The following is a 56,890-nucleotide window of genomic DNA, read 5'->3' as shown; positions in this document are numbered from 1 at the left end:
GTGGTCCTCGGCCCGGTCCTCCTCGTCTCGATGGACGGATCGATCCTGTTCCTGGCGATGCCCCGGATCAGCCAGGCCCTCTCACCCACCGCCGACCAGGCGCTGTGGATCCTGGACGTCTACGGCTTCGCCGTCGGCTCCCTGCTGGTCGCGTTCGGCAGCATCGGTGACCGCTACGGCAGGCTGAAGCTCCTGATGATCGGTGCGACCGTGTTCGGACTCGGCTCCGCCGGCGCCGCGTTCGCACCGACGCCCGAACTCCTCATCGCGTGCCGGGCGCTGATGGGGGTGGCCGGTGCGACCCTGCTGCCCTCGGCGCTGGCCGTCCTGAGCGAACTCTTCCCCGACCCCCGGCGCCGGGCCCAGGCCATCGGCATCTTCGCCGCGGCCTTCGCCGCCGGCTTCGCCATCGGTCCGGTCATCGGCGGCACCCTCCTCGGCCAGTTCTGGTGGGGCTCGGTCTTCCTCGTCAACCTCCCCGTCATCGCGGTCTTCCTGGTGTTCGCGCCGGTCCTCCTCCGAGAGGTCCGGTCGGGCGGGACGGGGCGCGTCGACCCGCTCAGCGTCGTGACCTCCGCCGGAGGCCTGCTGCTCACGATCTACGGCATCAAGCACTGGGCCACCGACGGGATCTCCGCCCTCCCCGTGGCCACGATCGTCGTCGGCATCGCCGTCCTGATCTTCTTCGGCCTGCGTCAACGGCGCCTCGACAACCCGCTGATCGACTTCTCCCTCTTCCGCGACCGGGTCTTCACCATCGCCGTCGTCACGGGCCTGCTGCCGCTGGCCGCATGGTCGGCCACGGCGTACCTGGCCGGCATCTACCTCCAGTCCGTGCTGGGCCTCGGCGTCCTGCACGCGGCGCTCCTCGCCCTCCCGGGCGCGGCGGCACTCACCCTCTCCTGCATCGTCACGCCGGCGGTCGTCGAACGCATCGGCAAGCGGGCCGCGCTCCTCCTGTGCCACTTCTCCATCGCGGGCGGACTGTTGCTGCTGCTGCCCACCACGGTCACCGGAGGGATCGGCTGGTACATCGCCTCGACCGTGATCGCCGGCCTGGGCTACGGCATCTCCTTCGCCGTCGTCGCGGACACCGCGGTCGGCGCGGTGCCCGCGGAGCGGGCGGGTTCCGCCGGTGCGATCGCCGAGACCAGCAACGAGATCGGCAACGCCCTCGGCATCGCCATCCTCGGCTCGCTCGCCGCGCTGCTCTTCCGCCTGCAGGGCCCGGACCTCGCCCCCACCCTCGACGAGACGCTCCAACTGCCCTCCCTGTCCGCACCCGTGGTCCAGGACGCGAAGTCCGCCTTCGTCACCGGCCTGCACATCGTCGTGATCGCGGCGAGCCTTCTGCACGCCGCCCTGGGCGCGGCCGCCCTGCGCTGGCTCCCCAGGTCGGCACCGGAACAGGGGGCCACCGAGGTCCTCGCGGAGCCCGCCGAGGAGCACGCGGCGAGCAAGGCGTGACGGACGGGCCGGCGACGCACCGGCCACGAAGTCCGACCCGCCGCGTGCCCCGCCGCGCGAGCGGCCGGCGTCCCGCGCCCGCTCCCCGGTCGGCCGGGGAGCGGGCGTCGGGGTCACGGCGCTGTCAGATGCGCGAGGTCGTCGGCGTACTTCTCGATGAAGGCCGGCGTGAGCCGCGGGATACCGCCCGTCGGGCCGATGCCCGCCTCCTCCGCCGCGGCCCGGAAACGGGCCGAGGGGATCGCGGACCCGTTGACGACGGCCTCCGGGCTGCGGTGGGCGTCCAGGAGCGGGAGGATCGAGTGCTTGCGCTGTGCTTCCGGGGCCGCGCGCAGGGCCGTCTCGAACCGGGCCAGCCAGTCGTCGTAGTCGTCGACGCGGTCGACGCGGTACCCGGCCTCGTTCAGCCAGTCGACGAAGGTGTCGAGCGAGATGCCGTCGTCGTGCGGGTTGACCAGACTGTAGGTGCGGTACCCCGCGCGTGGCTCACCGCCCAGGGCGACCACCGCCTCGGCGGTGAAGTCGACCGGGAGGCCGTCGTAGTGGGCGCGCTGCCGGTTCCCGGCGCTGTCGGTCGAGTAGAAGGAGTACGGGGCGATGCCCGTGGTCACGAGGCTCAGCAGCAGCCGCGTGAACATGTCGGTGACGTTCAACTGCCCCGCGTAGCGGGTGTGCGCGAGGATCATGTTGGAACGGAAGGTGGTGACCGGGAGCCCGAGCAGGTCGTGGGCCTCCCGCAGCAGCACCTCCCCGGCCCACTTGCTGGTCGCGTAGCCACTGGCGTAGCCGTCGTGGACCGGCTGGTCGGGGAGGGCCAGGCGGACGTCGGAGTCCTCGTCCAGGGCGCCGTCACCGGGCAGTGAGGCGGCGACAGCCACGCTGGAGATGTACGTGAACGGCTTGAGCCGCTCCGTGAGGGCCAGGCGGACGAGCTCGGCGGTGCCCACCACGTTGGCGTCGAACAGGTGGTGGTAGGGCAGCACGTGGTTCACCAGCGCGCCGGCGTGGACGATGCGGTCCACCTCGCCGGACAGCCGCCGCCACACCTCGTCGCTCACCCCCAGCTGCGGCTCGGCCATGTCGCCGGCCACCACCTCCAGGTGGTCGTCCGCCAGTTCCCGGAAGGCCCGGGAGGCCTCGCCGTCCCCGCCTTCGAAGGCGTCGGTGAGCCGTGCGAGGGCCGCGGCGTCGTCGGCTCCGCGCACCACACAGATGAGCTTGCCGCCCACCGGGGCGAGCCGCTTCAGCCACTCCAGGCAGAGGAAGCGCCCGAGATAGCCGCTCGCTCCGGTGAGCAGCACGGTGCGCGGTCGACCGACGGCAGCGGGCAGGGTCCGGGCCGCTGCCAGGGTCTCCTCGTCGATGAACTTGTCGAGGGTGAGGTCCTTGGCGTGGACCCGGGTGCTGCCCTCACCGTGGACCGACGCGAAGGTCGCTCCCCTCTGCCCGGTCGAGAGCTTCTCCTCGACGTACTGCGCGAGGCGTCGCAGGTCGGTGCCGGGACTGATGATCACGTCCACCGGGACGCGGATGCCGAAGACGTCGTGGAGGAGGTCGGAGAAGGTCGCCCCGGACAGGGAGTCCCCACCGATCTCCCTGAAGCGCGTGGTGGGGCCGACCCCGGACGCCGAGTTCGACAGCAGTGCCTGGGCCGCCCGCTGCACCGTCTCCAGGACCGGACGCTCCTTGCCACGGCTGCGCACCTCGCGCAGTTCGTCGTTCTCCCTGGTGGCGATGGCGGTGTACATGTCCTCGAGGACGCCGCGGTACTTCGCCAGGAGCTGGGGTCGCAGGAGCTTGCGATGGTCCGAGAGCAAGCCGTTGGCCTGGCCGAACGGCTCCGTCTCGATGAGGTGGTCGCGCGGGATCTCGTAGGAGTTGAGGCCCACCTCCTTGGCGATCTCCTGGAACGACTCGCCGAGCAGCTTCTTGAGCGTCGTCCTGTCGTCGCCGTACTGCTGGAGGACGTCCGCGGTCGGGACGACCACCGCGAGCAGGTAGGACCGCTCGCTGTTCCCGTACACGAATATCTGCCGGACCAGCGGGCTGACGGCGAAGACCGCCTCCAGGCGCGAGGTGGCGACGAACTCGCCCTGGGAGAGCTTGAGGACGTTCTTCCGCCGGTCCACGACGACATGACGGCCCGGTTCGATCTCCGCGACGATGTCACCCGTCCGGTAATAGCCGTCCTCGTCGAAGATCTCCGCGTTCATCTCGGGCCGGTTGTAGTAACCGGGGACCATGGCCTCGGTCTTCAGCAGGAGTTCCCCGCGAGGGTGCGGTGAGTCGGTCCCGTAGTAACCGAGCTCGGGAACGTCCACCAGTTTGTGATCGGTGACCGGCGGCTGCAGGAGTTTTCCGTCGACCGACACGGCGGCGGCCTCGGTGGAACCGTAGATGATGTGGACGTCGATCCCGAGCAGGGACTCGGTGAATTCCTTCAGTTCGGACGAGAGCGGGGCGGAACCACAACTGGCCCATCCCACGCGACCGCCCAGAACGTTTTCGCGGATGTCCTTCTTCACTTCCGCCTCGATCTCTTCCGTGACACCGTGTCCGGAAACGGCGGTGCGGCGGTCGAGGTCGCTCCGGTACTTCTGGAAGAGCATTTCACACACACGCGGAACCAAGGAGATCTCCGTGGGCTTCGCGAGTGCCATGTCCTCCAAGAACGAGGAAAGGTCGCTGTTCGCCGTGAAATAGGTGGTGCCGCCGCGCGCCAACGTGTTCTTCAACGAGGAATGCCCGGCGACATGGCTCATCGGCATGTAGTGGAGATTGGCCGCGTGCTCGTCCGAGAACAACTGCGACCAGGCGCCGCCCCACATGGCGCCGGCGAGGCGGTCGGTGTACATGGCCCCCTTCGGCGTCCCCGTGCTGCCCGAGGTGTAGATGAGCATGGCGAGTGGGTCCTCGTCGCCCTCGGGGTCGAACAGCGGCGCCGCGGGACGTCCGGCCCCGCGCTCCACCACCTCCCGCAGGAGGGCGATGTCCAGGTCGCGCCCGAGCCCCCTCAGACGTTCCCGGGCCGCCGTGAACCTGGCGAACTGCTCGTCCACCGCGGGTTCGTAGTCGAAGAGCAGCAGGCTTCGCACCGACGGATTGCCCGCCGCCAGTTCGGTCGCCGTGTCCAGGCGCTCGATGCTGGTGGCGATGAGGACCGGCTCGGTCTCCCCGACGATCGCGTCGAGCTGGGGCGCGGCGGAACTGGTCTGGAGCGGAACGCTCACCGCACCGAGATGGGCGCAGGCCAGGTCGACGGTCGTGTACTCGACACTGGCGAAGCCGAGAATCGCCACCCGGTCGCCGGCCCGGACCGCGTACGCGGCGCTGTGATGCCATTCGCTCGCCACCGAACGGACGCGGCGCCACAGTTCGTCATAGGTGATCATGTCGTACCGGGGCAGCAGGCCGATACGGAAACGGCCCGTACGGCTGTCCTTCACGATTTCCCTCGCCCGTTCTCCGAGGGCGGGGCGCCCTGCATGGCGCTCCATGGTTTCTGCCATTACTCGCGCTAAGCGCATGATGATTCTCCGCATCTCGTCAACGGATTACGCCCGTTCGCGACATCGGGGGGCGCGCTGCGATGCTAGGCACGGGCCGATCGAACGTCCGAGCGGATGCCCGGCAATCCATCAGGTCCGACGGCCCGCCCTGCGGCTGGGCGCACCGGGGGCGTTCCATCTGACGGACTACGTTTCCTCGGCTTGCCCGCCGGTCTTCGCGGAGCCGAACATGGCACTCGTTCGAGAGAGACCCCCGGCCGCCGATATGGGCGGCATCATTGTCGGGCCGGGCGGCGAACAACCCGACGTCCGACCGTTCACGGACTTCACGCCGCGAGCAATCCGCCGGCCGGGAAAAGGCCGAACGGTGCGGGAAATCTTCATGCGCAACCGCGCCCGCGCTTTCCGTCGCGATGGGGCGCATCACCAGGTCTGCCGACAGCCGGACACGCGTTTCCGGCCGATCCGAGGGAACTCAATGAGCGACATAGTCTCTTATCTCCGTTCCATGCCAGCACTTCAACAGCCCGACTGGGAAGGCGATCCGCAGCTCGAGAAGGTCCGCGCCGACCTCAGCCGCATGCCCGCCCTCGTGGACTCCGGAGACGTGCAACGGCTGCGTTCCCTGCTCATGGAGGCGGCGACGGGGCGCCTGCAGATCGTCCAGGCCGGCGACTGCGCGGAGGACCCCGCGGAGGCGAACCCGGCGGACGTGATGCGCAAGAGTGCCCTGCTCGACATTCTCGCCGGCACCATGCGCCTGGTCTCGGGCCGGCCGGTGCTGCGCGTCGGCCGGATCGCCGGGCAGTTCGCCAAGCCCCGTTCCTCCCCGACCGAGAAGGTCGACGGGCAGGAACTCCCGGTCTACCGGGGCCACATGGTGAACCGCCCGGAGCCCGACCTCGAACTGCGGCGTCCGGACCCCCGGAACCTGCTGTCCGGTTACCGCGCCGCCAGCGACATCATCCACTTCCTGGGCTGGCGCGGCACCGAGAGCGGGCAGGGCCTCGACGCCCCGGTCTGGACGAGTCACGAGGCGCTGCTGCTCGACTACGAGCTCCCCATGCTGCGCCGTGAGTCGGACGGATCCTTGCTGCTGACCTCGACGCACTGGTCGTGGGTGGGGGAGCGGACCCGGCAGCTCGACGGCCCGCACATCGCCCTGCTCGCCGCGGTCTCCAACCCGGTCGCCGTCAAGGTCGGGCCCACGATGACGCCCGACGAACTCCTTGCCCTGTGCGACCGCCTCGACGCCCAGCGCCGTCCCGGCCGGCTCACACTCATCGCGCGGATGGGCGCGGCGAACGCGGCCCGCGTACTTCCCGGTCTGGTCAAGGTGGTGCGCGACGCGGGACATCCGGTGCTGTGGCTCTCGGACCCCATGCACGGCAACACGGTCAGCGGCCCCGAAGGGGCCAAGACCCGCTACGTGACGACCGTCGTGCAGGAGATGAGCGCGTTCCAGGAGGCCGTGACGGAGAACGGCGGGGTGGCCGCCGGGCTCCACCTGGAGACCACGCCCGAGGCGGTGACCGAGTGCGTGCACGACGCCGCCGGGATCGGGCGCCTGGGTGAGAAGTACCTGAGCTTCTGCGATCCGCGGCTCAACCCCCAGCAGGCGGTCGAGGTCGTCTCGGCCTGGCGCGGCTGAGCGGGTTTCCCGGCACCGCGCCCAGGGCCCCGTCGTCGCCCCCACCCTGCCGCGACGACAGGGCCCGCCCCCCTGCACCCCCCACGCCCCTGCACCCCCCACGCCCCCTTACACCCCCCCCACACACGCGCCGCTGCGCACTCCAGCGCGCCACTCGGCCACCACCCCTGCCCACCGTCCACGGAAAGGACGTCACCGCCCATGCCCCACATACCCCCCGTCGAGCCGTACCCGATGCCCGAGGAAGGAGACCTTCCCGCCAACACGGTGAGCTGGACCCCCGATCCCCGGCGGGCCGTGCTGCTCCTGCACGACATGCAGGAGTTCTTCCTCAGGCCCTTCCCCGGCACCGGCGAACCCGGCGGCTCCCTGACCGCCAACGCCACGCTGCTGCGGGAGCGTTGCGCGGATCTCGGCATTCCCGTGGCCTACACCGCGCAGCCCGGAGGCATGTCCCCCGAGGAGCGCGGCCTGCTCCGCGACTTCTGGGGTCCGGGCATGGAGGCGACCCCGGAGCACCGCAGGATCGTCCCCGGACTCGAAGCCCGGCCCGGCGACTGGACGTTCACCAAGTGGCGGTACAGCGCCTTCCACAAGTCCGATCTCCTGGAGCGCATGCGCCTCCACCGGCGCGATCAGCTGATCGTCTGCGGCGTGTACGCGCACATCGGTGTCCTGATGACCTCGGTGGACGCCTACACGCACGACATCCAGCCCTTCCTGGTGGCCGACGCCGTGGCCGACTTCTCGGCCGACGACCACCGGCTCGCCCTGGACTACGTCGCACGGCGAGCCGGCCGGGTGCTGACGACCGCCACCGCGCTCGCCGAACTCGGAGCGCCCGCGAAGGCGCCGGCAAGCGCCGCCGGGGTCGGGAGTGCCCGGTGAACACACGGCACGCGGCGCACGCGCAGAAGGGAAACACCATGGCAACACCGCGTGAGACACCCGAGCTCCTGGCCCGGATCCTCGACGGCGGCGCGGACGACTTCGCGCTGCTGCACCGGCCGGAGCGTGCCGGGGCCGACGTCCTGGAGATCCTGATCGGCGACGTCACGCAGGTCACCGCGCTCAAGGACCTGCCGCTCGCCGAGGACCCGGGGCCCGGCGCGGGACACGACCTGCTGGTCCTGATCCCCTACGGGCAGCTGACCGAGCGGGGCTACCTGGCGCACGACGACGGTGAGCCGTTGCTCGCCATGGCCGTGCGTGAGCAGGCCGCCGTGCCGCTGGGCGCGACCCTGCCCATGATCCCCGGCGGGCCCGTCAAGTTCGTCGACGGGGAGTTCGACGTCTCGGACGCGGACTACGCGGACATCGTGCGCCGGGTGATCGACGCCGAGATCGGGACGGGGGAAGGGGCCAACTTCGTCATCAAGCGCTCCTTCACCGCGCAGCTGCCCGACTTCTCCCGAGAGGCCGCCCTGTCCGTCTTCCGGCGCCTCGTCGAGCGCGAGGCCGGCGCCTACTGGACCTTCCTCGTGCACGTGGACGGGCGCACGTTCCTCGGCGCGACACCGGAGCGGCACATCAGCGTGCACGGCGGTGTGGCCGTCATGAACCCCATCAGCGGCACCTACCGGTACCCCGCGGACGGCCCCAGCCTCGACGGTGTCCTGGAGTTCCTGGCGGACCGCAAGGAGGCCGACGAGCTCTACATGGTCGTCGACGAGGAGCTGAAGATGATGGGCCGGGTCTGCCCGTCGGGCGCCCGGGTCGTCGGCCCGTACCTCAAGGAGATGGCGCGCCTGGCCCACACCGAGTACTTCATCGAGGGCAGAACCGATCGCGACGTCCGCGACATCCTCCGCGAGACGCTCTTCGCCCCGACGGTGACCGGCTCACCGCTGGAGAACGCCGCCAGGGTGATCCACCGCTACGAGCCCGCCGGCCGCGGCTACTACAGCGGGGTCGCCGCCCTCATCGGCCATGACGCCGCGGGGGAGCGCACCCTCGACTCGTCGATCCTCATCCGCACGGCAGACATCGACGCCGCCGGCCGGATGAGCATCGGGACGGGCGCGACCCTGGTGCGCCACTCCGACCCCATGTCCGAGGTGCGCGAAACCCGGGCCAAGGCCGCTGGGCTGCTCGCGGCGCTCGGCGAGCCCGAGCCCGTCCGGTTCGGCTCCCACCCGGAGGTCCGCGCGGCACTCGACCGGCGCAACGAGGGGATCGCCGACTTCTGGCTGCACGGTCCGGGCGAGCCGGCCGCGGGGGAGGAGACCCCGTCCGGACGGAAGGTCCTGATCGTGGACGCGGAGGACACCTTCACCGAGATGATCGCCCACCAGGTGCGTGCGCTCGGGTACGAGGTGACGGTGCGGCGCTTCGACGAGCCGTACGACGTGGCCGGGCACGATCTGGTGATCCTGGGGCCCGGACCGGGAGACCCGCGCGACACGGACCACCCCAAGATCGCCCACCTGCGGGACGCCGCCACCGACCTGCTGGCGCGGCGCCGGCCCTTCCTGGCCGTGTGCCTGAGTCATCAGGTGCTGAGCACCATCCTGGGCCTGCCACTGCGCCGCAGGCCGGTGCCCAATCAGGGAGTGCAGCGCGAGATCGACTGGTTCGGCGAGCGTGCGCGGGTGGGCTTCTACAACACCTTCTCCGCCCGTGCCGAAACGGACGAGATCGACCATCCCGTGCACGGGCGCGTGAGGATCAGCCGTGATCCGTCGACCGGTGAGGTGCACGGCCTGCGGGCCGCCGACTTCGCCTCCATGCAGTTCCACGCGGAGTCCGTGCTGACCCAGGACGGCCCGGGCGTCGTCGCGGCGCTCCTCGCGCACCTGGCCGCCGCGCGCGTCGGCTGACCCGACCTCCCCGGCCCGGCCGCGCCGCCGGGCCGGGGAGGTCGGCAGCCCCGTGAGCGTGGCCTCCTCGTTCCACCAGGTCGTCCCCGCCCCCCCCGTACAGACACTTCGGATTTTGGAGAGCACCCATGACCCCCGTCGACCATCCCCTCGCCGACACGGCACCGACTGCCGTGGTGGCCGAGCTCGTGCGAGGACTGGCCCACGTGCTCAAGGTGGAGCCCGGGAGCATCGACCCCGGACAGCCGTTCCGCTCGCTGGGCGTCGGATCGATACCGGCCGTGCGGTTCGTGTCCTTCGTCAACCACCGTTACCGGACCGACCTCCGGACCACCTCGCTGGCCGAGTACCCGACCCCTCTGATCCTCGCCGGCTACGTGGCCCGGGAGGTCGGCAACAGGCGCGAGGACGCCCCGCCGGCCGGGGAGCAGAGGGAGACCGACCCCGGGCCCGGCGCACGGGAGGTCCTCGACGTTCTGCGTGAGCGGCTGGCGGACATCCTGGGGTGCGAGGCGATCGCGGTGGACGTCACGGCCCCGTTCGCGCTGCTGGGCGTGGACTCCATCCGGGCGGCGAAGCTCGTCGCGGTCGTCAACGAGACGTACGGATTGAACGAGCGCGTCGTCACCCTGTCCGAGCACCCGAACCTCCTGGAGACGGCCGCCCATGTGGCGGACGCCGCCCGGAAGGGCCGGTCCCCCTCCGCCGACCGGGCGGCCGAGGGCGTGGGGGCGCTCCTGGACGCGGTGCGCGACGGCCGGCTCTCCGTGGACGAGGCGGTCACCCGCCTGCCGCAGTGGGTGTGAGCGGGCGAGGACGATGGACGAACGAGACATCATCACCCGGTTCACGGCCGGACTCCTGGAACACGGACAGGCCGTGCGTCTCCTCCTGGAGCGAAGCGCCACGATCGGCCGCACACCGGCACCCGAACGCCTCCCCGGCGGGGAAGCGACGGCGCCGGAGCGGACCGAACCCGTCAAACTCTGGTTCTGCTCCAACGACGAGCTCGCCCCGGACCTCGCCGACACGCTGGCCCGGCACTGGCTGGACCGGGAGGAACAGGAGATCGCGGGCCGCTTCCTGTTCGCGTGCGACCGGCGCCAGTACCTCGTCGCCCACGCGCTCGTGCGCCGGGTCCTCGCCCTGGAGAGCGGCCTGCCCGAGGCGGAGGCCGTCATCCTGCGCTCCCGGCGGGGGCGGCCGTACCTGAGCCGACCCGACCACGGGCTGCCCCGCGGGGGACCGGGGCTGGACTTCAACCTGTCCCACGCCGGCGGTCACAACCTGCTCGGCGTGGTGAGCCGACACCGGATCGGAGTGGACGTGGAGCGGGTCGACCGCGGCGAGCAAGGGCTCGAGGCGATCGTCGACACCTTCGCGCGCGAGGAGCGGGACTGGGTGGCGCGGGCCGCGCCCGGCCGCTCCCGGGACTGCCGGACGCTGCGGCTGTGGACGCTGAAGGAGGCGTACAGCAAGGCGCGCGGCCTCGGTCTCGCACTCCCCTTCGACAGCTTCGTCTTCACCCTGCACGAGGAGCGGGGGGTCCTGCACTTCCGGCCACCCGAGGACGAGGAGGCGCTGCCGTGGCGGTTCCTGGAGCTGGAGCCGGAACCCGGGGTGCTGGCGGCCGTGGCGCTCCTGGCCGACGGCGGGGTGTCGCCCGTTCTCCAACTGCACCGCGGGTTCCCCTGGGGGCGGGAGGCAGCCGAGGTGCTGGAGCTGCCGGAGCCGGTCCTCCACCGCTGACGCCGGACGCGGCGGGGTGCCGGGCGGCACGGGCGAGCCACGACCGGGTCAGGACTCGCCGTGCCACGGGGCGAGGTCGATGCGGGGCAGCGTGCCGGGCGTGGCGATCCCCGGGAGCAGCAACCGCCACATCTCCACGGTGCGCTCCGGCAGGTCCTCGCGCCCGTTCACCAGCTGCGCGTACAGCTGGACGCCCGTACACGCGCTGACGATGAACTCGGCCACCCGCGCCGGGTCGGTCCGGGGCAGCAGCTCGCCGCTCTCGCGCGCCTCCAGCAGACACTCCTCCATGATGTCCCGCCACTGCTCGAAGGAGGTGATGTCATGGACGCCGAAACTGCCCTGCTCCACCGAGAGCCGGACGCCGGCGCGAAGCAGCGGATCGTGCAGGAGCTGCTGTGCCCACACCCGGGTGATGTCCACCAGTCGCTGCAGCCCGTGACTGTCGAGGTGGGGCTCGATCGTCTGGGGCTGCGCCTGCATGACCGCCTTGGCGATCCCCTCCTTCGACTCGAAGTGGAAGTACACGGCCCCCACGGTCAGACCGGCGCGCTTGGCGATCTTGCTGAGTCCCGTGCTCGCGTACCCGCACGCGTCGAACTCCTCCGCCGCCGCTCGAAGCAGCAGTTCGCGCGTCCGAAGTGCTCGTTCCTGCATTTGACGTTCCACGCTGAGCCCCGCTTGCTGATCGAAGTTAAAAGCTAGACAAAAAAAAGAATAACGCTTATGTTATCTCGCGCTGCCTGCGCCGTCCAGGCAGGTGCGCTCATCCGGCCTTCGCGTACGCCGTGCCGGAACGACCGCACCGGCGCGTGTGCGCGGCATGCCCAAGTGCGCTTCGTGTCCGTACCTTCCAGGGAGTACCTATGCCAAGCACAAGCAGCACTGCCGCCCTCGCTCCGCGTCCGGTGTTCGTGTCCGGGGAACTGGTGCACAAGACCCGGTCCGCCGAGGTGCTCCTGACCGGGTTACGGTCCGAGGGGGAGGACGCGTTCGTCGTCTCGGCCCACTGGCCCGAGGCGCACGGGTGCTACGCGACCGGTCCGACCGCGCTCGACCCGCTCCTGCTGGTCGAGACGGTACGTCAGTCCCTGCCCCTGCTGTGCCACAGCGCCTACGGCGTACCGCTGGGGCACCGTCTCCTCTGGGACACCTTCGGTTACGAACTGACTCCTGAGGCGCTGCTTCCCAGAGACCGCGCGGGAAGACTCGAACTCCGCGTCACCTGCCTGGAGTCCGTCCGCAGGGGCAGCCGGGTGTCGGCCCTGACCCTGCTGATCTCCGTGGTGCAGGGCACGCGACGCCTCGCCGAGTGCACCACGCGCCTGACCGTGCAGTCCCCGGTCGTCTACCAGCGGCTGCGGGCCGGATACGGGAACCCCGACACCGTCACCGCCCTGCCGGCCGCCCCCGCCGCGGCCGTCGCGCCGTCCGCCCTGGGGCGCACGCGGTGCCGTGACGTGGTCCTCGGCCCGCTGGGCGGCCGTGACTGGCGGCTGCGGGTGGACACCACGCACCCCCTCTTCTTCGACCACCCGCTCGACCACGCGCCGGGCCTGCTCCTCCTGGAGGCCGTCCGCCAGACCGCTCTGGTACTGCCCTCCGAGCGCCCCCTGTCCGTGACGGCCGTGGAGACCTCCTTCCGCCGGTACGTCGAACTCGACGCTCCGTGCCGGATCGAGGCGCGGTCGTGGGACGCGTCCCCGGACGGACACCGCCGCGCGGTCGTCGCCATGTGGCAGAACGGTGTTCAGTGCCTCTTCTCGACGGTGCGGTTCGCACGGGCCGCGGAGCCGAGCTTCGGCGTTCTCGCCGGCGTCGGCGCAGGCCCGGCGCCGTTCCCGGGGTAGGGCGCGCCAGGGGCCGGACCCCGGCCCGCGGCCACCTCGCCCCGCCGGGCGTCGAACCGCCCGGCGGGGGCGAAGTGCCGCGCGCGGTCGCCGTGCGGTCGGTCCCCTCGTTCCTCGGCCACGAGGAACACGAGGAACACGAGGAAGCGGTCCGCGCCACCCGAGGGTGGCGCGGACCGCTTCCATGCCGGAACCAGGCGGACGAGGCGCCGACGAGCCGTGCCCGTACGGCGCCTCGTCCGCTGTCAGGCGGCGGTCCAGCCGCCGTCGACCGGCATCGCGGCGCCCGTGACGAAGGAGGCGTGGTCGCTGCAGAGCCAGGCGGCGCTGTGCGCGATCTCCTCGGGTGCGGCCATCCGCTTCTGGACGGAGCGCCCGACGAACGCCTCCTCGAGGGACGGGGTGTCCTTCAGGACCTGGTCCATCATCTCGGTGCGGGTGCTGCCCACCACCAGGGCGTTCACGCGGACCCCGTGCTGCCCGTACTCGGCCGCGGCGGCCCGTGTGAGGCCCAGGACCGCGTGCTTGGCGGCCACATAGGCGGAGGATGCCCCGGCGGCCAGTATCCCTGCCACACTGGAGGTGTTCACGATGGCCGTCGGGCGCCCCGAGCCGAGCATCGCGGGGAGCTGGTGGCGCATGCAGTTCCACACGCCTCTGACGTTCACGTCCATGACCTGCTCGAAGATCGTGGGGTCCGTCTCGTGCAACAAGCCCCCGGCCACCGTGTGCCCGGCGTTGTTGAAAGCCCCGTCCAGCCTCCCGAACAGAGCCACCGTCTCGGCGACGGCCTTCTCGACCTCGATCTCCCGGGTCACGTCCCCGGCCATCACCATGGCGCGGCCCCCGGCTGCCACGATCTCGTGGGCCAGCTCGCGCAGCCGCTCCTCGCGTCGCGCCACGAGCACCACGGTCGCGCCCTCGGCGGCGAACACGCGCCCGGCCGCGGCGCCGATCCCGCTGGATGCTCCCGTGATCATGACGACCTTGTCCCGCAATATGCCTGTACCTCTGGTCATGCCGGCCTTCCCCCCTGGACTGCTACTCCGGATGCTCCGGGGCGGCCTGGCTCACCTCCCCCGCTGACAGACAAAAGAATAATCCTTCTTATTTGATTTAGCTAGAAGGCGCCTGCGGCAAGGGGGTTGAGGCCGGGGGCTACTCCTGTCCGGGTGGGCGGACGGCCGAAACGCCGTACAGGAGCAGGTCGCGGAGCGCGGTGAAGTGCGCCCGGGCGGTGTCGGCGTTCTCGGGTGCCGAGGTGTTGCCGCGGGCGCACACCTCGGCACCCGCCACCAGGTACTGGATCATCTCCGTCACCGCGTCCGGTGTGACGCCCTCCCTCAGCTGGCCCGTCTCCTCGGCCTCCCGGAGCATCTCCCGGCTCAACGGCAGATAGGCCTCCGACGCATCGGCCACCTCCGGGAGTTCCCTGGCCAGTCGTACGGCCGCGCGTACCACGACGTCGCGGTGCAGCAGTTCGAGCAGGGCGAGGACGAGCAGGGAGATCCTGCGCAGCGGGGACGCCGGCAGCCGGGCGACGCCCTCGGCCCGCTCCCTCGTCCGCGCGAGGCCGAGTTCGGTCAGCTCTGCGAACAGGTCACCTTTCGTGGGGAAGTGGAAAGTGAGTGCGCCCGTGGTGACGTCGGCCGCCCTCGCGATGTGGTGCATGGCCACGGCGCCGTAGCCGTGCGCGTCGACCTCCCGCGCGGCGGCGTCCAGCAGGGCGTCCCGGGTCAGCAGTGATCTCTTCTGCTGGCGCGCGCCTTTCCTTCCTTCTGTGTCCGGTGCCAACCGTGACCTCCTGCTTCGTATCCATGGTCCGTGCATCGATCGGTTCCACGTTCCATCGCCCACCTGCCGTCCACAACGGCGAGTTGACGAAGTTGTACGCGCAGGGCACTCTCGTGCTTCCAAAGAAGAAGAATAATGATTATGTTTTGCGGGACGGCGGATCCCGCCGCCAAGGACCGCCAAGGACCGACCAGGACCGACACAAGGAGACAGCCATGCCCGCACAGGCCGCTGCCGGCCTCGACGCACCGCGGGGTGTGCAGGGAGGTGGACCGGAAGGCCTTGCCGCCTACGAGGAGCGGGTCTTCGGGTACCTGCCCCGTAGCGACCAGCGCCGCTGGGCGGCCGCCTACCTGCGTGGGCTGCTGTGCACGCCGGGACGCAAGACGGTGCGCCGGATGGCCCAGAACCTGGACCTGCCCGACACCGCGCCCCAGGCGCTGCAGCAGTTCATCACCTCCAGCCCCTGGGACTGGGCACCCGCTCGGGTGGAACTGGCCCGGATCGCCCTGGAATCGATGCCCGACGCCGTGTGGACGGCCAAGCCCGTGCTGCTGCGCAAGCGGGGCAGCCACTCGGTGGGACTGAGGCCGGGCGTCCTGCCCGGGACCGCCCGACGGGTGAGCTGTCAGATCGGCATCGGCCTGTTCCTGTCCGGCCGCGCGGGCAGCGTCCCGGTCTCCTGGCGCCTCCTCCTCGACGAAGCCTGGTGCGGTGACCCCGAACGGCGTCGGCGGGCGCGCATCCCGGACGAGGTGACGTCCAGGCCCGCGTGGGCCCTCGTACTGGAGATGGTGGAGCAGTTCGCCGCCGCCGGTGTGGCCGAGTCCGTTCCGCTGGTCCTCGGCCGCGACTTCGCCCCGTTCGCGGAGCAGGTGGTCGCCCGTCTCACGCACAGGGGCCGGGACTTCGTCGTCGAGGTGCCGCCGGGTCAGCCGCTCGCCGAGGTGCCGCCCCGTCAGCTGCGTCCGTCCTTCATCTCCGTCAGCGACGCGGAGTCGCTCGTCAAGGCCCGGTGCCGCAGGACCGCCGCCGCGGTGCCCGGCCGAGCGGAGACCGTGTCGACCGTGGTGCGCCTCCTGCCGTCCCGCCGACACGCGCCGGCCGTTCCGCAGGCCCATCGGCTCGTGGCGGAGGTCTCCGCCGCACAGAGACGGTCCTCCTGCTACTGGGTCACCTCGCTCCGCGACGCGCAGCCGGTTTCCGTCCGGGTCCTCGCGCGGCGCACCGCGGTGACCGAAGCGGCCGCCTGGGACGTCCACAACGAACTCGGGCTCCTCGACTTCGAGGGCCGCTCCTTCCCCGGCTGGCACCACCACATGACGCTGGCCTCCGCCGCCTACCTCCACCGCCGCCTGGCGACCGGTAGGTCCGCCCCCGGGCCACAGTGAGGAAGCCATGATCGATGTACACCCGCACGACGTACGCGCCGGCCACGACAGAGCGGCTCCGCCCGTCCCGGCCGCCCCCGGCACGGTGCTCGCCGAGCTGACCTCCCAGGTCTTCGCCTCGCTGCCGCGCAGCGACCAGCGCCGCAAGGGCACCCAGTACCTCCACGGCCTGCTGACGATCCAGGGGCGCAAGTCGATACGCAACATCGCGCACCTGCTCGGCGACGAGGTGTCCGAGCAGAATCTCCACCACTTCATCAGCGACTCCACCTGGGACTGGATCCCCATCCGCCGCGCGCTCGCCGACGCCGTGGAGACGGCCCTGCCGACCCGGGCGTGGGTGGTGACACCCATGACCATCCCGAAGGCGGGGCGGAACTCGGTCGGTGTGGGACGGCACTACTCGCCGGCGCTGGGACAGACCCTGAACGGTCAACGCGCCGTCGGGGTCTGGGCGGCCTCGGAGGCCGCGAGCGTGCCCGTCAACTGGCGCCTGCACCTGCCCTCCTCGTGGCTCATGGACGCCCTCCGGCGCAGCCAGGCGGCGATACCGGAAGGGGTCAGCGCGGAGAGCCTGGCCGAATGCGCGGCCGAGGCGTGCCGGGAGACCGCGACGGGCTGGGGTCTTCGGACGCGGCCCACCGTCCTGGACCTGGGCGAGGCGCCCGAACCGCTCCTGCGGGAGGCCGCGCTCGGCCCCGCCCCGCTCCTGGTGCGCGTGGGACCGGACACCCCGCTCGCCGTGACGGACCTCGCCATGACCGGAAGGGAGCAGACCACGCTCACCGCGCACCGGATCATGGGCCTGGCCCGCACCCTGCGGCGGCCGGTGAGGGGAGGGTTTCCCTTCCCTCCGGGTGCGGGGGAGGACGTTCCCCTCGCCGCCGCCGTCCGCGTGGCTCTTCCCTGGCTCACGGGTCCGGGGGCGAGACCACTGGTGCTCCTGGGGATGGGCGCGTACGGCGCCCGGTGGCCCGGCGAGCTGTGGCTGTCCAATCTCGCCACGGCGCCCCTGGAGCACCTGGTCCGCCTGAGACAGCTCACCCACCGGGTGACCCAGGACTCCGCGGTCGTCGCGGACCGGGTGGGCCTCCGTGACTTCACGGGGCGCTCCTTCAACGGGTGGCACCGGCACGTCACCCTCGCCTCGGTCGCCCACGCCGCCGCCGTCCTGGCCGACCGGACCCGGCGACTGCCCCGCGCGGCGGGTTAGGAGCGGGGCTGTCCGCCGGACGGGCCCCCGTTATCGAAGTCCGGCTTGGGCCACGACCGCCCGGCCCCTAGTTTTGAACGGCAGCCGAGGGAAACGGCCCGACACCGTCGTCGGCCTCCTCGCCGCCGGACCCCCTCGCCGCCGGACCCCCTCGTGCGGCACTCCGCCGCCTCCCTCGCCGGGCGGCCGGCCCCGGGCAGGGACTCCCCCCGGACCCGTTTCTCCCGCACGTCTCGACCGTGCTGTTCCGCACCGCTTCCTGATCACTCCGCGGTTCTCCCGGACCGCCGAACCCTGTAGGGACGAGACCCATGCAATCACCACCGCAGACCGCACCGGAGCAGCCGACCCGTGGTGCCGGGGAACCCCTCGGCCCGTCCGCACCGTGGAGCTCGCTCGACCAGCGGGCCGTCGACACCGCCCGCGCCCTGGCCATGGACGCGGTGCAGCACGCCGGGCACGGGCATCCCGGGACCGCGATGAGCCTCGCGCCGGCCGCGTACGTCCTCTTCCAGAAGGTCATGCGCCACGACCCCGCCGACCCCACCTGGGCGGGACGGGACCGCTTCGTCCTCTCGGCGGGCCATGCCGGCGTGCTCCTGTACATCCAGCTGATGCTGGCGGGCTACCCGCTGACCCTGGACGACCTGCGAGAGTTCCGCCGGTGGGGCAGCCGCACCCCCGGGCACCCGGAGTACGGTCACACGCCCGGAGTGGAGACCACCACGGGGCCGCTGGGACAGGGCGTCGCCAACGCGGTGGGCATGGCCATGGCCGCACGCTACGAACGCGGCCTGTACGACCCCGAGGCACCGGACGGCTCGTCCGTCTTCGACCACACGGTCTGGGTCGTCGCGGGCGACGGCGACCTGCAGGAAGGCGTCTGCGCCGAGGCGTCCTCCCTGGCCGGGCACCAGAAGCTGGGCAACCTCGTCGTGCTCTGGGACGACAACCACATCTCCATCGAGGGGGACACCAGCACCGCGTTCTCCGAGGACGTCGAGCAGCGGTACGCCTCCTACGGCTGGCACGTCCAGCGCGTCGAGCCTAAACCCGACGGCGACCTGGACCCCCGAGCCCTGCACGAGGCCTTCCTCGCGGCACAGCGGGAACGGGACAGGCCCTCCCTGATCGCCGCGCGCTCCGTCATCGCCTGGCCCGCCCCCCGGGCCCGCGGCACCGCCGCCGCCCACGGCGCCGCGCTCGGCACCGAGGAGGTCGCCGCCACCAAGGAGGTGCTCGGCCTGGACCCGAGCCGCTCGTTCCACGTGCCCGAGGAGGTGCTCACCCACACCCGCGCGGCCCTCGACCGCGGCCGGGCCCAGCACGCCGCCTGGAACGCCCGCTTCGCCCACTGGCGGGAGACCCACGCCGACCGGGCCGCGGAGTACGGGCGGATCACCCGGGCCGAGCTGCCCACCGGGTGGGAGAACAAGCTCCCCTCCTTCGAACCCGGCACGGCCGTGGCCACCCGCGCGGCGTCCGGCGCCGTACTGGCGGCACTGGGACCGCTGCTCCCGGAGCTGTGGGGCGGCTCGGCCGATCTCGCGGGATCCAACAACACCACGATCGACAGCACCTCCTCCTTCCTGCCGGCCGGCAACCCCCTGCCGCAGGCGGACCCGTACGGCCGCACGGTGCACTTCGGGATCAGGGAGCACGCCATGGGCGCCGTGATGAACGGCGTGGCGCTGCACGGCTCGACCCACATCTACGGCGGCACCTTCCTCGTCTTCTCCGACTACATGCGCCCCGCCGTGCGGCTCGCCGCGCTGATGCGGCTGCCGGTCACCTACGTGTGGACCCACGACTCGATCGGACTCGGCGAGGACGGCCCCACCCACCAGCCGGTCGAACAGCTCGCCTCCCTGCGCGCCATCCCCGGCCTCAACGTCGTGCGCCCCGCCGACGCCAACGAGACCGCGACGGCCTGGGCGGAGATCCTGCGCAGGCGCCGCACCGCCCCGGCCCCGCACGGCATCGTGCTCTCACGGCAGAAACTCCCCGTCCACGCGCCCGACGCGCGGGCCGCGCGCGGCGGTTACGTCTTCCGCGAGGCCGAGGGCGGAGCGCCGCGAGCCCTCCTCGTGGCCACCGGGTCCGAGGTCTCCCTGGCGGTCGCCGCGCGGGAGTTGCTGCAGGAGCGCGGCATCCCGACCCGCGTCGTGTCGATGCCCTGCCTGGAGTGGTTCATGGAACAGGACCGCGCCTACCGCGAGCAGGTCCTTCCCCCCGGCGTGCGCGCGCGGGTGACGGTCGAGGCCGGCGTCGGCCTGGGCTGGGACCGTTTGGCGGGCGACGCGGGACGCGTCGTCTCCCTGGAACGGTTCGGTGCCTCGGCCGACGGCGCGCTGCTCTTCCGCGAGTTCGGCTTCACCCCCGAGGCGATCGCCGCCGAGGCGGAGAGCGCCGTGGAGAGGGCGGCACGCCGATGACCACGCGACCCCCCGCGCTCCGCCCGCTGACCGCCCGCATCCCCGGCTCCAAGAGCATCACCACCAGGGCTCTGCTGCTGGCCGCCGCGGCGGACGGCACCAGCAGGCTCTGGGCCCCGCTGGTCAGCCACGACACCCTCGCCTTCAGGACGGCCGTCGCCGGTCTCGGGGCGCGGATCGAGAGCAGCGACGACGACCAGTGCTGGAACGTGACCGGCACCGGCCGCGGCCCCGTCGGCACCGCACAGGTGTGGTGCGCGGACGCCGGCACCGCCGCCCGGTTCCTGCCCCCGTACAGCGCGACGGGTGAGGGCACCTTCACCTTCGACGGCTCCGAGCAACTGCGGGCCCGCCCCCTGGGTCCCCTGATGGAGACCCTGACCGCGCTCGGCGCCCACCTGGAGACCCCCGCACCGGGACGCCTCCCGCTGACCGTCCACGCCGGTGGTCTGGAAGGCGGCGAGCTGCGGGTCGACTCCTCCATGAGCAGCCAGTTCCTCAGCGGTCTGCTGATGGCCGCCCCGCTGATGCGGCGCCCGGTCCGGGCCGACCTGCGCGAGGCGGTCAGCCGTCCCTACCTCGACATGACGCTGGCCCTGATGCTGCGCTTCGGCGCGGACGTCGAGGAACTCGGCGACGGCGTGATCGAGGTGCGGCCGGGCGGCTACCGTGCCACCGCCCTCGTCGTCGAACCCGACGCCTCCACCGCCTCGTACGTCTTCGCCGCGGCCGCGGCGACCGGGCACCGGGTGACGGTGCCCGGACTCTGCGAACGAAGCCTCCAGGGGGACCTGGGCTTCGTGGAAGCGCTCGGCGAGATGGGCGCCCAGGTGGAGATCACGGACCGCGTCGTCTCCGTGACCGGCACCGGCGGGCTGCGCGGTGGTCTGGACCTCGACATGGGTGACATCTCCGACACCTTCATGACCCTCGCCGCCATCGCTCCGCTCGCCGACGGGCCGGTGACCATCAGGGGCGTGCGGCACGCGCGGTTCAAGGAGTCGGACCGCATCGCCGCGATGGCGCAGAACCTGCGCGCCTGCGGCATCCGGGTGGACGAGACGGAGGACTCGGTCACCGTCCACCCCGGCACCCCGCGCCCCGCCCGCATCGCCTGCCACCGGGACCACCGGATCGCCATGGCCTTCTCCGTCCTCGGATTGGCCGCGCGCGTCCCGCTGACCCTCGACGACCCGTACTGCGTGACGAAGACCTTCCCCGGGTTCCACGAGGAGTTGGCGCGGCTCTTCCCCGACCACACCGTCCCGGAGCGCTCCTGATGGAGCCGACGACGACAACGCGCGCACGGCGCAGGGCGGCGGTGCTCGGCTCGCCCATCGGGCACTCCCTCTCCCCGGACCTGCACCGCGCGGCCCATGCGGCGCTCGGCCTCACCGGCTGGACGTACGGGCGCTTCGAGGTCGCGCCGGACGGGCTCGGGACGTTCCTCGACGGCCTCGGGCCCGAGTGGGCCGGCCTGTCGGTCACGATGCCGCTGAAGCGTGCCGTGATCCCGCTGCTCGACGAGGTGAGCCGCCTCGCCGCCACCGTGCGGGCCGTGAACACCGTCCTGTTCCACCCGGACGGACGGCGCACCGGGGACAACACCGACGTCCACGGCATGGTCGCGGCCCTGGGAGAGCTGGGCGTTCGGAGGGTGGAATCCGCCACCCTGCTCGGCGCGGGAGCCACCGCTTCCTCGGCGCTCGCGGCGCTGCGGACGCTCGGCGCGGACCAGGTGACGGCGTACGTGCGCGGTGCGGCCCGCGCGGCCGAGATGCGCGAGTGCGGGGAGCGCCTGGGACTGGAGGTGCGCACCGCTCCCTGGACGAGGGCGGCGCGAGGACTGACAGCCCCCCTGGTCGTCTCCACCACCCCCTACGGCGCCACCGACGCTCTGGCCCCGGCCGTACCGTCCACCCCGGGAGTCCTCCTGGACGTGCTGTACGACCCGTGGCCGACCGGGCTGGCCGGGGCCTGGCGCAGGGCCGGCGGCGTGGCCGCAGGAGGTCTCGGCCTGCTGACGCACCAGGCCGCGCGCCAGGTGGAGCTGTTCACGGGATGCCCCGTGGCACCACTGGACGCGATGCGCGGTGCCGCCGAACGTGCCCTCGCCGCGGCCGCGAACACACGACCCGCCGCTCACGGCGGTCGACCACCCACCGGTCACGGCCCTCAGGGCGTCCACGGTGACCAGGACCCGAGGAAAGCAGGGAAGAGATGAGCAGGTTGCGCTGGCTCACAGCGGGGGAGTCCCACGGACCCGCGCTCGTCGCCACGTTGGAGGGCCTGCCCGCCGGCGTGCCGATCACCACGCAGACGGTGGCGGACGAGCTGGCACGGCGGCGGCTGGGCCACGGACGCGGCGCGCGCATGACGTTCGAGCGGGACGAGGTGACCTTCCTCGGCGGGGTACGCCACGGGTACACCCTGGGCTCCCCGGTCGTGGTCATGGTGAAGAACACCGAGTGGCCGAAGTGGGAGCGGGTGATGGCGGCCGACCCGGTCGACCCCGCCCTCCTGGCGAGCACGGCCCGCAACGCCCCGCTGACGCGCCCGCGCCCGGGCCACGCGGACCTCGCCGGCATGCAGAAGTACGGCTTCCCCGAGGCGCGACCCGTGCTCGAGCGGGCCAGCGCACGCGAGACGGCGGCGCGCGTGGCACTCGGCGCGGTGGCCCGCTCGTACCTGAGGGAGACGGTGGGCATCGAGATCGTCAGTCACGTCGTGGAACTGGGCGCCGCGAAGGCACCGTGCGGAGTGGTGCCCGGGCCCGGCGACGTGGCGCGCCTCGACGCCGACCCGGTGCGTTGCCTGGACGCGGACGCCTCCGAGGCGATGGTCGCCGAGGTCGACCAGGCCCACAAGGACGGCGACACCCTGGGCGGTGTCGTCGAGGTCGTCGCCCACGGCGTGCCGGTCGGTCTCGGCTCGCACGTGCACTGGGACCGCCGCCTCGACGCCCGGCTCGCGGCCGCCCTGATGAGCATCCAGGCGATCAAGGGCGTGGAACTGGGCGACGGCTTCGGTCTGGCGCGAGTGCCGGGCTCGCGGGCGCACGACGAGATCGTGCCCACGGCTGACGGCATCCGGCGCTCCTCGGGCCGCTCCGGCGGTACCGAGGGCGGCCTGAGCACCGGAGAGCCCCTCCGTCTGCGGGCCGCGATGAAGCCGATCGCGACCGTGCCGCGCGCCCTGGCCACCGTGGACGTCACCACCGGTGAGGCGGCCGCCGCCCACCATCAGCGCTCGGACGTCTGCGCGGTGCCGGCCGCCGGCATCGTGGCGGAGGCGATGGTGGCGCTCGTCCTGGCCGACGCGGTGGCGGAGAAGTTCGGCGGCGACAGCACCACCGAGACCCGCCGCAACGTCACCGGCTTCCTCGAGCACCTGGAGATCGCATGAGCTCCCCTCTCGCCGTGCTGGTCGGCCCGCCCGGCGCGGGCAAGACCTCGGTCGCGAGGATCCTCGCGGAACGCACCGGGACGACGGTCCGGGACACCGACGAGGACATCGTCCGGATCACGGGCCGCTCCGTCCCCCAGATCTTCGCCGAGCAGGGCGAGACGCACTTCCGCTCCCTGGAGCACGAGGCGGTCGTCGCGGCGCTGCGCGAGCACTCCGGAGCGCTCGCCCTGGGAGGCGGTGCCGTCGTCCGCCCGGACACGCGCGCCGCGCTGCGCGGACATCCGGTCGTCTTCCTCGACGCCACGCTCCACGACGTGCAGGAGCGGCTACGGGGGAACGACTCCCGGCCGCTGCTGCGGGAGGACCCGTGGTACCAGTGGCTGACGCTGATGTCCCGCAGGCGCCCCCTGTACCTGTCCGTGGCGCGGGCCGTGGTGGCCACCCACGGCCGCACCCCCGGGCAGGTCGCCGACGCCGTGCAGTCCGCTCTGACGGGCGTGTCCGTCAGGACTCCGTCATGAGGGCCACGGAGGCGCCCGCGGTCGGCGTCGGCGTCGGCGGGAGCGACGGGACGGACCCCTACGAGGTGGTGATCGGGCGTCGGCTGCGGGACCGGCTCTTCCCCCTGGTCGGACCGGCGCGGCGGGTGGCCGTCGTCCGTCCCGCGGCGATGGCCGCAGCCGGTCGGGAGCTGAGCGCCGACCTCACCGCGCAGGGCTTCGAGGTGACCACCGTCCAGGTCCCGGACGCCGAGGGGGCCAAGAGGGCCGAGGTGGCCGCGTACTGCTGGCAGGTACTGGGGCAGTCCCGGTTCACCCGCAGCGACGTGATCGTCGGGCTCGGCGGCGGGGCGACCACGGACCTGGCGGGCTTCGTGGCGGCGACCTGGCTGCGCGGTGTCCGCTGGATCGCCGTTCCGACCACCGTGCTCGCCATGGTGGACGCCGCGGTGGGAGGCAAGACGGGGATCAACACCGCCGAGGGCAAGAACCTGGTCGGCGCCTTCCACCCGCCGGCCGGGGTGCTGTGCGACCTGGCGGTGCTGGACTCGCTGCCGGTCGACGACTACACCTCCGGACTCGCCGAAGTGATCAAGGCCGGATTCATCGCGGACCCCGCGATCCTGGATTTGATCGAGGCCGACCCGCAGGCGGCCCGCACGCCGTCCGGACCGCACACCGCGGAACTGATCGAGCGCGCCGTCCGGGTCAAGGCCGCCGCCGTCTCGGACGACCTCCGCGAGTCGGGCCGCCGCGAGATCCTCAACTACGGGCACACCCTGGGCCACGCCATCGAGCGGAACGAGCGGTACACGTGGCGCCACGGCGCGGCGGTGGGCGTCGGCATGGTGTTCGCGGCCGAACTGGGCCGGCTGGCAGGACGGTTGGACGACGCCACGGCCGCCCGCCACCGCGCGGTCCTGGAGTCCGTGGGCCTGCCGGTGACCTACCGCGGTGACCAGTGGCCCCGGCTCCTGGACGCCATGAGGGTCGACAAGAAGACCCGTGGCGACCTCCTGCGCCTCGTCGTCCTCGACGGACTCGGCAAGCCGTCCGTCCTCGAGGGCCCCGACCCGGACCTGCTCCACGCCGCCTACGTCGAGGGCGTCGCCGCCGCACCGGCCGAAGAGCCCGCCGCCCCCTCGGCCGCCGCCGGGCCGAAGGAGGAGGCATGACGCCGCGCCCAGGCCCGAAACGTACCGGGGTCCCGGCCGATCGCTTCCCGCACGCCACCGTGCACGGCGCTCTTGCCCCCGCGGGCCTGCCGGTCCTCGCTCCGACCCGCGCACCGCGCGGAGGTGAGGGCCCGGGCCGCCGCGGCGGCGACGTCCCACGGGTCGACGCAGGAGTTCAGGGAACCGCCGTGCAGCGTGCGCACGAGGCCGCTGTCGCGCACGGTTCCCGTCCAGCCCAGGCAGTTGGACATGAACGCGCGGGGGCGCAGCAACGTCCAGGACGTCCCGGACGCCCGTACACGCTCCTCGCAACCGCGCTGCCAGCGCGTGATCGCGTCCTGTGCGCGCGGGTCGGTCACCGCGAGGGCCGAGAGCTTCACGACGTGCCGGACCCCGGACCGGCGGGCGGCGGCGAGGAGGTGTGCGTCATGGGCGTCCCGTAACGGGTCGAACGTCACCACCAGGAGCGCGTCCGCCCCGGTCAGGGCCCGCGTCAGCGATCCGGGCCCGTCCAGGTCCGCCTCGACGGCCAGGCCGTCGCGCCCGTCAGTGCGATCCGCAAGGTCTCCGCTGCCATGTGCCGCTCCCTGTCCGTCCCTGGTTCCCGCGTGTCCATGGTCCCCGCGTGGCGGATCGTCTGGCCACGCCGTGTCCTGGAGTGCATACTCACTTCAGAAGAAAATAATCATTCCTATGTTTTCCCGTGGAGGAAGCACATGACTGCGCGTAGCGCGACACCACGCCGGGCCTGGCTCGGCTTCACCCTCGTCCTGAGCCTGGTGGCCCTCGTGGCCATGGACAACTCGGTGCTCTACCTCGCGATGCCGAGCATCACGGAGGCCATCTCCCCGACCGCCGGTCAGGCGCTGTGGATCGTCGACATCTACGGCTTCGTGGTGGCCTCGCTCCTGATCGCCTTCGGCAACCTCGGTGACCGGCACGGCCGGCTGAAGTTCCTGCTCGGCGGCGCCACCCTGTTCGGCATCGGATCGGCCGGCGCCGCCGTGGCCGGCACACCCGAGATCCTCATCGCCTCCCGGGCGCTGATGGGGCTCGGCGGTGCGACGCTGCTGCCCTCGGGACTGGCGATCGTCAGCAACCTCTTCCCCGACGCCAGGCAGCGTGCCCGCGCCATCGGCATCTTCGCGGCCACCTTCGCGGCGGGCTTCGCGGTCGGACCCGTCGTCGGCGGGCTGCTCCTCGACGGCTTCTGGTGGGGCTCGGTGTTCCTGATCAACCTGCCGATCGTGGCGGTCTTCCTGGCGTTCGCCCCCAAGTTCCTCAAGGACGTCCGCGAGGCCCGGCCGGGCCGGGTGGACGCGCTGAGCGTGGCGCAGTCGGCCATCGGCATCCTGCTCGCCGTCTACTCGGTCAAGGCCGCCGCCGCGGAAGGCTTCTCGGCCGGGCAGTTGGCCGTCGGCGTGGCGGGCGTCGCCATCCTGGTCTGGTTCGTGCGTCGGCAGCTCACACTCGAGGAGCCGCTGCTCGACCTGAAGCTCTTCCGCGACCGGGTCTTCACGGTCGCCGTGCTGACGGGGCTCCTGTCCCTGGTGGCGTGGGCCGCGGCCGGCTACCTCAGCGGCGTGTACCTGCAGTCGGTGCTCGGGTTCAGTGTGCTGGCCGCGGCGTTCTTCGCGCTGCCGGGGGCGGCGGTGCTCACCGCCGCCTGCGTCGGCACGGCCGGTGTGGTGGAGCGGATCGGCAAGCGGGCCGCGCTGATCGCCTCGCACTTCTTCATGGCCGTGGGGCTCGCGCTGCTGCTCTTCACCGGTTCCGGCGGGGGTGCGGCGTTCTACATCGCCTCGACCGTCATCGCCGGTGTCGGCTACGGACTCTCCTTCAGCCTGGTCGCGGAGACCGCGGTGGCGGCGGTGCCCCCGGAGCGCGCCGGTTCGGCCGGAGCTATCGCGGAGATGAGCAACGAGCTGGGCAACGCCCTGGGCATCTCCCTGCTCGGTTCGCTCGCCGCGTACCTCTTCCGGCTCCTTGGCCCGGGTGTCTCGGGCACGTTGGACACGACGCTCGGGTCCCCGGGCCTGTCGGCCGGGGATGCGGAGCAGGCGAAGGACGCGTTCGTGACGGGGCTGCACGCGGCGATCGGCGTCGCCGCCGCGCTCACCTTCGCGCTCGGTCTCCTCGCGGTGCGGTGGCTGCCGCGCGAGGACCGGGATGCGACGGCCGGAGAGCTCTCGGGCGAGGAGGTGCGGGTGGTGTCCTGAGACGAGACGTGATGCGCCGGGACGCTTCCCGGTGAGTCGTCCCCGAACGGCGTCCGCCTCGGTGCGGGCGCCGTTCCGTGACGTCAATCGGCCTGCGAGTCCCAGTAGTTGAGCGGAGCCACGGCGGCGCTCCGGCCCTGGTGGTCCAGGACGCGGCCGACGTGCTTGACCGTGCGCAGGACGACGGCACGTTCCACGACGCGCAGTTCCTGACGGGACAGGCGGTTCTCCAGGTGCCCCTCCAGCATGTGCACGTCCGACAGCGCGCGCACCCAGAGGTCGAGGATCAGGTTCGCCGGGCCCGAGGTGATGCTGCACATGCGCAGCTCGGGCAGGGTGCGGAGCGCGGCGACCGTGTCGTCGAGGTGGCGGGCGGGGACGGAGACGAAGAAGACGACCGACACGGGGTAGCCGGTGAGCGGCCGGGCGAGGGCGCAGCGCAACGACAGGCGCCGGTTGCCGGTGAGGACCCGGAGCCTGCGGCGTGCGGTGGAGACACTGGTGTCCGCCGCGCGGGCGAGGGCCTCCAGCGGCATCCGGCCGTCGGCGCCCAGGGCGAGCGCGATGCGTCGGTCCAGCGGGGTCAGGGGAGCGTCCGGGGACTCCTCGGGCGGGACCGCCAGGGCGTCGCGCTGGGCGCGGTCCAGCACGTCGAGCCGCCACTCGGCGCCTTCGAACGGCGCCGCGGTGATGACGTGGACGCGGGTGGCCCGGATCCCGGGCAGACGGGCGATGCGTTCCCCCGCGAGCTGCGAGAGGGCGTGCAGATCGCTCGCGCCGACGATGGCGAGCAGGTCACGCCCGCCGGTGGTCTGCTTGAGGCTGAGGATGCGCCGGTCGTGGGCGAGCAGCCGCAGCGTGTCCTCGCGCGGAGTGCCGCCCATGTCGATCTCCAGATGGGCGTAGACGCCGTCGTCGTGACCGGGGGAGAGGTAGCCGTCGACCCAGGCGACTCCGGCGTCCACCAGGCGGGCCCAACGGCGGGCGGCCGTGACCGGGTCGACGTCCAGGACCTCGCCCAGCCTCGTCCAGGGCACCCTCGGGCGGATCTGCAGCGCGTGCACGATGGCGAGGTCGAGGTCGTCGGGGCGGACCGTTTGCTGCGTTCCCATGGGCGCTCCGAATCCTGCGCAGACGCATGCGGCCTGAACGATTCCGGCGATTTTACCGGTTCGTAACCCGGGATCTTGAAGGTGTCCGGCTATGACCGCACCTTGCCTCTCTCCCGCACCGTTGCCCACGGCCTCCTCCCTCCGCATCACCGGAGCGCGACTGATCGACGGCACCGGCGCCGCGCCCGTCGAGAACGCCGTGCTCGACGTCGACGACGACGGCCTGATCGTCTACGCGGGGCCGGCCGCCGGAGCGCCCGAGGGCCCGGCCCGGGCCAGGGTGATCGACGCGGCCGGGCGCACACTGCTCCCGGGCTTCGTCGACGCCCACGTCCACCTCGGGGTGGAGTCCGCGCGGCAGATGGTCCGCCGCTACGCGGACGACCCGACCGTGGCGGTGTTCGACACGGCGGCCCGGATGCGCGCCACGCTCGACGCCGGCGTGACGACCGCCCGCGACCTCGGCGGGCTCGCGGCGGGGTTCCGCGACGCGGTGGCCCGCGGGCTCACCGCCGGGCCGCGCCTGCACACCGCCGTCCGGATCCTCAGCCACACCGGCGGCCACGCCGACTTCCACACCGACTGCGGCTTCGACCCCAGCTCCGGCGTGGGCGAACTCGCGGACTCGCCGCAGGAGGTGCGGGTGGCGGTACGCCGCCTGCTGCGGGCGGGCGCCGACGTGATCAAGCTGTGCGCGACCGGAGGCATGTCCAGCCCGTACGACCAGCCCGACGACGAGGGTCTCACCGTCGAGGAGATCCGGGCCGTCGTCGAGGAGGCCGACCGGCACGGCGGCCGTCCCGTCGCCGCACACGCGCAGGGCACCGCCGGCATCCTCAACGCGATCCGCGGCGGGGCGACCAGCGTGGAACACGGCTACGGCATGACCGCCGAGGCCCGCGACCTCGCCGGCACGCACGGCGTCTTCCTGGTCCCCACGCTGTCCACGGTGTTCGACGGAATCGACAAGTCGACGATGGAGCCGTTCCACTACGAGAAGAAGCTCCGCTGGTCCGAGATCACCCGCGAGAACATCTCCGCGGCGATCGGGGAGGGCGTGCGCATCGCGATGGGCACCGACGCGGCGATGGTCCCGCACGGACGCAACCTGCGGGAACTGTCCCACCTGGTGTCGCTCGGCATGACACCGATGGACGCGATCGTCGCCGGCACCCGCACCGCGGCGGAACTGCTGGGCCTGGAGGCCGAGATCGGCACACTGAGGGCGGGCCTGCACGCCGACCTCGTCCTGTGCGACGGCGATCCGCTCGCCGACATCGGCGTCCTCGCCGACCCCGGGCACGTGGTGCTCGTCGCCCAGCGCGGCGCCGTGCGCAAGGACACCCTCACCCTCACCGCGTCGGGAGGCGGCCGATGACCGGCAGAGACCTGCTCACGAAGGGCACGGAGGACACGAAGGACACGAAGGAACGGCGGAGGGCCGACGGCGCGGGCGACGGCACGGCCGCAACGCTGCTCGACCGCGTCCTCGGCGGCATCGAGCGGGCGGGCAACAAACTCCCGCACCCGGTGCTGCTCTTCGTCTTCCTCTTCCTCCTGCTCGGCGTCGTCTCCACCCTCCTGCACTGGGCGGGTGCCACCGTCACCGTGCCCGGAACCTCCGACACCCTGCAGGTCAGGGGCCTGTTCACCGGTGAGGGGGTCCGGTGGCTGCTGGAGAACTTCATCCCCAACTTCACCGGCTTCCCGTCCCTGGGCACCGTCCTGCTGATGATGGCCGCGGTCGGGGTGGCGGAGCAGACCGGCCTGCTGGAGTCCACGGTCCGGATCTCGATCGGCAGGGCGCCCCGCGCCCTGGTCCCGTACCTGGTCGCCTTCGTGGCGGCCCAGGGCCACATGATGAGCGACGTCGCCATCCTCATCATCCCGCCGCTCGCGGCGCTGGTCTTCAAGGGCTGCGGACGCAATCCCATCGCCGGCCTGATCGGCGGCTTCGCCTGCGTCTGCGCGGGCTACGCGGCGGGATTCACGGTCGGCGCCCTGGACGCCCTGTACGTGGGCATCACCGAGAAGGCCGCGCAGGTGCTGCCGGGCGGCGAGGACGCGCCGACGCACATCCTCGTGAACTACTTCTTCACGGCCTCCGCGAGCGTGGTGCTGGCCCTGATCGGCGGCTTCCTGATCTCCCGGGTCCTGGAGCCGCGCACGCCCGCGCCGCTGGAGAGCACGACGCCGGAGGGCGGGAACGGGACGGAGGCGTCGCAGGGCACGGAAACGGCGGCGGACGGTGGCTACCACGCCACGCTCGAGGTCACCGCCACCGAGCGACGCGGCCTGCGGTGGGCCGGCGCCGTCGTGCTGGCGTACGCGGCCCTGGTGGTCGGCTTCTGGCTGCTGCCCGGCTCGCCGCTGCGCGGTGAGGGCGGCGCGCTGGTGCCGTCGCCCGTGCTGGACGGCGTGGTACCCCTGCTGTTCGTCGCCTTCCTGCTGGCCGGAGTGGTGTACGGGCGCGTCGTGGGCGCCGTGCGCCGGGCGGACGACGTCCCGCGCATGATGGCCGAGTCGATCACCGGGATGTCGGCCTACATCGTGCTCATCCTGGTGATCGCCCAGGTCATCGGAGTCTTCACCTGGTCGAACGTGGGCACGCTGCTCGCGGTCGAGGGCGCCTCCCTGTTGGAGTCGGCCGGGCTGACCGGCTTCTGGGGGCTGGTGGTGTTCGTGCTGCTGGTCTGCGTGCTGAACCTGTTCGTCACCTCCGGGTCGGCCCTGTGGTCGCTGGTGGCCCCGGTGTTCGTGCCGGCCTTCCTCCTGCTCGGCATGGAACCGGCGGTGACGCAGGCCGCCTTCCGCATCGGCGACTCGGCCACCCAGATGATCACGCCGCTCAATCCGTACGTCTTCCTGATGCTGACGATCCTGCGGCGCTACGAGCCGGACGCGAAGCTGGGGACCGTCCTGTCCCGGCTGGCCGTGTTCGTGGTGCCCTTCCTGCTGGCCTGGCTGGCCGTCCTGGCGGTCTTCTACGGCTTCGATCTGCCGCTGGGTCCCGGAGCACCGATCACCACGGCGGAGTGAGGTCGCCCTCCGTCACGGGCGCGGCGTCGCCGGGTTGTGGACGGAAGGGTGTCTGACCTGCGGTCCTCGCAGGTCAGACACCCTGAGGAGACCGGGAGGGCTCGGACCGACTTCCGCTGGTCAGAAACGGCTCGGGCTCTCGTCACCCTGAGGGGTCCTCACACCGGGGTCGCCCGATCCGCCTCGACGGTCCTGGCCGCCTCGGCTGCTTCCCGGAAGGTGACGACCGCCTCGCCGTTCTCCCGCGCCCATGCGGTGAGCATCCTGATGGGCTCCTCCAGGGTTCGCCCGAGATCGGTCAGGGAGTACTCCACGCGCGGCGGCGCCTCGGCGTACGCGTGCCGCTCGACGAGCCCGTTGGCCTGAAGCCGGCGCAACGTCTGGGTCAGCACCTTGCGCGAAATGCCACCGCTCAGCTCGACCAGCTCGCCGTGGCGCAACGGGCCGTCGGTCAGCGCGAAGAGCGTGACCATGGACCACTTGCTGGCGATGATCTCCATGGCCAGGAGAGCGGGACAGTCGGCGAGGAAGGCGATGCCGGGTCGCAGGCTCATGCCCCGAAGGTTACCTGGAGGTACCTGACGGCCGCCTATCGTCGTCGAGGTGCGCACGCCTCCTTGCCCGCATCTCGCACGATTGAGGTTTCAGCCATGTTCGTCACCCTTGCCGTCGTCACCGTGTTCATGTCGGCGCTTCTCCTGGTGTCCGCCGGGGCCAAGTCGCTGCGGACGCGTCACATCACCGAGCAGATGTCCACCCTCGGAGTGCCGCAGAGCATGATGGCCTTCCTGATCGGCGCTCAGATCGCGGGCGCGGCCGGTGTGGTCGCCGGACTCCGGTGGGGACCCGTCGGAATCGCCGCCGCGATCGGCCTGACGCTCTACTTCGCCGGGGCGGTCGTCTTCCACCTGCGCGTCGGCGACCGCAAGGGCGCGTCTCCGGCCGTGGTCCTCACCATGGCCTCCGCCGCCCTGATCGTGCTGCGTGCCGCCACCCTCTGAGGGCGGACCGCCGGTCCGACGGTGGCAATCGGTACGCGAGGGCCTGATGGGCAAGGTGGCGGGCCGGTTCGCCCGGGCGAGGACAACCATGAGGCTCAAGACCCACAGCCGGACTACCGCGCGTTGCTCCACCCGTGCGTGCTGGAGTACACGTCCAGCACGTCCACGACGAAGACCAGGGTCGAGCCGGCCGGGATCAACGGCGAAGGCGACTGCTTGCCGTAGCCGAGGCGCGGGGGCACGACGATCTCGCGCCGACCGCCGACCTTCATCCCCCTCACCCCCCGGTCCCAGCCCTTGATGACCTTGCCACCGCCCAGGGTGAACTTGTACGGCTGACCGCGGTCCCAGGAGGCGTCGAACTGCCTCCCGGTCTCGAAGGTCACCCCGACGTAGTGGACCCGCACCACCATGCCCGGCTTGACCTCCGCTCCGTCCCCGACGACCAGGTCCCGGACGGTCAGTTCGGCAGGAGCGTCGCCCTCCGGCACGGCGACCTCGGGCTTCGTCGGTTCACTCATCGCAGCCCCATCACCATCGGTCGGAAGTCGTCGCACGTCGGTCACGTTACCGGGCCGGCCGCGTCGCGCCGACGACTGCGCATAAGGAGACGCTCCTTGGGCGGTGCTCGGACGAAGGCGGACGTGAAGGTCCGGTCCCATGCCGTCAGGACTTCTGCCGCGTCATCCGTGCGTCCGCCGGTGACCCACCAGGTGGGGCGTACGTGTAGGTGCCCCAGACGTCACGGAGGGCGCCGCAGACCTCGCCGACCGTCGCGCGGGCGCGGAGGGCGTGCCGCAGGGGGTGGAGGACGTTGCCGGTGCCCGCGGCCGTTTCGCGCAGGGCGACCAGGGCGGCGTCGACGTCCTCCTGGAAGCGCCAGGCGCGGAGCTTGGCGAGGCGTTCCGCCTGCCGGGCCCCGTAGGCGGGATCGACACCGGTGACGGCCCTTCCACCCGGCTCGGTTCCGGTCTCCCGGGCGCCGCGGCAGGCGCCGCGTGCGATCTCGCCCTGTTGGAAGCCGAGCTCCAGGGCGGCGACCGCACCGCCCAGCTCCTCGACCTCTCCCATGAGCTCCCGCGCCACCCACTCGACCTCGTCGGCCGTCCTCGCGACGAGGTGCGGCCCGGCGCACCGGCCGACGGCCGCGGTCACGTCCGTCCCGTGGGCCGGCACCCGCAGCACGGCCGGCCCGGGACCCCGCACGCCGAACTCCTCGCGCATCGCCCGGCCCCAGAGGCGGCGGACCGCGCGGTACTCGGCGGCCTCCTCCGCGGCCGTGGCGCGCGCGGCGAGCCGGAACGACACACGGGTCACCACGTCGTCCACGTCCAGGCCGGCCGCCACCGCCGCGCGGACGTACGCGATGCCGTCGGCGAGGGTGAAGGCGATCTCCTGCGAGGGCGAGGCTCCGGCCGCGGCCATGCGGTGGCCGCAGACCGCGAGGGCGTTCCACCGCGGGATCTCGTCCCTGCAGTACGCGATGGTGTCCGTGACCAGCCGCAGGGACGGCCCGGGCGGGAAGGCGCACGTGCCGCGCACGGCGTGCTCCTCCAGCACGTCGTTGCGGACCGTGCCGGTCAACCGGCCGGGGTGGATCACCCGCTCCTCGGCGACCAGTTGGTACAGCAGCAGCAGGACCGCGGCGGGGGCGTCGACGTCCAGCGACGGGCGGACCCGGTCCAGCGGGATCCCGGCGAACAGCACCCGCATGTCGTCGACGGAGTCGACGGCGACACCGGCCTTGCCGACCTCGCCGCGCGCGAACGACGCGTCGGAGTCGTGACCCGTCCGGGTGGGCAGGTCGAAGGCCACCGAGAGGTCCGTCGTGCCGCTCGCGGTCAGCCGCCGGTAGCGGGCGTTGGACTCCACCGCCGTCCCGTGACCGGTGTACCGCCGCGACGTCCACGGGCGGGGAGCGGTCGCCGGGCCGACGGCCGCTCCCGACTCCCGCTCAGGCACCTTGCGGGACGGCGCGCCCGGAGCCGACCGGCGGTTCGAGGCGTCCGCTCGCCGTGGGCGGGTTGACCGCGGGACCGACGAACGCGCCCAGCAGCGACAGCACGCTGTCCAGTTCCTCGGCGGTGGACGGCCGGAAGCCCCCGCCGACCTCGCGCAGCACCAGATGGGAGTGGTACCGGCTGTGCGGGGCCTCCCGGGACGGCTGGAAGGACCGCAGGCCGATCATTCCCTCGTACCGCCCGCCCGTGCCCACGATCGGGAACCGCTGCCAGGCGCCGCCCAGGATCGCCGTCCCGTCGACCCAGCCGGCGGTCTGCGCCGTCCCGTCGGGGAAGGTGATCTCCTCGCGGTAGTACATCATCAGGTGCGCGTCGGCGGAACGTTCGTACAGGATCCGGCCGGTGCCCTTCAGGCTGCCGACGTGCTCCCCGTCCGCGGTCACGAACGTGCTGTCGTAGGTGTCCCAGTCACCGGGGCCGTGGACCGGGGGGTTGGCGAAGCGGTAGTCCAGGTCGACGTGCTCGGTGAGGTCCTCCCACAGGACGAAGTCCTGCCCGCCCGCGGCCGGTTCGGCCGACGCCGCGCTCCGGGCGAGGTCGACGAACGAGGCCGCGAGGGCGGCGAGGGCGGAGGAGTGGCCGGGCAGGGCGAACGTGGTGTTCATGGAGCTCCCGTTCGGAAGGCGCCGCGCGCGGGCGCGGCGGGGAAAGGGGCAGGGTGGCGGCCTCGTCGGGTCCGCCGCCGTCCGTGACCAACGTAGGCAGGCCGCCTAAAGCCGTCCTAATGCGTGGGCGAGCCCGCGAGCACCTGCCGGGGCGCGGTCACGACCGTGCCGACCGCCGTGAGCAGCAGGCCGCCGTACGCCGCCCAGCGCCCGCCGAAGCCGGTGAGCCGCTCGCCGTTCACCCGCGGGCCCGGGACGCGCAGTGTCACCTCGAAGGAACCGTCGGGCCGGATGTCCGCCTCGGCGTCGGTGAAGTCGAGCAGCCGGCGGCCGAGGGGGAACCAGGCCTTGTAGGCGCTCTCCTTGGCGCTGAACAGCAGCCGCCCCCAGTGGGCCCGGCCCGGGGCCGCCCGCTCCAGCAGTCGCAGCCGGCGGAGCTCGTCGGGCAGCGTGATGGCCTCGAGGGTGCCCCGGGACAGCGGAAGGTCGGGCTCGGCGTCGATGCCGAGGACGGCCACGTCGCGGGAGCGGGCCACCGCGGCGGCGCGGTAGCCGGCACAGTGGGTGATGCTCCCGATCACCCCGTCCGGCCAGCGGGGTTCTCCGGCGCGACCGGTCGGCACCGCCACCGGAGGCAGACCGGCGCGCGCCATGGCCCGGCGGGCGCACATCCTCCCGGTGGTGAACTCGCGGTGGCGCCCGGCCACCGCGCCCACGACGACCCGCGCCTCCTCGGGGGGCAGGCGGCCGTCCACGGCGTCGTCGAACGCCTCCGCGGCGACCGCTCCGGGCGGCAGCAGCGCCTCGATCACCGGTCCCCCACGGGCAGGACGCGACGCAGCGGGTCGGCGGGCAGCCCGCGCCGCCGCCACTCGCGCGGGTATCCGATCGAGACCTCCGTGAACAGCACTCCGTCCTCCTCCAGGACGCGGGGGATGTGCAGGTGTCCGTGGACCACGGCGGCCGCGCGGTACCGGCGATGCCAGTCCGCGGTCCGCTCGGTGCCGCACCACAGGGCGAACTCCTGGTGCCGCAGCGGCAGGAGCGGCCGTTCGGTCAGGGGGAAGTGGCTGACCAGCACGGTCCGCAGCAGCGGATCGCGCCGTGCGAGGCGGCGCTCGGTGTACGCGAGCCGCTCGCGGCACCAGTCGTCCCGCGTCGGGTACGGGTCCGGGTGCAGGAAGTACTCGTCGTTGCAGACGACGCCGGCCTCCCGGGCGGCTGCCAGCGCCTCCTCCCTGGTGGCCGTGCCCGCCGCGCGGCCGCGGCGGAACGAGTAGTCGTACAGCAGGAACAGCGGGGCCACGGTGAGCGGACCACCCGTCCCCTCCCACACCGGGAACGGGTCCTCGGGCGTGACCACGCCGAGGGACCGGCACACCTCCACCAGCCGCCGGTAGCGGTGTTCGCCCCGCAACTGGACCGGGTCCTCGGGGTGGGTCCACAGCTCGTGGTTGCCAGGCGCCCAGATCACCCGGGAGAACGTGCCGGCGAGTCGCCGCAGCGTCCGCTCGACGTCCGCGAACAGCTCGCCGACATCGCCCGCGACGATGAGCCAGTCGTCCTCCGAGCGCGGGCGGAGCCGGTCCACCACGCGGCGGTTCTCGGCGTGTGCCACGTGCAGGTCGCTGACGGCGAGCAGTTCGCCCCGACGGGTGCTCACGGCGTGCCCCCCGGCCCGCCCCCGGCCGGCGCGGTGGGACCGGCCGGCGCCCCGGCCGCCTCGACCGGCTCCGCGGGGGTCGGCGAGCTACGGGGCAGCGCGGCGAGCAGCTCCCGGGTGTAGGGGTGCTCGGGCCGCCGGAACACGTCCTCGACGGCTCCGGACTCGACGACCTCCCCGTCCCGCATCACCAGTACCCGGTCGCTGATGTGGTGCACCACGCCCAGGTCGTGCGAGATGAACAGCAGGGCCACGCCGAGGCGTCGCCGCACGTCCGCGAACAGGTCCAGGATCTGCGCCTGGACGGACACGTCGAGCGCGGAGACCGGCTCGTCGCACACGATCACCTCGGGACCGGGCGCGAGGGCGCGGGCGATGGCGACGCGCTGACGCTGGCCGCCGGACATCTGACGGGGCCGCCGGTCCAGCATCTCCTCGTCGAGCCCGACCAGCGAGAGCAGCTCGACGAGTCGCGCGCGCCGTTCGCCCGCCGACCCCCGGCCGGGCGCGCCGCCCGAGGGCGGCAGGGCCTCGCCGACGATCCGTTCGACGGTGTAGCGGGGGTCGAACGAACCGAGCGGATCCTGCTGGACGAGCTGGATGCGGGGCCGCAGGGGGCGGCGTTCCCGTTCCGGGCGGTGCGACCACGGCTGCCCGAGCAGCCGCACGCCGCCGGTGTCCGGCCGCAGCAGCCCGAGGACGAGCTGGGCGCCGGTGGTCTTGCCGGATCCTGACTCGCCGACGATGCCGAGGGTCTCACCCGCGTGCAGGGTGAACGACAGGTCCCGCACGGCCGGCCGCACCTGCCCGTCCGGCGTTCTGAACGACTTCCCGACCCCGCTGACCTCGAGCACCGGCCGCCGCGCGACGTGGGCCGCGTCACCGGCGTCCGCCACGGGGCCCCGTCTGCCGGGGCGTGACGCGGTGGTGTCACCGGAGTGCCGTGCGGCGGCCTCCAGCAGCCGCCGGGTGCAGGGGTGGGAGGGGGCCCGCAGCAGTCGTGCGGCCGGTCCCTCCTCGACGATCTCGCCGTGCCGCATCACCGCGATGCGGTCGGCGAGCCGGGCGACCACCGACAGGTCGTGGCTGATCAGCAGGACGCCCGTGCCGGCCTCCTTCCGTGCCGCCAGCAGATCCAGGATGCGGGCCTGGACCGTGACGTCCAGGGCCGTCGTGGGCTCGTCGGCGATCAGCAGGGGCGGGCCGGCGGCCAGGGCGGTGGCGATGAGCGCCCGCTGGCGCAGCCCGCCGGAGAGCTGGTGCGGGTACTGACGGGCGCGCAGCGCGGGTTCGGGCACGCGGGCCTCCGCCAGAAGGGCCAGGGAGCGTTCGGCGAGGGCCGAGCGGGGGACCACCCGGTGGTTGCGCAGCGCCTCGGCGACCTCGGCGCCCACCGTGCGCAGCGGGTCGAGCGAGGTCAGGGCGTCCTGCAGCACCAGTCCGATCCGGCGGCCGCGCACCTCGCGCCACCCGCGGCCGTGGACCTCCGTCAGGTCGAGGTCCGGGTCGTGCAGGCTCATCCGCGCCGCCCGCACACGTGCCCCCGGACCGGCGAGGCCCAGCAACGACAGCGCGGTGACGCTCTTGCCGGAGCCGGACTCGCCGACCACGGCCAGGCACTCACCGGCGTCCACGGTGAGGCTCACGCCGCGCACCGCGTCCGTCCCGCCGTGCCGGGTCGGGAAGGACACCCGCAGGTCCTCGACCGTGAGCAGCCGCCTCCCCGCGGTCGCGTCAGTGCTTGCCATCGGCCGTCCTTCCCTCGAAACGGTGCCGGAGCCGGGTGCCGACGACGTTGATCGCGACGACGGTGGCGGTGACGGCGAGACCGGGGAACACGCCCAGTCCCCAGGACAGGTCGACGTAGTCGCGCCCTTCGGAGAGCATCGCGCCCCATTCCGGGGCCGGAGCCTGCGGGCCGAGGCCCAGGAAGCTCAGCGACGATCCGGCGATGATCGCGGAGCCGGTGTGCACGGTGGCGAAGACCAGGACGGGCGGCAGCGAGTTGGGCACGACGTGCCGGAGGAAGACCGAGAACCGGGGCAGGCCGAGCACCACCGCGGCCTGCACGTATCCCGACTCGCGCACCACCAGGGCCTGACCGCGGACCAGTCGGGCGAAGGCGGGGGCCGAGGCCGCGCCGATGGCGATCATCGCGTTGGTGGTGCCGGGGCCGAGCACCGCCACCACGAGCAGGGCGAGCAGCAGCCCGGGGAAGGCCATCAGCACGTCGGTGACGCGCATGACCACCTCGTCGAGGACCCGCCCACCGGCCACGGCGAGCAGTCCCAGCAGCGTGCCGGCGACCACCGCGACGACGACCGAGCCGAGCCCGAGGGTGACCGTGAGCCGGGCACCGTGCACCACGCGGCTGAACACGTCCCGCCCGAGCTGGTCGGTGCCGAACGGGTGCGCGCCGCCGGGGCCCTGGAGGGCGTGGACCGGATCCACCTGATCCGGCGGATACGGCGCGAGGAGATCGGGCCACACGGCGGCGACGGCCACGACGGCCAGCACCAGCCACGCGATCACGGTGCCGGCCCCGGCCAGGCGCGGTACGTCCCGCCCGGCCACGGGGCGCCGACCACCGCGGGAGGGGGCGCGCCGGGCGGCGCCCAGTGCGCCGGCCGCCTCGTGGGCGCCGATCCTCTCCCGCGCTCCGGTCGCCGTGTCCCGCACGGCGGTCTCACTCTCTGCAGCGGTCATCGCAGGCCCTTCTCCGCGTGATCCGGTGGGGACGGGGAGGCGGTCCGTCATGGACGCACCTCCCGCAGGCGGGGGTCGACGACCCGGTAGAGCGCGTCGACGGCCACGGTGATCAGCGCGAACGCGGCGGCCGACACGACCACCACCCCGGTGACCACGGGCAGGTCGCGGCTGGTGATGGCGGTGGCCAGGACGCGGCCGAGGCCGGGGCGGCTGAACACCGTCTCGACGACGACGGCGCCGCTGAGCAGGGCGCCGAGCGTCCACCCGGAAAGGGTGACGAGCGGGATCAGGCCGTGCCGCAGGGCGTGGCGCAGCCGCAGGGCGAGGAGTCCGGTGCCGCGCGCCTTGGCGCTCAGCGCGAACGGCTCCTCGAGGGAGCGTTCCATCGCCTCCCGCAGCACCTGGGAGAGCGTGCCCACCATGCTCAGCGCCAGTGTGACGGCGGGCAGCACGAGTCCGGACAGCCCGGTGCCCCCGGCGGCCGGGAAGAGCCGCAGCCGGAACGAGAAGACGGTCAGCAGCAGCACCCCGATCCAGAAGCCGGGTGCCGAGATGGTGAGCAGCTCGAAGAAGCCGGCGATCCGGCGTGGCAGCCTCCGGCCGCCCGCCGTGAGGACGGCCAGCACGAGGGCGCCCGCCAGGGCGAGGGCGAAACCGGCCAGGGCCAGCGTGACCGTCGACCACAGCTGACCGGTGACCAGGGACCCGACCGGCTCCTGCAGTTGGTAGGAGGTCCCGAGGTCGCCCGTGACCAGCCGGCCGAGGAACAGCCCGTACCGCACCGGCAGCGGGCGGTCGAAGCCGAGGTCGTGGCGTATCCGCTCGGTGACCTCTGCGGTCTGCGGGGTCGTACCGAGCAGCGTGCGCACGGGGTCGCCCGGAGTCAGTTCCATGCCGAGGAAGGCGGCGGACGCCGAGCCGAACACGACCAGCACCGCGAGCAGCAGGCGGCGCACCAGCCAGCGGACTGGAGAGACGGTCCTCATCGTGGGTCCTCCAGCCGCGCGTCGTGGAAGAGCGGATAGGCGTTGGGTTCGAAGCGCAGCCCGTGCACCCGGTCGGACGTGCCGACCAGCGAGGCCGGCACATGGGTGGGCAGGGCCAGCGCGCGGTCGGTCAGCCGCTCCTGCGCCCGCGCGTACGCCGCCGCCCGGGCCTTCGGATCGGACGCCGCGGCGCCGTCGGCCAGGGCGCGGTCCAGCACCGGGTCGTCGAGGTGGAAGACGTTCCCGCCGCCGTTGGCGATGGTCATCCGCGAGCCGAACCAGTACCGCAGGATGTCCGGCTCGGCACGGACGAAGCTCGCGCTGAACATCTCCAGTCCGCGCCCGGAGTCGGTCATCTGGATGAACGCCCCGGCGTCCACGCTCGTCCAGCGCAGGTCGATGCCCACCTGTTTGGCCTGGGCCTGCATGCCCTGGGCGAGGGCGCTCATCTTGCCGTGCACCTCCTGGATGTAGGGCCACCTGAGCGTGAGCGGACGGCCGTCCTTCACGCGGATGCCGCGGTCGTCCCGGCCGGTCCAGCCGGCCTCGTCGAGCAGCCGGGCGGCCTCGTCCGGGTCGTAGGGCGCCCGGCCCTCCACCGACGGCGAGTAGTACGGGGTGGTGGGCGTGAGCGCGCCCCAGGCCCGCGAGTGGCGGCCGAAGTACAGGGTGTCGACGAGCTGGTCGAGGTCGACGCTGCGCAGCAGCGCCCGGCGTACGCGCTCGTCGGCGAGCGGACCGGAACGGGTGTTGAGGAAGACGGTGTTGGGCACGCCGGGCGTCTCGGCGCGCAGGTACCGCAGCTGGCTCGACGCCTTCAGCGCGCCGATCTTCGCGGGCGGCACGTTGCCGATGGCGTCGACCTGGCCGGTCGCGAGCGCGCCGAACCGGGCGGTGCCCTCGGTGATGAACTGGATCACCAGGCCGTCCAGATGGGCGGGTCCGGTGTTCCGCGCGCCGGGCGGCCCCCACCGGTAGTCCGGATTGCGCTCCATCTCCAGACTGCGGTTGCGGGCCCAGCCGGTCAGCCGGAACGGTCCGCTGCCCACCGGCTCGGCACACAGGCTGCCGGCGTTCTCCCGCAGCGACGTCGGTGACTGGATGCCCAGGTAGGCGGTGCTGAGCGCCTGGAGGAACGCGGAGTCGGGGCGGCTGAGCCGCACCTCCACCGTCGAGGCGTCCACCACCCGGGAGGACCGGTAGGAGCTGATCAGGGACGCCGCGTACTGGGACTTGGTGCGCGGGTCCACGGCGTGGTCGAGGGTGGCCTTGACGGCATGCGCGGTGAACGGGGTGCCGTCGTGGAAGGTGACGCCGCCGCGGACGTGGAACGTGTAGGTGCGGCTGTCGGCGGAGACGCTCCACCGCTGGGCGAGCCAGGGGCGGAAGCGCCCGTCAGGGGTCATCTCGACGAGTGAGTCGAAGAGGTTGCGGTCGATGAGCGCGGTCACGTCGAGGGGGCTGACCTGCGGGTCGAGGCAGTCGGGCTGCTGGTCGATGCCGTAGGTCAGGACGTTGCCGCGGGAGCGCGGGGTGTCGAAGGCGCCGGCGCAGCCGGACGTCGTGGCCGTGAGGAGGAGGGCGGAGAGCGCCATGAGGAGGCGGCGTGGGCGCCGGGTGGAGCCGGGAGCTGTCCCGCCGTCGTGCTGCCGGGGGGACATCACAGGCCCACCATCGCCATGCTGGCGGGCACGTACCGCTCGCCGACGGCCGCGCCCGCGGGGACGGCACGCTCGACGGCGGCCAGTTCCTCGGGGGAGAGGGCGAGGGCGGACGCGGCGGCGTTCTCCGTCAGGTGGGCGCGGTACCGGGTGCCGGGGATCGGCACCACGCCGGGGCCGCGGTGGTGCAGCCAGGCGAGGGCGAGCTGCGCCGGGGTGACGCCGAAGGCCCTGGCCAGGTCGGCCAGCGCGTCCACGAGGACGAGATTGCGTGCGAGGTTGCCGTCGGCGAACCGGGGCTGGGCGATCCGCCGGAAGTCCCGCTCGTCGAATTGGTCGAGCGAGCGAAGCTGCCCGGTCATCAGCCCCCTGGCGAGCGGCGCGTAGGCGAGGACGCCGATGCCCGCGGTCCGGCAGAGCGGCACGACCCTCTCCTCGACCTCGCGGGAGAACAGCGACCACTCCATCTCGACGGCGGTGAGCGGGTGCACGGCGTGGGCGCGCCGGATCGTGCCGGCGCCCGCCTCGGACAGGCCGATGTGGCGGATCTTGCCCTCCGTGACCAGGTCCGCCAGCGCGCCGACGGAGTCCTCGACGGGGACGGCCGGATCGACCCGGGCCAGCAGGTACAGGTCGATGCGGTCGGTGCCGAGGCGCCGGAGGGACGCCTCGCAGGCGGCCCGCAGGTACGGGGCGTCGCCCCGCACGCCGCGGCCGACCCGTTCGTCGGGGCGCACCACCCCGCCCTTGGTGACGATCACGGCCCGGTCCCGGCGGGCCCCGGCCAGGGCGCGACCGAGCAGTTCCTCGTTGGCGCCCAGACCGTAGACGTCGGCCGTGTCGAACACGGTGACGCCGAGGTCCAGGGCCAGTCGCACGGTCGCCGTCGCCTCCGCCTCGTCGGTGGGGCCGTAGAACTCGCTCATGCCGAGACAGCCGAGGCCCTGGGCGCCGACGGCGAGCGCACCGAGTGTCGTGCGGGGGATCGGATTCACACTGGGCCTCCGGAAAGGGGTCGGGCGGGCCTCGGGTCCACACGGGACCGGCCCTGGGGAGCCGGGCGGGGGACGGGGTCCTGACCGGCCGGGGCTAGGGGGTGTCGGCGGACTCGTCGAGCCGCACGGCGCCCGAGGGGCACAGGTCGGCGGCCTGCCGCAGGGATGTCAGGCGCTCGCGGGGCGGAGCGGGGTCGAGGACGGTGACGAGGCCGTCGTCGTCCTGGTCGAACACGTCGGGTGCGCTGTAGGCGCACTGACCGGAGCCCAGACAGCGCTCACGGTCGGCGGTGACACGCGGCATCGGTCGTCCCCCTCACCAGGTGACGGGAAGGTGGTCGGTGCTCTGGATGGTCCCGGTGTCGGTGCCGCGCAGCGGCAGCTCGACGGCGGGCACGGTGAGCCGGAGCGTGGGGATGCGCGTGAACAGGGACCGGAAGGCCAGTTCCAGTTCGAGCCGGGCGAGGTTCTGGCCCAGGCACTGGTGGATGCCGTATCCGAAGGCGAGGTGGCTGCGGCCGGTGCGGCTCGGGTCGAACCGGTCCGGGTCGGCGTGCACGTCGGGGTCGCGGTTGGCGAGCGTGCCGGAGACGAGCACGCCGTCGCCGGCCCGGATGGTGTGCCCGGCGACGTCGATGTCCTCCACGGCCACGCGGGAGCCGGCGAGGTCGGTGACGGCGAGCAGCCGCAGCAGTTCCTCGACGACCCCGGGGACCGTGTCCGGATCGGCGCGCAGCTCGGCCGACCGCTCGGGCTGCTCCAGGAGGGCGACGGTGCCCAGGGCGATCATCGAGGCGGTCGTCTCGTGGCCGGCGACCAGCAGCACGAGGGCGATCTGCACGAGTTCGTCGTGGGGGAGCCGTCCCTCCTCGACCTCCTGGGAGGCCAGCCGGCCGAGCACGCCGTCGCCCGGCTCGGTCCGCAGCCGGGTGATCAGACGGTCCAGGTAGGCGGCGAGTTCGCCACCCGCTTGCTGCGACGGCCCCTCTTCGGTGGCGCGCATGAGCCGGCTGGTGGCGTCCTGGAAGAACGGCTGGTCCTCGACCGGCACCCCGAGCAGGCGGGAGATCACCAGCGAGGTGACGGGAACGGCGAAGTCGGCGACGAGGTCGCTCGGCGGGCCCTTCTCCAGCATCCGGTCGACGAAGCCGTCGACGATCTCGCGGACCTGGGGGCGCATCGCCCGTACGTGCTTCAGGCTGAACTCGGGGTTGAGCAGCCGCCGGTGCACGTCGTGGACCGGCGGGTCCTGCGCGATGAGCGGCAGCCTGCGGGCCACGGAGGCGCGGAACCGCGGGGCCAGCACCGGGAAGCCGGGGCGTGTCCGGTCGGACGACAGCCGGGGGTCGGACAGCAGGGTGCGCGCCTCCGCGTAGCCGGTGACCAGCCAGACCTCCCGGCCGTCGTACAGGGCCACCTTCGCCAGCGGACCCTGCCCGCGCAACGCGTCGTAGCCGGGCGGCGGCTGGTGCGGGCAGGCGCGTGGCTGGGGGAAGGCGAGGAGCGAGGGGGAGCCGGGCGGGGCAGTGGGCATGGTCAGCTTCCTCAGCGGTCGACGGGGGGCGGACAGCGCGATGGACCGCGTCCGTCGATGACGCTAGGTGGCCTGCCGCGGCGCCGACAAACAGCTCTCAGCGCCGCTTTGCGGCGGCTTTAGCCCGGCTTCAACGCCGGGTCGGGTGCCGTTGCGTCCTCCGGTTCCCGCGGGGAGAACGCCTTCAGGAAGGTCTCGACGCCCGACTTCACCGCCGCGTGCAGCGCCTGGTCGTCGATGGGACGGGTCCCGAGGGCCGAGAGCATGGGCATGTCGTCGGCGATGAGTGCGAGGAACTGGCCCGCGGCGCGGTCCGGCTCCGCGATGCTGAGCCGGCCCGCGTTGGCCAGCCGGGCGAGTCGGCCGGCGAGCGCGTCGGACACCTTGGCGGGGCCGGTGGCCCTCCAGTCGTCGAACACGGCGGGGAACCGCACGGTCTCGGCGTACAGGAGGCGTTGCAGCGCCCAGGAGTTCTCGTCGCGGAAACACTGCACCAGGCGGGTGGCGACGCCCTCGAGTTCGGTGCGCAGGTCGTCGGGCTGGGGGGTGGGGAATCCCTCCAGCGCGGCCAGGGTCTTGGCGCTGGAACGCTGCGTGGCCTCCAGCACGGCCTCACGGAAGAGGTTCTCCTTGCCGCCGAAGTGGTTGTAGATCGTCGGCTTCGCGACGCCGGCCTCCGCGGCGATGGCGTCGAGACCGGCCTGGACGTATCCCTCCCGCGCGAAGACGCGGATGGCCGCGTCGAGGATCGCGCGGCGCTTGTCGATGCGGCCGCGGCCGGTCGGGCGGTCGGGTGCGCTGTTCGTGTCGCCTGGCGTCATGACCCCATGCTACCGTCCGACCCATCAAGGTGAACTGACCAGTTCAATCTTCTGGATCCCACCGTAAAGCGGGCTCCGGTGTGAGCCGGATCCCCGCGTCGACGAGTGTCCAGCAGGAAACGGAGTGCTGCTCATGGCCGACTTCTCGCGCGTACACCTGTCCGTCCTCGACACCGTTCCCGTGTGGCGCGGGTCGTCCGCCGCCGACTCGCTGCGCAACGCCCTCGACCTCGCCCGGCACGCCGAGCGGCTCGGCTACCTGCGCCACTGGGTCGCCGAGCACCACAACACGCCGAGTCTCGCGACCTCGGCCCCCGCCGTCCTGGCGGGGCAGATCGCCGCGGCCACGAGCACCATCCGGGTCGGCTCGGGCGCCGTACTGCTGCCCAACCACGCCCCGCTGGTGGTGGCCGAGCAGTTCGGTGTCCTCGAGGCGCTGTACCCCGGACGCGTCGACCTCGGCATCGGGCGCGCCTCGGGCGCGGACATGAACGCCGCGGAGCGGCTGCGCGGCTACGGTGCGGCGGGCGGCGACGACTTCACCTCGCGGCTCGACGAGCTGGAGGGGTACTTCGGCCCGGGGCGGGAGGAGGCCGCGGTGCGGGCCGTGCCGACGCCCGAGGGCCGCCCGCCGTTCTGGCTGGTCGGCTCCAGCCCGCAGAGTGCCGCGTTCGCCGGATCCCAGGGGCTGCCGTACGTCTACGCCCATCAGATCAGGCCCGGCGCCGGCGCCGAGTCGCTGGACGCGTACCGCGCCGCATTCCGCCCGTCCGCCCAGCTGGACCGTCCGTACGCCGCGATAGCGGCCACTGTCGTGGCGGCCGAGGACGACGAGCGCGCCGAGTACCTCGGCCGCGCCTTCGTGCTGGGGCAGATCGTGATGCGGACCTCCGACTGGTTCACGCTGCTGCCCACCGCCGAGGAGGCCGCGCGGCACCGGTTCGGGCCCGTCGAGGAGGCGTTCGTGCGTGAACGGCTCGACCCGCAGCTGGTCGGCGGGCCGGACACGGTGCGCCGACGGCTGGCCGCGCTCGTCGAGGAGACCGGCGCGGACGAGGTCATGGCCCTGTCGATGATCAGCGACCACGCCGCGCGGGTGCGCTCCTACGAGCTGCTCAAGGAGGCGCTCGAAGATCTGCGGTCCGGTGGGGCTGGTGGCCCCGAGGCCGCGCATGCTACGGTCGAGCCCATCAAAATGAACTAGCTGGTTCAATTCATCTGCTGGACGAGTTCACTGAACGAGGAGAGTGTCATGAGTGAATCCCAGGAGGCCCGGCTCGATCCGGCGCTCCTGCGGCTGCTCTGGGTCCTGGTGCTGGGCGCGGTCCTGGCCCTGCTCGACGCGACGGTGGTCAACGTCGGCATCGACTCCCTGGGCAAGGAGTTCGACTCGCCGCTGTCGACGATCCAGTGGGTCGCCACCGGCTATCTGCTGGCGGTGGCCGTCATGGTCCCGGTCGCCGGCTGGGCGATCGACCGCTTCGGCGGGCGCGCCGTCTGGCTGAGCGGCCTCGGCCTGTTCCTCGTCGGCTCCCTGCTCACGGGCTTCTCGTGGAACACAGAGTCGCTCATCGTCTTCCGGGTCCTCACCGGCTTCGGCGGCGGTGTGCTCGAACCCACCATGCTGACGCTGCTGGCGCGTGCCGCAGGACCCGCCCGGACCGGGCGCGTCATGGGCCTGATGTCACTGCCGCTGATGCTCGGACCGGTCGTCGGACCCGTCATCGGAGGCATCGTCCTCGAGTGGCTGAACTGGCAGTGGCTGTTCTTCTTCAAGGTGCCGATCGGTATCCTCGCCGTCCTGCTCGCGCTCAAGGTGGTGCCCGGCTCGGAGAAGAACCAGGGCCAGGGACAGCCCCTCGACGTGCTCGGCGTGCTGCTGCTCTGCCCCGGTTTCGCCGCCCTGATGTTCGCCTTCTCGCAGGCCGCCGGAGGCGCCGGCTTCGGCCAGACCAAGGTGGTCGTCGGCCTCGTCGTCGGTGCGGTGCTGATCGTCGGGTACGTCGTCCACGCACTCGGCACCAAGATCGCTCCGCTGATCGACATGCGGCTCTTCGCCAGCTCGGGCTTCTCCGCGAGCGTCGCGGCGATGTTCCTCGTCGGCGGCATGCTCTACTCGCTGCTGTTCCTCGTCCCGCTCTACTACCAGCAGGTCCGCGGCAACGGCGTGCTCGCCGCCGGCCTCCTCCTCGCCCCGCAGGGCATCGGAGCGCTCGTCGGCATGCCACTGGCCGGACGGCTCAGCGACAAGCTCGGCGCGAAGCTGCTGGTCCCCGGCGGCGCGGCCCTCGTGGGCCTCGGCACCATCGGGTACACACAGGCCGGCGCGGACAGCAACCTCGTCCTGCTCGCCGTGTGCTCCGTGATCTCCGGGTTCGGGCTCGGCATGGTCGGCGCGCCGGCCCTCGCCTCCGTCTACCGCACCGTGCCGCCCAGCTCCGCGGCCGGCGCCTCCAGCGCCCTGATGATCCTCAACCAGATCGGCGGCTCCATGACCGTCGCCCTGGTCGCCTGGGCGCTGGCGAGCCAGACCCTGGCCGGCGACCTCGTCACCGGCTTCCACCACGCCTTCTGGTGGGTCGTCGGCGCCGCGGGCGTCGTCCTGCTGGCCGGCCTGTTGCTGCCGGGCAGGCCCGAGCCGCAACCTGCGGCCGAGACACCCCGCGCCGACACGGGCGAGCCGGTCACCGGCCACGCCTGAGCCTGCGGGCCCAGCCGGGAATCGCAGCCGGGAATCGCAGCCGGGAATCCCAGCCGGGAATCCCTCCAGGCGCCCTGCGGGAGGCCCCGGCGGGCCCAGCAGGCCCGGCGGCCGCCTCCACCGCGCCCCTGACACCGCCACCGGTCCGCCCTCCCCCCGCGGACCGGTGGCGGTCCCGCGCTGTCCGGATGCCTTGGCGCGGCGGCTCTCCCCTGCACGCCGAGGCCCGGCAGGACGCGGTTAGGAACGGGTTAGAGGCGCTTTAGACAGCCGGTCGAGGATGACCGCATGGATCCCTTGGACCCCCTGGACACTCGCATCCTCTCGGTCGGGACCGCGCTTCCCGGGCCCGCCGTCGACAACGCCGCGCTGGCGAAGCGGTTCGGCATGGACCCGCTGTGGGAACAGTGGGTCGACGCCTTCATCGGCACCCGCACCCGCCACCTCGCCGTCGACCTCGACACCGGGAGGATCCGGTGCTCCCTGGCGGACCTGGCCGAGCAGGCCGGCCGTGCGGCGCTGGAGTCGGCGGGCCTCGGCCCCTCCGACATCGACCTCGTCGTCATGGGCACCTCCACCCCGGACCAGCTCATGCCGGCCACCGTCAACGTCGTGGCCGACCGCCTCGGCATCGACGAGGTGCCCAGCTACCAGCTCCAGTCCGGGTGCAGCGGAGCCGTCCAGGCCTTCGACGTGGCGCGCCAGATGCTCCTCACCGGCCGCCACCGCACCGCCCTCGTGCTCGGCGGCGACGTGGTCGCCCGTTTCTACGACCTCGACGCGCGCCTCGCCTCACTGCCGCCCGCCCAGCTCGTCAACTACGTGCTCTTCGGCGACGGCGCCGGCGCGGCGGTGCTGACCACCGCCGACGCCCCCGACGCCGTCCGGCTGCGCGCCGTCCAGACCAGGCTCGTCGGCCTCGGCCGCGAACCGGGCGCCGTCCTCGAGTGGTTCGGCCCCGTCGACCGGCACTCCGAACGCCCGCCCGCCGCCGAGGACTACAAGGCCATCGAACAGCACGTGCCCGTCATGGCCGCAGAGGTCGTCGACACCCTGCTCGACGAAGTCGGCTGGGAGCGGCAGCAGGTGGACCACCTGCTGCCCCCGCAGCTGTCCGGCCGCATGACCCAGCGCATCGTGCGCCACCTGAACCTGCCCGGCGCCGCAGAGGTCAGCTGTGTCGACGAGACCGGCAACAACGGCAACGGCCTCAGCTTCTTCCAGCTCGAACGCGCCCTGGCGAAGCTCGGCCCCGGCCAGCGGGCCATCGGCATCGCCATCGAGTCCAGCAAGTGGATCAAGTCCGGCTTCGCGCTGGAAAGGGACTGACCCGTGCCCCAGACCCCCGCCCCGACCCCCGCGCAGCGCCTCCTCACCCTCCAGCGGACCGGGGCGCTCGCCACCGAGTACCCCCGCCTGGGAGCCCTGCTCGCCGACGCCGACGACGACGAACTGGCCCGCGCCGGGCGGATCCTGGCCCGCCTCGGCCCCGACGAGGTGCTGCGCGCGCATCCCGGCACGCCGTCCCTGACCGTCGCCGTCACCGGCAGCGGCACCCTCGCCCCGCTCGTCCCCGCCCTGGCCGCCGAAGGCGCCCGGCACGGCATCGTGCTGCGCACGCTGCCGTCCTCGTACGGCACGTGGGTGGTCGACCTCACCGACCCCGGCAGCGACCTCCACGCCGCCCGCCCCGACCTGGTCCTGTGCGTCCTGGACCCCATCACCGTCCTCGCCGAACTCCCCTCCCCGTGGGGCGTCGACGACGTCGAGCGCGCCCTGGACGCCAAGCTGGCCCTGGTCGAGAAGGCTGCCGAGCAGTTCACCGCGCACGGCGACGGCACCCTCGTCCTCAACACCCTGCCGCTGCTGCGTGTCCTCACCTCCCAGTTGCTCGACCTGCGCTCGCGGTCCCGGCTCGGGGCGCTGTGGCGCGAGGCCAACGCCCGCCTGCTGCGCCTGTCCGGGGGCCACACGGCCGCCGTCGTGATCGACACCGACCCGCTGGTCGCCGAGGTCCCCGCCCACGACCCCCGTCTCAGCGCCTACGCCCAGGCCCACCTGTCGCCCGCTCTCCTCACCCGCTACGCCCGCGAGGCCGGGCACCTCGCCCGCGGACTCGTCGGCCGCACCAAGAAGGCCCTCGCCCTCGACCTGGACGGCACCCTGTGGGGCGGCATCCTCGGCGACGACGGCGCCGAGGGCATCGAGGTCGGCGACGGCCTCAAGGGCGAGGCGTTCGCCGCGTTCCAGCGCGTCGCCCGGCAGATCGGCTCCCAGGGCGTGCTCCTGGCGGCCGTCAGCAAGAACGACCCGGAGCCCGTCACGGCCGTCATCGGGGAGCATCCCGGGATGGTGCTGCGCCCCGACGACTTCGTGCGGGTCACCGCGAACTGGCAGCCCAAGCCGCGCAACCTCACCGACCTCGCGGCCGACCTGAACATCGGCGTCGACGCCTTCGTCTTCGCGGACGACAGCCCGTACGAGTGCGGACTCGTCCGCCACGAACTGCCCGAGGTCGCCGTCGTCGCGCTCGACGACGAGCCGGCCCTGCACATCGAGAAGCTGCTGCGCGACGGCTGGTTCGACACCCGCGACCTCACCGCCGAGGACCGTGCCCGCCCCCTGCGCTACCGCGAGGAACTGGTGCGCAAGGACTTCCAGCACGGCTTCGACTCGATCCAGGACTACCTCGACGAGCTGGGCGTCAGCGTCAGCCTGCAGCCCGCCCGGCCGGCCGATGTCCCCCGGCTCTCACAGATCACCCTGCGCACCAACCAGTTCAACCTCACCACCCACCGCCTCCAGCCCGCCGACGTGGAGGCCCTTCTCGACGACTCCGGTGCCCTCGTCCTCGCCGTGCGCAGCGCCGACCGGTTCGGGGACAACGGCGTGGTCGGCGCCGTCTTCGCGCACCGTGACGGCACCGCCCTCACCATCGACAACTTCCTCCTGAGCTGCCGCGTCTTCGCCCGCGGCATCGAACAGACCATCCTCTCGGCGCTGTTGCGGCACGCCGCCGCCACCGGGGCGGAGACCGTGTACGCCGCGTACCGGCCCTCGCCCAAGAACGGCAAGGTCGCGGAGTTCTACCCCCGGCACGGCTTCGCCCCGGCGCCGGAGCCCGGCGACCGGAGCGACGCCGCCGGCGCACGCCTGTTCCGCCACGACCTCGCCGCCGTCCTGCCGCAGCCACCCCACGTGCGCCTCGACACCCCCCTCGACCTCGTCGCGGGTCCCGTCACCACGTCCCCGAGCCCCACCGTCCCCTCCGACGCCTCCGAAGGATCCGCGTGATGCACACGATCGACGACTTCGTCGCCCTCCTCCGCGACGAGCTGGGACTGCCCCTCGGCGTGGACGACATCGGCCGCAGCTTCGACCAGGTGGAGGGCTGGGACTCGGTTCACCTGCTCACCCTGCTCACCGCCCTGGAGCGCGCCACCGGCCGCCGCATCTCGCTCCCCGACGCCCTCGAGGCGCCCAGCCTGGAGCACCTGTACGCGGTGGCGGTGGGCCGGTGAGCGCGGACCGCGCCCTCCGAAGGGGCGAGCCGATCGCCCCCGAACGACGCCACACCCTGCACTTCCTCGACCAGGTCAGGGCGTTCGCCCCCGTCCATCTGGACACCGAGGTCGACATGACGGCCGTCCTCGGACACCGCGCCCGCGCCGCCGCCCGCGGCCGGCGCTACTCCCACGTCAGCTACGTGCTGCACACCGCGGCCCGCGCCCTTGTCGCCCACCCCGAGGCCAACGCCGCCGTCACCGGACGGCTCCGCCCCCGCGTCACCCGGTACCCCACCGCCGTCGGCAAGGTCGCGCTGGACCGGGTCCTCGGCGGCCGGCGCGTCGTTCTCGCCGCCGTCCTGCCCGGCCTCGACACCGCCGGCCTCGACGCCATCCAGGACCGGCTGGACCACTACCGCGACGGCGACGCCGGGACCATGCCGGAATTCGCACCGGTCCGCGCCCTGCACCGCGCGCCCTGGCCCGTCGGCCTGGTGCGCTTCCGCCGCGCCGCCCGCGACCTCGCCGCCCGTCCCTTCATCACCGGCACCTTCTCGGTGACCTCGCTCGGCCACCGCCCCGTCGACGGATTCCACTCCATGGGCGGCACCACCGTCACCCTCGGCGTCGGCCGGGTCCTGGACCGGCCCGTGGCCCGCGACGGACACGTCGTCGTGGCCCCCGTCATGCGGCTCAACCTCTCCTTCGACCACCGCGTGATCGACGGCGCGGAGGCCGCCGACCTCCTCGCCGACATCAAGGACGGCCTGGAGGCGTTCCGTACCGATCTCCCCGAGCACCGTGAGGAGGACGAGACGCCGGCCACCGCCCACGACGCACCCCGGGCCCCGGCCGCCGTCCCGGACACGCCGTGAACGACATCGCCGAACTCAAGCAGTACGTGGCGGCCCACGCCCGCGCGCAGAACGTCCCCGCCGAGCAGTACCAGGGCCTCCTCGACCGCATCCGCACCGACGACGACGGCACACCCGGCTCCTGGTCCGGCGAGTTGACCCGGGCCGGTGACCACCTGGCCGGAAGCGGCAGGCTCCTGGAGGCCTGCCGGCAGTACACGATGGCGCGCTTCCCCTACGTCGACTCCGCCGGCCGCCGCACCGCGCAGGAGCGGTGCGTGGCCGTCTTCGACCGCTGGCGCGCCACCTCGCCCGTCGAGATCACGCCGCTGACCGTCCGGCTCCCGGAGGGGGAGGTCCGGTGCTGGACCAGCGGACTCGACCCCGACCAGCGGCGCCCCCTGCTGCTGTTCCTCGGAGGCATCGTCAGCGTCAAGGAACAGTGGGCCCCGCTCCTGGGGCAGATCCGCGCCCTCGGCATGGCCGGTCTCGTCACCGAGATGCCCGGCGTCGGCGAGAACACGCTGCCCTACCACGCCAAGAGCTGGTCCATGGTCCCCCAGCTCCTCGACGCCGTCTCGGCGAGCGCCGACACCGAGCAGACCTACGCCGTCGCCCTCAGCTTCAGCGGCCACCTGGCGCTCCGCGCGGCCCTGGAGGACAGCCGGCTGAAGGGCATCGTCGGCGCCGGTGCGCCCGTCCGCGCGTTCTTCACCGACGGCGCCTGGCAACGGCGCATTCCCCGGATCACCGTCGACACCCTCGCCCACCTCACCCGCACCCCCGCGGGAGAACTGCCGCGGCTGCTGGCCGACTGGTCCCTCACCGACGCCCAGCTGGGCGCCCTCACCGCCCAGGTGGGCATGGTCGCCAGCCTCCGCGACGAGATCATCCCCCGCGAGGACGGGGAACTGCTGCGACGTCACGTGCCGAGCCTGCGGCTGATCGCGCACGACGACGTGCACGGCTCACCCCGCCACCTCGACGAAACCCGCCTGTGGACCTTCCTCACGATCCTGCGCATGCGCGGCGTGGGCGGCGAACACCGCACCCGGCTGCACGAGGCCCTGCGGCGGGAACGCGCCCGGCTCCGCGCCCTCCCCCCGACCACGGACACCGCCCGATGAACCCGACGCACACACCCCCCGGACGGGCCACGGGCGCACCACCCGCCGGATACCTCGTCGGCCCACCCGACCCGACGGCCGCCGTCCGGCTCTTCTGCTTCCACCACGCCGGCGGCACCGCCTCCGTCTACAAGGACTGGGACCGCGCACTGCGCCCGGCAGGCGTCAGCGTCGTCCCCGTACAACTGCCCGGCCGCGAACGCCGCGTACGCGAGCCCCGCATCACCTCCCTCGAACCCCTCCTCGACGCCCTCGACGAACACCTCGGACCTCACCTGGACGCCCCCTACGCCCTGTACGGGCACAGCATGGGCGCCCTCGTCGCGTACGGACTCACCCGGCGCAGGCTCCTCGGCAACCAACGGCTCCCGAAGGCGATGCTCGCCGGCGCCTACCAGGCGCCGCACCTGCCCGCCCCACTCGCCGCCGCACGCGGCATGTCCGACGAGGACCTGACCCGCCTGCTCGTCGACATCGGGGGCATGTCACCGATGCTGCTCGAGTATCCGGAATGGCGGGAGGCGGCCCTCGCGCTCATCCGCGACGACCTGAAGATCTGCCACGGTTACCGGCACACCACCACGACCGAACTGCCCTGCCCCGTCCACGTCCTCGCCGGCACCACCGACCCGCTGCTCACCCCCGGACAGGCGGAGGCATGGGCCCGGCACACCTCCGGGACGTTCGCCGTGCACGCCGTAACAGGCGGCCACCTCTTCATCCGTGACGCACAGGACACCGTTCTCGCCCTCGTGCGCCGGGTGCTGACCGCCCCCGCAGGGCCTACGGCACGGTAACCCGCCGGGGCTCGCCCGGCCGTCGCCCGACCCGACCGTCACGCCCGACCCGACCGTCACGCCCGGATCGACCGTCATGCCGGGATCGACCAGCCCACGACCGGCTTTAGAGCGCGGAAAGCCCGTCGTTAGGCAGCCGGGCGAGGCTGGGTCCACTCCGCATCGCCGGAGCCGCACGAAAGGTACCGACAGTTGCCTCCGCTGCCCTCCACGAACCACCGGAACACGGCCGTCTTCCGGGATGTCCTCGGACGCTTCGCCACCGGCGTCGTCGCGGTCACCGCCTACGCACCCGGCGGCACCCGGCCCACCGGACTGGCCGCCAACTCCTTCGCCTCCGTCTCCCTGGACCCCCCGCTGGTCTCCTTCTGCGTCGCGCGCACCAGCAGCAGCTGGCCACTGCTCCGCACGTCGGACCGGCTGTGCGTGGCCATCCTGGGCGAGGACCAGCGAGACGTCAGCGAACGCCTGTCGGCACGCGGCGGGGACAAGTTCCGAAGCATCGCGTGGAAGCCCGCCACCCCTGGCGGACTCCCGGTACCGGTCGGCGCGCTCGGCTGGCTGGAGTGCTCGGTGGAGGCGGAGCACCCCGCCGGGGACCACGACATCGTCGTCGCCCACGTCCACCACCTGGCCGCGATCCACGACGGCCCGCCCCTGGTGTTCTTCCGCAGTCAGTACGGCGCATTCCGACCCGTGAAAGAGGACGGCACACGCGATGGTGAGTGAGTTCGAGAACCCTGCCCCCGGCACCACCGCCCCCGCCACCGGTGTCCCCACCCCGGCCGGCGGCGACGACGGCGCTGTCGCCGTGATCGGACTGGCCTGCCGACTGCCCGGAGCACCCGACCCCCGCACCTTCTGGGAGAACCTCGTGCGGGGCAGGGAGTCCATCACCGACGTCCCCGCAGATCGGTGGGACGTCAGCGCCTACTACGACGCCGACCGGGACGCCCCCGGCAGGACCAACTCCCGCCGTGCCGGCCACCTGGAGAACGTCGACCGCTTCGACGCCGACTTCTTCGGCATCTCCCCGCGCGAGGCCGCGGCGATGGACCCCCAGCAACGGCTGATGCTGGAACTGAGCTGGGAGGCGCTCGAGGACGGCCGGATCGTCCCCACCGACCTGCGCGGCAGCCGCACCGGCGTCTTCGTCGGCGCCATCTGGGACGACTACGCCACCCTCCTCCACCGGCACGGCACCGACGCCATCGGCCGGCACACCATCACCGGCCTGCACCGCAGCATCATCGCCAACCGCGTCTCCTACACCCTCGGCCTGCACGGCCCGAGCATGGCCGTGGACGCCGCCCAGTCGTCCTCCCTCGTCTCCGTGCACATGGCCTGCCAGAGCCTGCGCAACGGCGAGTCCGACCTCGCCCTCGCGGGCGGCGTCAACCTCAACCTCGTCCCCGAGAGCACCGTGGGCGCCGCCAAGTTCGGTGGCCTCTCCCCGGACGGCCGCTGCCACACCTTCGACGCACGGGCCAACGGCTACGTCCGCGGTGAAGGCGCCGGTCTGGTCCTCCTCAAGCCGCTCGCACAGGCCCTCGCCGACGGTGACCGCGTCTACTGCGTCATCCGCGGCAGCGCCGTCAACAACGACGGTGCCACCAACGGCCTGACCGTACCCAGCCGCCGCGCCCAGGAAGCGGTGCTGCGCCGGGCCCTCGCCCGTGCCGGAGTCACCGGACAGGACGTCCAGTACGTCGAACTGCACGGCACCGGCACCCCCCTCGGCGACCCGATCGAGGCCGCCGCACTCGGTGCCGCCGTGGGCGCGGACCACGAGGACGGCCCGGCCCTGGCCGTCGGCTCCGTGAAGACCAACGTCGGACACCTCGAGGGCGCCGCCGGTGTCACCGGCCTCATCAAGACGGTCCTCAGCATCAAGCACCGCCTGCTGCCGCCCAGCCTCAACTTCGAGACCCCCAACCCGCAGATCCCCTTCGACCGGCTCCGGCTGCGGGTGCAGACGGAGCTCGGCGACTGGCCCAGCCCCGACCGCTCGCTCATCGCCGGAGTGAGCTCCTTCGGCATGGGCGGCACCAACTGCCATGTGGTGCTGGCCGAAGCCCCCGAGACGGGACACGACGCCGAGGAGGCGGTGGAGCCGGGTGGTCCGACGGCGTTGGTGCTGTCGGCGCGGACGGAGGGTGCTCTGCGGGAGCAGGCGGGTCGTGTGCGGGCGTTGCTGGAGGGGCGTCCGGAGGTGCGGGTGCGTGATGTGGCGTGGTCGTTGGTGGCGTCGCGTGCGCGGTTCGGGCATCGGGCTGTGGTGGCGGGTGCGGACCGGGCGGAGGTGGTGGCGGGGTTGGAGGCTCTTGCCTCGACCGGTGCGGGCACGGGTGCTGGTGTGGTGGTTCCGGCTGGTGGGCGGTTGGCGTTTTTGTTCACGGGTCAGGGGTCTCAGCGGGTGGGGATGGGGCGTGGTTTGTATGCGTCGTTCCCGGTGTTCGCGGAGGCGTTCGACGAGGTCATGCGGGCTTTCGAGGGTTTGCTGGAGGTGCCGCTGGCCGAGGCGCTGGGTGGTGAGCGGGTGCATGAGACGGGGTTCACGCAGCCGGGGCTGTTCGCG

General features: G+C 72.8%; 49 protein-coding genes (1 of these 49 cut by a window edge). 29 read left to right on the top strand and 20 right to left on the bottom strand.

All coding sequences use genetic code 11. The features are described 5' to 3' along the window. A protein-coding gene (locus ACWD3O_RS12925) for an MFS transporter (RefSeq protein WP_451415872.1) crosses the window boundary here: on the top strand, positions 1 to 1,467 show its 3' portion. 57 nt of this gene lie to the left of the window's left edge; 1,467 of the gene's 1,524 nt are visible here — the last part of the coding sequence; its start codon lies beyond the left edge, outside the window; it ends in the stop codon at positions 1,465 to 1,467. Between the two features lie 113 nt (positions 1,468 to 1,580). Here the strand turns inward: ACWD3O_RS12925 and car are convergent, their stop codons facing one another. Further along, a complete protein-coding gene (car, locus tag ACWD3O_RS12920) occupies positions 1,581 to 4,994 on the bottom strand; it encodes a carboxylic acid reductase (protein ID WP_451415871.1) in 3,414 nt (1,137 codons plus the stop codon). 460 nt (positions 4,995 to 5,454) lie between these two features. Between car and ACWD3O_RS12915 the strand changes: the two genes are divergently transcribed. From ACWD3O_RS12915 to ACWD3O_RS12895, 5 genes are all read left to right on the top strand, one after another. Continuing rightward, positions 5,455 to 6,627, top strand: coding sequence for a 3-deoxy-7-phosphoheptulonate synthase (locus ACWD3O_RS12915; RefSeq protein WP_451415870.1), 1,173 nt, complete (start codon positions 5,455 to 5,457; stop codon positions 6,625 to 6,627). A gap of 201 nt (positions 6,628 to 6,828) precedes the next feature. Next, positions 6,829 to 7,515 carry an isochorismatase family protein gene (locus ACWD3O_RS12910; RefSeq protein WP_451415869.1) on the top strand — a complete coding sequence of 229 codons (687 nt, stop codon included), beginning with the start codon at positions 6,829 to 6,831 and terminating at the stop codon, positions 7,513 to 7,515. A 38-nt stretch (positions 7,516 to 7,553) separates the two neighbouring features. Next, positions 7,554 to 9,446 carry an anthranilate synthase family protein gene (locus tag ACWD3O_RS12905; protein ID WP_451415868.1) on the top strand — a complete coding sequence of 631 codons (1,893 nt, stop codon included), beginning with the start codon at positions 7,554 to 7,556 and terminating at the stop codon, positions 9,444 to 9,446. 128 nt (positions 9,447 to 9,574) lie between these two features. Continuing rightward, positions 9,575 to 10,252 carry a phosphopantetheine-binding protein gene (locus ACWD3O_RS12900; protein ID WP_451415867.1) on the top strand — a complete coding sequence of 226 codons (678 nt, stop codon included), beginning with the start codon at positions 9,575 to 9,577 and terminating at the stop codon, positions 10,250 to 10,252. Between the two features lie 13 nt (positions 10,253 to 10,265). Further along, positions 10,266 to 11,195 carry a 4'-phosphopantetheinyl transferase family protein gene (locus ACWD3O_RS12895; protein WP_451413121.1) on the top strand — a complete coding sequence of 310 codons (930 nt, stop codon included), beginning with the start codon at positions 10,266 to 10,268 and terminating at the stop codon, positions 11,193 to 11,195. Positions 11,196 to 11,243: 48 nt separating this feature from the next. Here ACWD3O_RS12895 and ACWD3O_RS12890 read toward each other — a convergent pair whose 3' ends face one another. Next, positions 11,244 to 11,852, bottom strand: coding sequence for a ScbR family autoregulator-binding transcription factor (locus tag ACWD3O_RS12890; RefSeq protein WP_451413122.1), 609 nt, complete (start codon positions 11,850 to 11,852; stop codon positions 11,244 to 11,246). A 209-nt stretch (positions 11,853 to 12,061) separates the two neighbouring features. Here ACWD3O_RS12890 and ACWD3O_RS12885 point away from each other — a divergent pair, with 209 nt between their 5' ends. Continuing rightward, positions 12,062 to 13,045: a ScbA/BarX family gamma-butyrolactone biosynthesis protein gene (locus tag ACWD3O_RS12885; protein ID WP_451415866.1), complete on the top strand. Its 984-nt coding sequence runs from the start codon at positions 12,062 to 12,064 to the stop codon at positions 13,043 to 13,045. A 245-nt stretch (positions 13,046 to 13,290) separates the two neighbouring features. Here the strand turns inward: ACWD3O_RS12885 and ACWD3O_RS12880 are convergent, their stop codons facing one another. Both ACWD3O_RS12880 and ACWD3O_RS12875 read right to left on the bottom strand, forming a co-directional pair. Continuing rightward, positions 13,291 to 14,064: an SDR family NAD(P)-dependent oxidoreductase gene (locus ACWD3O_RS12880; protein WP_451415865.1), complete on the bottom strand. Its 774-nt coding sequence runs from the start codon at positions 14,062 to 14,064 to the stop codon at positions 13,291 to 13,293. 139 nt (positions 14,065 to 14,203) lie between these two features. Then, positions 14,204 to 14,839: a TetR family transcriptional regulator gene (locus ACWD3O_RS12875; RefSeq protein ID WP_451415864.1), complete on the bottom strand. Its 636-nt coding sequence runs from the start codon at positions 14,837 to 14,839 to the stop codon at positions 14,204 to 14,206. 215 nt (positions 14,840 to 15,054) lie between these two features. On the opposite strand from ACWD3O_RS12875, the gene ACWD3O_RS12870 reads away from it, so the two are divergent. The 8 genes from ACWD3O_RS12870 to aroB all read left to right on the top strand — a co-directional run bounded on the left by ACWD3O_RS12870 (position 15,055) and on the right by aroB (position 24,961). Continuing rightward, on the top strand, positions 15,055 to 16,230 hold the full coding sequence (locus ACWD3O_RS12870; protein ID WP_451415863.1) for an IS701 family transposase: 1,176 nt from the start codon (positions 15,055 to 15,057) through the stop codon (positions 16,228 to 16,230). A gap of 7 nt (positions 16,231 to 16,237) precedes the next feature. Then, entirely contained in the window at positions 16,238 to 17,443 is a 1,206-nt protein-coding gene (locus ACWD3O_RS12865) for an IS701 family transposase (protein ID WP_451411872.1), read from the top strand. Between the two features lie 311 nt (positions 17,444 to 17,754). Then, positions 17,755 to 19,878: a transketolase gene (gene tkt, locus ACWD3O_RS12860; RefSeq protein WP_451411871.1), complete on the top strand. Its 2,124-nt coding sequence runs from the start codon at positions 17,755 to 17,757 to the stop codon at positions 19,876 to 19,878. Then, entirely contained in the window at positions 19,875 to 21,158 is a 1,284-nt protein-coding gene (aroA, locus tag ACWD3O_RS12855) for a 3-phosphoshikimate 1-carboxyvinyltransferase (protein WP_451415862.1), read from the top strand. Before tkt ends, aroA begins: the two co-directional genes overlap by 4 nt. Further along, positions 21,158 to 22,102 carry a shikimate dehydrogenase gene (locus tag ACWD3O_RS12850; protein WP_451415861.1) on the top strand — a complete coding sequence of 315 codons (945 nt, stop codon included), beginning with the start codon at positions 21,158 to 21,160 and terminating at the stop codon, positions 22,100 to 22,102. The genes aroA and ACWD3O_RS12850 overlap by 1 nt, the downstream gene beginning before the upstream one ends. Next, positions 22,099 to 23,283, top strand: a complete 1,185-nt coding sequence (gene aroC / locus ACWD3O_RS12845; RefSeq protein ID WP_451411868.1) for a chorismate synthase — start codon at positions 22,099 to 22,101, stop codon at positions 23,281 to 23,283. Before ACWD3O_RS12850 ends, aroC begins: the two co-directional genes overlap by 4 nt. Further along, positions 23,280 to 23,807 (top strand): shikimate kinase, encoded by a 528-nt coding sequence (locus ACWD3O_RS12840; protein WP_451411867.1) that lies wholly within the window; start codon positions 23,280 to 23,282, stop codon positions 23,805 to 23,807. The genes aroC and ACWD3O_RS12840 overlap by 4 nt, the downstream gene beginning before the upstream one ends. Then, complete coding sequence (gene aroB / locus ACWD3O_RS12835) at positions 23,804 to 24,961, top strand: 3-dehydroquinate synthase (protein ID WP_451415860.1); 1,158 nt, start codon at positions 23,804 to 23,806, stop codon at positions 24,959 to 24,961. Before ACWD3O_RS12840 ends, aroB begins: the two co-directional genes overlap by 4 nt. Here aroB and ACWD3O_RS12830 read toward each other — a convergent pair. Beyond that, positions 24,880 to 25,494 (bottom strand): NAD(P)H-binding protein, encoded by a 615-nt coding sequence (locus ACWD3O_RS12830; RefSeq protein WP_451411883.1) that lies wholly within the window; start codon positions 25,492 to 25,494, stop codon positions 24,880 to 24,882. The genes aroB and ACWD3O_RS12830 overlap by 82 nt on opposite strands. A gap of 183 nt (positions 25,495 to 25,677) precedes the next feature. Here ACWD3O_RS12830 and ACWD3O_RS12825 point away from each other — a divergent pair, with 183 nt between their 5' ends. Beyond that, complete coding sequence (locus tag ACWD3O_RS12825) at positions 25,678 to 27,180, top strand: MFS transporter (RefSeq protein WP_451411865.1); 1,503 nt, start codon at positions 25,678 to 25,680, stop codon at positions 27,178 to 27,180. Positions 27,181 to 27,263: 83 nt separating this feature from the next. Here the strand turns inward: ACWD3O_RS12825 and ACWD3O_RS12820 are convergent, their stop codons facing one another. After that, entirely contained in the window at positions 27,264 to 28,292 is a 1,029-nt protein-coding gene (locus ACWD3O_RS12820) for an Lrp/AsnC family transcriptional regulator (RefSeq protein ID WP_451415859.1), read from the bottom strand. Between the two features lie 121 nt (positions 28,293 to 28,413). Between ACWD3O_RS12820 and ACWD3O_RS12815 the strand changes: the two genes are divergently transcribed. Together ACWD3O_RS12815 and ACWD3O_RS12810 are read left to right on the top strand one after the other, a co-directional pair. Then, the gene (locus ACWD3O_RS12815) at positions 28,414 to 29,670 is read left to right on the top strand and encodes an amidohydrolase family protein (protein ID WP_451411882.1); all 1,257 of its coding nucleotides are present in this window, start codon (positions 28,414 to 28,416) and stop codon (positions 29,668 to 29,670) included. Continuing rightward, positions 29,667 to 31,331, top strand: coding sequence for an AbgT family transporter (locus ACWD3O_RS12810; RefSeq protein WP_451415858.1), 1,665 nt, complete (start codon positions 29,667 to 29,669; stop codon positions 31,329 to 31,331). Before ACWD3O_RS12815 ends, ACWD3O_RS12810 begins: the two co-directional genes overlap by 4 nt. A gap of 158 nt (positions 31,332 to 31,489) precedes the next feature. Here the strand turns inward: ACWD3O_RS12810 and ACWD3O_RS12805 are convergent, their stop codons facing one another. Then, the gene (locus ACWD3O_RS12805; protein WP_451411862.1) at positions 31,490 to 31,885 is read right to left on the bottom strand and encodes a winged helix-turn-helix transcriptional regulator; all 396 of its coding nucleotides are present in this window, start codon (positions 31,883 to 31,885) and stop codon (positions 31,490 to 31,492) included. Positions 31,886 to 31,981: 96 nt separating this feature from the next. Between ACWD3O_RS12805 and ACWD3O_RS12800 the strand changes: the two genes are divergently transcribed. Next, positions 31,982 to 32,332, top strand: coding sequence for a DoxX family protein (locus tag ACWD3O_RS12800; RefSeq protein WP_451415857.1), 351 nt, complete (start codon positions 31,982 to 31,984; stop codon positions 32,330 to 32,332). A gap of 113 nt (positions 32,333 to 32,445) precedes the next feature. Here the strand turns inward: ACWD3O_RS12800 and ACWD3O_RS12795 are convergent, their stop codons facing one another. The 13 genes from ACWD3O_RS12795 to ACWD3O_RS12735 all read right to left on the bottom strand — a co-directional run bounded on the left by ACWD3O_RS12795 (position 32,446) and on the right by ACWD3O_RS12735 (position 45,327). After that, complete coding sequence (locus ACWD3O_RS12795) at positions 32,446 to 32,853, bottom strand: FKBP-type peptidyl-prolyl cis-trans isomerase (RefSeq protein WP_451415856.1); 408 nt, start codon at positions 32,851 to 32,853, stop codon at positions 32,446 to 32,448. 145 nt (positions 32,854 to 32,998) lie between these two features. After that, a complete protein-coding gene (locus tag ACWD3O_RS12790; RefSeq protein ID WP_451415855.1) occupies positions 32,999 to 34,294 on the bottom strand; it encodes a methylmalonyl-CoA mutase family protein in 1,296 nt (431 codons plus the stop codon). Next, positions 34,287 to 34,958: an allene oxide cyclase barrel-like domain-containing protein gene (locus tag ACWD3O_RS12785; protein WP_451415854.1), complete on the bottom strand. Its 672-nt coding sequence runs from the start codon at positions 34,956 to 34,958 to the stop codon at positions 34,287 to 34,289. The genes ACWD3O_RS12790 and ACWD3O_RS12785 overlap by 8 nt, the downstream gene beginning before the upstream one ends. 116 nt (positions 34,959 to 35,074) lie before the next feature. Then, positions 35,075 to 35,770 carry a 4'-phosphopantetheinyl transferase family protein gene (locus ACWD3O_RS12780; RefSeq protein WP_451415853.1) on the bottom strand — a complete coding sequence of 232 codons (696 nt, stop codon included), beginning with the start codon at positions 35,768 to 35,770 and terminating at the stop codon, positions 35,075 to 35,077. Continuing rightward, positions 35,767 to 36,621, bottom strand: coding sequence for a metallophosphoesterase family protein (locus ACWD3O_RS12775; RefSeq protein WP_451415852.1), 855 nt, complete (start codon positions 36,619 to 36,621; stop codon positions 35,767 to 35,769). Before ACWD3O_RS12775 ends, ACWD3O_RS12780 begins: the two co-directional genes overlap by 4 nt. Continuing rightward, complete coding sequence (locus ACWD3O_RS12770) at positions 36,618 to 38,369, bottom strand: dipeptide ABC transporter ATP-binding protein (protein ID WP_451415851.1); 1,752 nt, start codon at positions 38,367 to 38,369, stop codon at positions 36,618 to 36,620. The genes ACWD3O_RS12775 and ACWD3O_RS12770 overlap by 4 nt, the downstream gene beginning before the upstream one ends. Further along, the gene (locus tag ACWD3O_RS12765; protein WP_451415850.1) at positions 38,356 to 39,327 is read right to left on the bottom strand and encodes an ABC transporter permease; all 972 of its coding nucleotides are present in this window, start codon (positions 39,325 to 39,327) and stop codon (positions 38,356 to 38,358) included. The genes ACWD3O_RS12770 and ACWD3O_RS12765 overlap by 14 nt, the downstream gene beginning before the upstream one ends. 47 nt (positions 39,328 to 39,374) lie before the next feature. Continuing rightward, positions 39,375 to 40,316, bottom strand: coding sequence for an ABC transporter permease (locus ACWD3O_RS12760; protein ID WP_451415849.1), 942 nt, complete (start codon positions 40,314 to 40,316; stop codon positions 39,375 to 39,377). After that, entirely contained in the window at positions 40,313 to 41,977 is a 1,665-nt protein-coding gene (locus tag ACWD3O_RS12755; protein ID WP_451415848.1) for an ABC transporter substrate-binding protein, read from the bottom strand. The genes ACWD3O_RS12760 and ACWD3O_RS12755 overlap by 4 nt, the downstream gene beginning before the upstream one ends. Beyond that, the gene (locus ACWD3O_RS12750) at positions 41,977 to 42,972 is read right to left on the bottom strand and encodes an aldo/keto reductase (protein ID WP_451415847.1); all 996 of its coding nucleotides are present in this window, start codon (positions 42,970 to 42,972) and stop codon (positions 41,977 to 41,979) included. Before ACWD3O_RS12750 ends, ACWD3O_RS12755 begins: the two co-directional genes overlap by 1 nt. Before the next feature lie 94 nt (positions 42,973 to 43,066). Then, positions 43,067 to 43,276 (bottom strand): ferredoxin, encoded by a 210-nt coding sequence (locus tag ACWD3O_RS12745; RefSeq protein WP_451415846.1) that lies wholly within the window; start codon positions 43,274 to 43,276, stop codon positions 43,067 to 43,069. Positions 43,277 to 43,288: 12 nt separating this feature from the next. Further along, a complete protein-coding gene (locus ACWD3O_RS12740; RefSeq protein ID WP_451415845.1) occupies positions 43,289 to 44,506 on the bottom strand; it encodes a cytochrome P450 in 1,218 nt (405 codons plus the stop codon). A gap of 119 nt (positions 44,507 to 44,625) precedes the next feature. Further along, the gene (locus ACWD3O_RS12735; RefSeq protein ID WP_451415844.1) at positions 44,626 to 45,327 is read right to left on the bottom strand and encodes a TetR/AcrR family transcriptional regulator; all 702 of its coding nucleotides are present in this window, start codon (positions 45,325 to 45,327) and stop codon (positions 44,626 to 44,628) included. Positions 45,328 to 45,460: 133 nt separating this feature from the next. Here ACWD3O_RS12735 and ACWD3O_RS12730 point away from each other — a divergent pair, with 133 nt between their 5' ends. From ACWD3O_RS12730 to ACWD3O_RS12685, 10 genes are all read left to right on the top strand, one after another. Further along, positions 45,461 to 46,531 carry an LLM class flavin-dependent oxidoreductase gene (locus tag ACWD3O_RS12730; RefSeq protein WP_451415843.1) on the top strand — a complete coding sequence of 357 codons (1,071 nt, stop codon included), beginning with the start codon at positions 45,461 to 45,463 and terminating at the stop codon, positions 46,529 to 46,531. A 48-nt stretch (positions 46,532 to 46,579) separates the two neighbouring features. Continuing rightward, on the top strand, positions 46,580 to 48,028 hold the full coding sequence (locus ACWD3O_RS12725) for a DHA2 family efflux MFS transporter permease subunit (protein ID WP_451415842.1): 1,449 nt from the start codon (positions 46,580 to 46,582) through the stop codon (positions 48,026 to 48,028). A 288-nt stretch (positions 48,029 to 48,316) separates the two neighbouring features. Next, the gene (locus ACWD3O_RS12720) at positions 48,317 to 49,357 is read left to right on the top strand and encodes a 3-oxoacyl-ACP synthase III family protein (RefSeq protein ID WP_451415841.1); all 1,041 of its coding nucleotides are present in this window, start codon (positions 48,317 to 48,319) and stop codon (positions 49,355 to 49,357) included. 3 nt (positions 49,358 to 49,360) lie between these two features. Beyond that, complete coding sequence (locus ACWD3O_RS12715; protein ID WP_451415840.1) at positions 49,361 to 51,322, top strand: HAD-IIIC family phosphatase; 1,962 nt, start codon at positions 49,361 to 49,363, stop codon at positions 51,320 to 51,322. Next, a complete protein-coding gene (locus ACWD3O_RS12710) occupies positions 51,322 to 51,549 on the top strand; it encodes an acyl carrier protein (RefSeq protein ID WP_451415839.1) in 228 nt (75 codons plus the stop codon). The genes ACWD3O_RS12715 and ACWD3O_RS12710 overlap by 1 nt, the downstream gene beginning before the upstream one ends. Continuing rightward, positions 51,546 to 52,409 (top strand): 2-oxo acid dehydrogenase subunit E2, encoded by an 864-nt coding sequence (locus ACWD3O_RS12705; protein ID WP_451415838.1) that lies wholly within the window; start codon positions 51,546 to 51,548, stop codon positions 52,407 to 52,409. The genes ACWD3O_RS12710 and ACWD3O_RS12705 overlap by 4 nt, the downstream gene beginning before the upstream one ends. Beyond that, positions 52,406 to 53,515 (top strand): alpha/beta hydrolase, encoded by a 1,110-nt coding sequence (locus tag ACWD3O_RS12700; RefSeq protein ID WP_451415837.1) that lies wholly within the window; start codon positions 52,406 to 52,408, stop codon positions 53,513 to 53,515. Before ACWD3O_RS12705 ends, ACWD3O_RS12700 begins: the two co-directional genes overlap by 4 nt. Next, on the top strand, positions 53,512 to 54,312 hold the full coding sequence (locus ACWD3O_RS12695) for a thioesterase II family protein (RefSeq protein ID WP_451415836.1): 801 nt from the start codon (positions 53,512 to 53,514) through the stop codon (positions 54,310 to 54,312). Before ACWD3O_RS12700 ends, ACWD3O_RS12695 begins: the two co-directional genes overlap by 4 nt. 192 nt (positions 54,313 to 54,504) lie before the next feature. Further along, positions 54,505 to 55,041: a flavin reductase family protein gene (locus ACWD3O_RS12690; RefSeq protein WP_451415835.1), complete on the top strand. Its 537-nt coding sequence runs from the start codon at positions 54,505 to 54,507 to the stop codon at positions 55,039 to 55,041. Continuing rightward, positions 55,031 to 56,890 (top strand): type I polyketide synthase (locus tag ACWD3O_RS12685; protein ID WP_451415834.1); only part of this gene is annotated, 1,860 nt, incomplete at its 3' end. The genes ACWD3O_RS12690 and ACWD3O_RS12685, both read left to right, overlap by 11 nt.

Source organism: Streptomyces sp. NPDC002640 (genome assembly GCF_053592575.1).
Note: the sequence above shows the minus strand (reverse complement) of the source record. Positions and strands in the feature narration are given on the sequence as shown.

Bases quoted from the DNA above. Each gene is read 5' to 3' on its own strand.
- car (WP_451415871.1), bottom strand. From the start codon at position 4,994: ATGCGCTTAGCGCGAGTAATGGCAGAAACCATGGAGCGCCATGCAGGG.
- ACWD3O_RS12915 (WP_451415870.1), top strand. From the start codon at position 5,455: ATGAGCGACATAGTCTCTTATCTCCGTTCCATGCCAGCACTTCAACAG.
- ACWD3O_RS12910 (WP_451415869.1), top strand. From the start codon at position 6,829: ATGCCCCACATACCCCCCGTCGAGCCGTACCCGATGCCCGAGGAAGGA.
- ACWD3O_RS12905 (WP_451415868.1), top strand. From the start codon at position 7,554: ATGGCAACACCGCGTGAGACACCCGAGCTCCTGGCCCGGATCCTCGAC.
- ACWD3O_RS12900 (WP_451415867.1), top strand. From the start codon at position 9,575: ATGACCCCCGTCGACCATCCCCTCGCCGACACGGCACCGACTGCCGTG.
- ACWD3O_RS12895 (WP_451413121.1), top strand. From the start codon at position 10,266: ATGGACGAACGAGACATCATCACCCGGTTCACGGCCGGACTCCTGGAA.
- ACWD3O_RS12890 (WP_451413122.1), bottom strand. From the start codon at position 11,852: ATGCAGGAACGAGCACTTCGGACGCGCGAACTGCTGCTTCGAGCGGCG.
- ACWD3O_RS12885 (WP_451415866.1), top strand. From the start codon at position 12,062: ATGCCAAGCACAAGCAGCACTGCCGCCCTCGCTCCGCGTCCGGTGTTC.
- ACWD3O_RS12880 (WP_451415865.1), bottom strand. From the start codon at position 14,064: ATGACCAGAGGTACAGGCATATTGCGGGACAAGGTCGTCATGATCACG.
- ACWD3O_RS12870 (WP_451415863.1), top strand. From the start codon at position 15,055: ATGCCCGCACAGGCCGCTGCCGGCCTCGACGCACCGCGGGGTGTGCAG.
- ACWD3O_RS12865 (WP_451411872.1), top strand. From the start codon at position 16,238: ATGATCGATGTACACCCGCACGACGTACGCGCCGGCCACGACAGAGCG.
- tkt (WP_451411871.1), top strand. From the start codon at position 17,755: ATGCAATCACCACCGCAGACCGCACCGGAGCAGCCGACCCGTGGTGCC.
- aroA (WP_451415862.1), top strand. From the start codon at position 19,875: ATGACCACGCGACCCCCCGCGCTCCGCCCGCTGACCGCCCGCATCCCC.
- ACWD3O_RS12850 (WP_451415861.1), top strand. From the start codon at position 21,158: ATGGAGCCGACGACGACAACGCGCGCACGGCGCAGGGCGGCGGTGCTC.
- aroC (WP_451411868.1), top strand. From the start codon at position 22,099: ATGAGCAGGTTGCGCTGGCTCACAGCGGGGGAGTCCCACGGACCCGCG.
- ACWD3O_RS12840 (WP_451411867.1), top strand. From the start codon at position 23,280: ATGAGCTCCCCTCTCGCCGTGCTGGTCGGCCCGCCCGGCGCGGGCAAG.
- aroB (WP_451415860.1), top strand. From the start codon at position 23,804: ATGAGGGCCACGGAGGCGCCCGCGGTCGGCGTCGGCGTCGGCGGGAGC.
- ACWD3O_RS12825 (WP_451411865.1), top strand. From the start codon at position 25,678: ATGACTGCGCGTAGCGCGACACCACGCCGGGCCTGGCTCGGCTTCACC.
- ACWD3O_RS12820 (WP_451415859.1), bottom strand. From the start codon at position 28,292: ATGGGAACGCAGCAAACGGTCCGCCCCGACGACCTCGACCTCGCCATC.
- ACWD3O_RS12810 (WP_451415858.1), top strand. From the start codon at position 29,667: ATGACCGGCAGAGACCTGCTCACGAAGGGCACGGAGGACACGAAGGAC.
- ACWD3O_RS12805 (WP_451411862.1), bottom strand. From the start codon at position 31,885: ATGAGCCTGCGACCCGGCATCGCCTTCCTCGCCGACTGTCCCGCTCTC.
- ACWD3O_RS12800 (WP_451415857.1), top strand. From the start codon at position 31,982: ATGTTCGTCACCCTTGCCGTCGTCACCGTGTTCATGTCGGCGCTTCTC.
- ACWD3O_RS12795 (WP_451415856.1), bottom strand. From the start codon at position 32,853: ATGAGTGAACCGACGAAGCCCGAGGTCGCCGTGCCGGAGGGCGACGCT.
- ACWD3O_RS12785 (WP_451415854.1), bottom strand. From the start codon at position 34,958: ATGAACACCACGTTCGCCCTGCCCGGCCACTCCTCCGCCCTCGCCGCC.
- ACWD3O_RS12770 (WP_451415851.1), bottom strand. From the start codon at position 38,369: ATGGCAAGCACTGACGCGACCGCGGGGAGGCGGCTGCTCACGGTCGAG.
- ACWD3O_RS12765 (WP_451415850.1), bottom strand. From the start codon at position 39,327: ATGACCGCTGCAGAGAGTGAGACCGCCGTGCGGGACACGGCGACCGGA.
- ACWD3O_RS12760 (WP_451415849.1), bottom strand. From the start codon at position 40,316: ATGAGGACCGTCTCTCCAGTCCGCTGGCTGGTGCGCCGCCTGCTGCTC.
- ACWD3O_RS12755 (WP_451415848.1), bottom strand. From the start codon at position 41,977: ATGTCCCCCCGGCAGCACGACGGCGGGACAGCTCCCGGCTCCACCCGG.
- ACWD3O_RS12745 (WP_451415846.1), bottom strand. From the start codon at position 43,276: ATGCCGCGTGTCACCGCCGACCGTGAGCGCTGTCTGGGCTCCGGTCAG.
- ACWD3O_RS12740 (WP_451415845.1), bottom strand. From the start codon at position 44,506: ATGCCCACTGCCCCGCCCGGCTCCCCCTCGCTCCTCGCCTTCCCCCAG.
- ACWD3O_RS12735 (WP_451415844.1), bottom strand. From the start codon at position 45,327: ATGACGCCAGGCGACACGAACAGCGCACCCGACCGCCCGACCGGCCGC.
- ACWD3O_RS12730 (WP_451415843.1), top strand. From the start codon at position 45,461: ATGGCCGACTTCTCGCGCGTACACCTGTCCGTCCTCGACACCGTTCCC.
- ACWD3O_RS12725 (WP_451415842.1), top strand. From the start codon at position 46,580: ATGAGTGAATCCCAGGAGGCCCGGCTCGATCCGGCGCTCCTGCGGCTG.
- ACWD3O_RS12720 (WP_451415841.1), top strand. From the start codon at position 48,317: ATGGATCCCTTGGACCCCCTGGACACTCGCATCCTCTCGGTCGGGACC.
- ACWD3O_RS12710 (WP_451415839.1), top strand. From the start codon at position 51,322: ATGCACACGATCGACGACTTCGTCGCCCTCCTCCGCGACGAGCTGGGA.
- ACWD3O_RS12695 (WP_451415836.1), top strand. From the start codon at position 53,512: ATGAACCCGACGCACACACCCCCCGGACGGGCCACGGGCGCACCACCC.